This window comes from Pseudomonas sp. AMR01 (assembly GCF_041946035.1).
GTDB classification, from domain to species: Bacteria; Pseudomonadota; Gammaproteobacteria; order Pseudomonadales; family Pseudomonadaceae; genus Aquipseudomonas; species Aquipseudomonas antarctica_B.
In genome coordinates this window covers 1-57,350 of the sequence record NZ_JAUTYR010000014.1, presented here as the reverse complement: position 1 = coordinate 57,350, position 57,350 = coordinate 1, and the positions used below count along the sequence as shown (strand labels likewise).

The 57,350-nt window shown below is 59.8% G+C and carries 49 protein-coding genes and 1 tRNA gene; 31 read left to right on the top strand and 19 right to left on the bottom strand.

Going from position 1 to position 57,350, the window contains the following annotated elements:
* Positions 1-229: 229 nt before the first annotated feature.
* Complete coding sequence (locus Q7C20_RS14845) at positions 230-2,302, bottom strand: TerD family protein (protein ID WP_375068332.1); 2,073 nt, start codon at positions 2,300-2,302, stop codon at positions 230-232.
* A gap of 387 nt (positions 2,303-2,689) precedes the next feature.
* Here Q7C20_RS14845 and Q7C20_RS14840 point away from each other — a divergent pair, with 387 nt between their 5' ends.
* Both Q7C20_RS14840 and Q7C20_RS14835 read left to right on the top strand, forming a co-directional pair.
* On the top strand, positions 2,690-2,944 hold the full coding sequence (locus tag Q7C20_RS14840) for a helix-turn-helix domain-containing protein (protein WP_375068331.1): 255 nt from the start codon (positions 2,690-2,692) through the stop codon (positions 2,942-2,944).
* Positions 2,928-4,163, top strand: coding sequence for a type II toxin-antitoxin system HipA family toxin (locus tag Q7C20_RS14835; RefSeq protein ID WP_375068330.1), 1,236 nt, complete (start codon positions 2,928-2,930; stop codon positions 4,161-4,163). Before Q7C20_RS14840 ends, Q7C20_RS14835 begins: the two co-directional genes overlap by 17 nt.
* A 16-nt stretch (positions 4,164-4,179) precedes the next feature.
* Here Q7C20_RS14835 and treR read toward each other — a convergent pair whose 3' ends face one another.
* Positions 4,180-4,884 (bottom strand): trehalose operon repressor, encoded by a 705-nt coding sequence (treR, locus tag Q7C20_RS14830; protein WP_375068328.1) that lies wholly within the window; start codon positions 4,882-4,884, stop codon positions 4,180-4,182.
* Between the two features lie 254 nt (positions 4,885-5,138).
* Between treR and treP the strand changes: the two genes are divergently transcribed.
* The 5 genes from treP to Q7C20_RS14805 all read left to right on the top strand — a co-directional run bounded on the left by treP (position 5,139) and on the right by Q7C20_RS14805 (position 12,589).
* Positions 5,139-6,581 carry a PTS system trehalose-specific EIIBC component gene (treP, locus tag Q7C20_RS14825; RefSeq protein ID WP_375068326.1) on the top strand — a complete coding sequence of 481 codons (1,443 nt, stop codon included), beginning with the start codon at positions 5,139-5,141 and terminating at the stop codon, positions 6,579-6,581.
* 107 nt (positions 6,582-6,688) lie between these two features.
* Positions 6,689-8,335, top strand: coding sequence for an alpha,alpha-phosphotrehalase (gene treC / locus Q7C20_RS14820; RefSeq protein ID WP_375068325.1), 1,647 nt, complete (start codon positions 6,689-6,691; stop codon positions 8,333-8,335).
* Positions 8,336-8,411: 76 nt separating this feature from the next.
* Entirely contained in the window at positions 8,412-9,632 is a 1,221-nt protein-coding gene (locus Q7C20_RS14815) for a maltoporin (protein WP_375068323.1), read from the top strand.
* Positions 9,633-9,782: 150 nt separating this feature from the next.
* Entirely contained in the window at positions 9,783-12,308 is a 2,526-nt protein-coding gene (ptsP, locus tag Q7C20_RS14810; protein ID WP_375068321.1) for a phosphoenolpyruvate--protein phosphotransferase, read from the top strand.
* Between the two features lie 2 nt (positions 12,309-12,310).
* Positions 12,311-12,589 (top strand): PTS glucose transporter subunit IIB, encoded by a 279-nt coding sequence (locus tag Q7C20_RS14805; RefSeq protein WP_375068320.1) that lies wholly within the window; start codon positions 12,311-12,313, stop codon positions 12,587-12,589.
* Positions 12,590-12,724: 135 nt separating this feature from the next.
* Here the strand turns inward: Q7C20_RS14805 and mltF are convergent, their stop codons facing one another.
* The gene (mltF, locus tag Q7C20_RS14800) at positions 12,725-14,185 is read right to left on the bottom strand and encodes a membrane-bound lytic murein transglycosylase MltF (protein ID WP_375068318.1); all 1,461 of its coding nucleotides are present in this window, start codon (positions 14,183-14,185) and stop codon (positions 12,725-12,727) included.
* Between the two features lie 287 nt (positions 14,186-14,472).
* On the opposite strand from mltF, the gene purL reads away from it, so the two are divergent.
* The 6 genes from purL (at position 14,473) to Q7C20_RS14770 (ending at position 21,918) form a co-directional block, all read left to right on the top strand.
* Positions 14,473-18,369 (top strand): phosphoribosylformylglycinamidine synthase, encoded by a 3,897-nt coding sequence (gene purL, locus Q7C20_RS14795; protein ID WP_375068316.1) that lies wholly within the window; start codon positions 14,473-14,475, stop codon positions 18,367-18,369.
* A gap of 4 nt (positions 18,370-18,373) precedes the next feature.
* Positions 18,374-18,685 carry an NGG1p interacting factor NIF3 gene (locus Q7C20_RS14790; protein ID WP_375068314.1) on the top strand — a complete coding sequence of 104 codons (312 nt, stop codon included), beginning with the start codon at positions 18,374-18,376 and terminating at the stop codon, positions 18,683-18,685.
* A gap of 285 nt (positions 18,686-18,970) precedes the next feature.
* Positions 18,971-19,609, top strand: coding sequence for a DUF6036 family nucleotidyltransferase (locus Q7C20_RS14785; RefSeq protein WP_375068312.1), 639 nt, complete (start codon positions 18,971-18,973; stop codon positions 19,607-19,609).
* Positions 19,593-20,045, top strand: a complete 453-nt coding sequence (locus Q7C20_RS14780; RefSeq protein ID WP_375068310.1) for a hypothetical protein — start codon at positions 19,593-19,595, stop codon at positions 20,043-20,045. Before Q7C20_RS14785 ends, Q7C20_RS14780 begins: the two co-directional genes overlap by 17 nt.
* Before the next feature lie 360 nt (positions 20,046-20,405).
* Entirely contained in the window at positions 20,406-20,669 is a 264-nt protein-coding gene (locus Q7C20_RS14775; RefSeq protein ID WP_375068308.1) for a DUF6124 family protein, read from the top strand.
* A 310-nt stretch (positions 20,670-20,979) separates the two neighbouring features.
* Complete coding sequence (locus tag Q7C20_RS14770) at positions 20,980-21,918, top strand: pectate lyase (protein ID WP_375068306.1); 939 nt, start codon at positions 20,980-20,982, stop codon at positions 21,916-21,918.
* Positions 21,919-21,990: 72 nt separating this feature from the next.
* On the opposite strand, the gene nagE is transcribed toward Q7C20_RS14770, so the two are convergent.
* The 7 genes from nagE to Q7C20_RS14735 form a co-directional block, all read right to left on the bottom strand.
* A complete protein-coding gene (gene nagE / locus Q7C20_RS14765; RefSeq protein WP_375068304.1) occupies positions 21,991-23,688 on the bottom strand; it encodes an N-acetylglucosamine-specific PTS transporter subunit IIBC in 1,698 nt (565 codons plus the stop codon).
* Between the two features lie 25 nt (positions 23,689-23,713).
* On the bottom strand, positions 23,714-26,224 hold the full coding sequence (ptsP, locus tag Q7C20_RS14760; RefSeq protein WP_375068302.1) for a phosphoenolpyruvate--protein phosphotransferase: 2,511 nt from the start codon (positions 26,222-26,224) through the stop codon (positions 23,714-23,716).
* A 29-nt stretch (positions 26,225-26,253) separates the two neighbouring features.
* Entirely contained in the window at positions 26,254-27,264 is a 1,011-nt protein-coding gene (locus Q7C20_RS14755) for an SIS domain-containing protein (RefSeq protein ID WP_375068402.1), read from the bottom strand.
* Entirely contained in the window at positions 27,257-28,363 is a 1,107-nt protein-coding gene (nagA, locus tag Q7C20_RS14750) for an N-acetylglucosamine-6-phosphate deacetylase (protein WP_375068300.1), read from the bottom strand. Before nagA ends, Q7C20_RS14755 begins: the two co-directional genes overlap by 8 nt.
* Positions 28,364-28,373: 10 nt before the next feature.
* On the bottom strand, positions 28,374-29,132 hold the full coding sequence (locus Q7C20_RS14745; RefSeq protein ID WP_375068298.1) for a GntR family transcriptional regulator: 759 nt from the start codon (positions 29,130-29,132) through the stop codon (positions 28,374-28,376).
* A gap of 262 nt (positions 29,133-29,394) precedes the next feature.
* Positions 29,395-29,898: a L,D-transpeptidase family protein gene (locus Q7C20_RS14740; RefSeq protein ID WP_348056020.1), complete on the bottom strand. Its 504-nt coding sequence runs from the start codon at positions 29,896-29,898 to the stop codon at positions 29,395-29,397.
* Between the two features lie 36 nt (positions 29,899-29,934).
* Positions 29,935-30,483: an NUDIX hydrolase gene (locus tag Q7C20_RS14735; RefSeq protein WP_375068295.1), complete on the bottom strand. Its 549-nt coding sequence runs from the start codon at positions 30,481-30,483 to the stop codon at positions 29,935-29,937.
* Positions 30,484-30,629: 146 nt separating this feature from the next.
* On the opposite strand from Q7C20_RS14735, the gene Q7C20_RS14730 reads away from it, so the two are divergent.
* From Q7C20_RS14730 to purT, 5 genes are all read left to right on the top strand, one after another.
* Positions 30,630-31,232 carry a CoA pyrophosphatase gene (locus Q7C20_RS14730; protein ID WP_348056024.1) on the top strand — a complete coding sequence of 201 codons (603 nt, stop codon included), beginning with the start codon at positions 30,630-30,632 and terminating at the stop codon, positions 31,230-31,232.
* A gap of 35 nt (positions 31,233-31,267) precedes the next feature.
* The gene (locus Q7C20_RS14725) at positions 31,268-31,792 is read left to right on the top strand and encodes a gamma carbonic anhydrase family protein (protein ID WP_071485746.1); all 525 of its coding nucleotides are present in this window, start codon (positions 31,268-31,270) and stop codon (positions 31,790-31,792) included.
* Positions 31,789-32,004 carry a DUF1289 domain-containing protein gene (locus Q7C20_RS14720; RefSeq protein WP_375068292.1) on the top strand — a complete coding sequence of 72 codons (216 nt, stop codon included), beginning with the start codon at positions 31,789-31,791 and terminating at the stop codon, positions 32,002-32,004. Before Q7C20_RS14725 ends, Q7C20_RS14720 begins: the two co-directional genes overlap by 4 nt.
* 343 nt (positions 32,005-32,347) lie before the next feature.
* Positions 32,348-32,815, top strand: coding sequence for a VUT family protein (locus tag Q7C20_RS14715; RefSeq protein ID WP_176994389.1), 468 nt, complete (start codon positions 32,348-32,350; stop codon positions 32,813-32,815).
* Between the two features lie 69 nt (positions 32,816-32,884).
* Positions 32,885-34,066, top strand: coding sequence for a formate-dependent phosphoribosylglycinamide formyltransferase (purT, locus tag Q7C20_RS14710; RefSeq protein WP_014719785.1), 1,182 nt, complete (start codon positions 32,885-32,887; stop codon positions 34,064-34,066).
* Positions 34,067-34,160: 94 nt separating this feature from the next.
* Here purT and Q7C20_RS14705 read toward each other — a convergent pair whose 3' ends face one another.
* From Q7C20_RS14705 to Q7C20_RS14695, 3 genes are all read right to left on the bottom strand, one after another.
* Positions 34,161-35,471 (bottom strand): MFS transporter, encoded by a 1,311-nt coding sequence (locus tag Q7C20_RS14705; RefSeq protein ID WP_375068290.1) that lies wholly within the window; start codon positions 35,469-35,471, stop codon positions 34,161-34,163.
* Between the two features lie 356 nt (positions 35,472-35,827).
* Positions 35,828-37,066, bottom strand: coding sequence for a transporter associated domain-containing protein (locus Q7C20_RS14700; RefSeq protein WP_375068288.1), 1,239 nt, complete (start codon positions 37,064-37,066; stop codon positions 35,828-35,830).
* A 12-nt stretch (positions 37,067-37,078) separates the two neighbouring features.
* Entirely contained in the window at positions 37,079-37,891 is an 813-nt protein-coding gene (locus Q7C20_RS14695; RefSeq protein ID WP_375068286.1) for an inner membrane protein YpjD, read from the bottom strand.
* 234 nt (positions 37,892-38,125) lie between these two features.
* On the opposite strand from Q7C20_RS14695, the gene ffh reads away from it, so the two are divergent.
* From ffh to thrC, 10 genes are all read left to right on the top strand, one after another.
* Positions 38,126-39,502 carry a signal recognition particle protein gene (ffh, locus tag Q7C20_RS14690; protein WP_375068284.1) on the top strand — a complete coding sequence of 459 codons (1,377 nt, stop codon included), beginning with the start codon at positions 38,126-38,128 and terminating at the stop codon, positions 39,500-39,502.
* A 250-nt stretch (positions 39,503-39,752) separates the two neighbouring features.
* Positions 39,753-40,004, top strand: coding sequence for a 30S ribosomal protein S16 (rpsP, locus tag Q7C20_RS14685; RefSeq protein WP_375068282.1), 252 nt, complete (start codon positions 39,753-39,755; stop codon positions 40,002-40,004).
* A gap of 5 nt (positions 40,005-40,009) precedes the next feature.
* Entirely contained in the window at positions 40,010-40,546 is a 537-nt protein-coding gene (gene rimM / locus Q7C20_RS14680) for a ribosome maturation factor RimM (protein ID WP_375068280.1), read from the top strand.
* On the top strand, positions 40,528-41,301 hold the full coding sequence (trmD, locus tag Q7C20_RS14675; RefSeq protein WP_375068278.1) for a tRNA (guanosine(37)-N1)-methyltransferase TrmD: 774 nt from the start codon (positions 40,528-40,530) through the stop codon (positions 41,299-41,301). The genes rimM and trmD overlap by 19 nt, the downstream gene beginning before the upstream one ends.
* 45 nt (positions 41,302-41,346) lie before the next feature.
* Complete coding sequence (rplS, locus tag Q7C20_RS14670; RefSeq protein WP_003175895.1) at positions 41,347-41,697, top strand: 50S ribosomal protein L19; 351 nt, start codon at positions 41,347-41,349, stop codon at positions 41,695-41,697.
* An 82-nt stretch (positions 41,698-41,779) separates the two neighbouring features.
* Complete coding sequence (locus tag Q7C20_RS14665; RefSeq protein WP_017736774.1) at positions 41,780-42,193, top strand: acyl-CoA thioesterase; 414 nt, start codon at positions 41,780-41,782, stop codon at positions 42,191-42,193.
* Positions 42,194-42,326: 133 nt separating this feature from the next.
* On the top strand, positions 42,327-43,223 hold the full coding sequence (gene xerD / locus Q7C20_RS14660; protein ID WP_348062274.1) for a site-specific tyrosine recombinase XerD: 897 nt from the start codon (positions 42,327-42,329) through the stop codon (positions 43,221-43,223).
* A gap of 150 nt (positions 43,224-43,373) precedes the next feature.
* Positions 43,374-44,105: a disulfide isomerase DsbC N-terminal domain-containing protein gene (locus tag Q7C20_RS14655; protein WP_348062275.1), complete on the top strand. Its 732-nt coding sequence runs from the start codon at positions 43,374-43,376 to the stop codon at positions 44,103-44,105.
* Positions 44,106-44,234: 129 nt separating this feature from the next.
* On the top strand, positions 44,235-45,539 hold the full coding sequence (locus tag Q7C20_RS14650; RefSeq protein WP_185708139.1) for a homoserine dehydrogenase: 1,305 nt from the start codon (positions 44,235-44,237) through the stop codon (positions 45,537-45,539).
* A 67-nt stretch (positions 45,540-45,606) separates the two neighbouring features.
* Positions 45,607-47,016 carry a threonine synthase gene (gene thrC / locus Q7C20_RS14645; RefSeq protein ID WP_375068263.1) on the top strand — a complete coding sequence of 470 codons (1,410 nt, stop codon included), beginning with the start codon at positions 45,607-45,609 and terminating at the stop codon, positions 47,014-47,016.
* Positions 47,017-47,097: 81 nt separating this feature from the next.
* On the opposite strand, the gene Q7C20_RS14640 is transcribed toward thrC, so the two are convergent.
* The gene (locus Q7C20_RS14640) at positions 47,098-47,322 is read right to left on the bottom strand and encodes a hypothetical protein (protein ID WP_375068261.1); all 225 of its coding nucleotides are present in this window, start codon (positions 47,320-47,322) and stop codon (positions 47,098-47,100) included.
* Between the two features lie 310 nt (positions 47,323-47,632).
* Between Q7C20_RS14640 and Q7C20_RS14635 the strand changes: the two genes are divergently transcribed.
* On the top strand, positions 47,633-47,929 hold the full coding sequence (locus Q7C20_RS14635) for a DUF3509 domain-containing protein (RefSeq protein WP_375068259.1): 297 nt from the start codon (positions 47,633-47,635) through the stop codon (positions 47,927-47,929).
* A gap of 157 nt (positions 47,930-48,086) precedes the next feature.
* Here Q7C20_RS14635 and Q7C20_RS14630 read toward each other — a convergent pair whose 3' ends face one another.
* Positions 48,087-48,920 carry a TIGR02285 family protein gene (locus Q7C20_RS14630; RefSeq protein ID WP_375068400.1) on the bottom strand — a complete coding sequence of 278 codons (834 nt, stop codon included), beginning with the start codon at positions 48,918-48,920 and terminating at the stop codon, positions 48,087-48,089.
* A gap of 50 nt (positions 48,921-48,970) precedes the next feature.
* Positions 48,971-50,170, bottom strand: a complete 1,200-nt coding sequence (locus Q7C20_RS14625; protein WP_375068257.1) for a CaiB/BaiF CoA transferase family protein — start codon at positions 50,168-50,170, stop codon at positions 48,971-48,973.
* Positions 50,171-50,319: 149 nt separating this feature from the next.
* Here Q7C20_RS14625 and Q7C20_RS14620 point away from each other — a divergent pair, with 149 nt between their 5' ends.
* Together Q7C20_RS14620 and recJ are read left to right on the top strand one after the other, a co-directional pair.
* Positions 50,320-50,862 (top strand): YaeQ family protein, encoded by a 543-nt coding sequence (locus Q7C20_RS14620; protein WP_375068255.1) that lies wholly within the window; start codon positions 50,320-50,322, stop codon positions 50,860-50,862.
* Between the two features lie 112 nt (positions 50,863-50,974).
* Positions 50,975-52,684 (top strand): single-stranded-DNA-specific exonuclease RecJ, encoded by a 1,710-nt coding sequence (gene recJ, locus Q7C20_RS14615; protein ID WP_375068253.1) that lies wholly within the window; start codon positions 50,975-50,977, stop codon positions 52,682-52,684.
* 137 nt (positions 52,685-52,821) lie between these two features.
* Here the strand turns inward: recJ and Q7C20_RS14610 are convergent, their stop codons facing one another.
* From Q7C20_RS14610 to Q7C20_RS14600, 3 genes are all read right to left on the bottom strand, one after another.
* Complete coding sequence (locus Q7C20_RS14610; protein WP_375068251.1) at positions 52,822-54,108, bottom strand: virulence factor family protein; 1,287 nt, start codon at positions 54,106-54,108, stop codon at positions 52,822-52,824.
* Positions 54,108-56,750, bottom strand: a complete 2,643-nt coding sequence (gene mprF, locus Q7C20_RS14605) for a bifunctional lysylphosphatidylglycerol flippase/synthetase MprF (protein ID WP_348061354.1) — start codon at positions 56,748-56,750, stop codon at positions 54,108-54,110. The genes Q7C20_RS14610 and mprF overlap by 1 nt, the downstream gene beginning before the upstream one ends.
* A 279-nt stretch (positions 56,751-57,029) precedes the next feature.
* A tRNA-Met gene (locus Q7C20_RS14600) sits at positions 57,030-57,106 on the bottom strand.
* Positions 57,107-57,350 lie beyond the last annotated feature (244 nt).

The following is a 57,350-nucleotide window of genomic DNA, read 5'->3' as shown; positions in this document are numbered from 1 at the left end:
AGATTCTGATTTTTATCGTTTTTTTATAGATTAAAATAATTGAGTGGGAGTGAGCCTGCGTTAGCAGGTGAATGCTGAACCACAAAACCCCGGCCATGTGCTGGGGTTTTGTATTTTTGGAGTTCGTAATCTCAGGCAACTGGATCAAATTGTAGAAGGGGCTTTTGTGGGAGCTGGCTTGCCTGCGATGGCATCACCTCGGTATGACTTGATAACGAAGTGACAGGTATTAGAGAAACTGTGCTCGAATCAAGTCCGTATCGAACGGTGTTATCCCGTGATCAGGCGCAAACACTGTCTGCGCTTGCTGTGGCGAAGCCACTCGTTCTCCGCGTGCTCGAACATGTAAGTCGAACAGCGTTTCCAAATCCGGCCGTGGCGTATGCACCAACGCTCGCAGCATCAGCGATACCCCGCTGAGGTTGTTGTCGACGTTGTTCCAGCGCGGTGATGAAGTGAGTCCCAGGTCGGCCCAAATCATGCGTCGCTCCTGCAAGTCCATCACGAATGGAAGACAGATAACTGTGTCGGACGCTATGTCGATACGGTCGAACACGGATTTAGGCTCGAATACTTCACCCGACGCCACGTCCGCACGGGCCATCCAGCCAGCGAAGCATTCTGGAAGATCGCAGTACGGTTGCTGGGTGTAGGAGTTGATAGACGTGACGACATAGCGAATACCCTTCTCGACGAGGATATCAAGGTCGAGGTCGATGAACTCTGACGCCCCTTTGGGTGCGTCCACGATATCGCCACTGTGGTAGCCGCCGTAACCCTTGAGGTTGTAGTACGCAACCGCTTCTCTGAATACGAAGTTGGCGTCGAAAAATGCTGCGGACAAGTCGATGTCCGTGCGTGCACGGCCGTTCTTCCACCACAGGAACAGGCGAATGAAGTGCGTATCAGGGATTGGCAACCGACTGCCGCGCACCAGCGTACGCAGTGACTTTGCTGAGGCACGCTGTGCCATCGGCACTCTGTATTCGCGTAATTCGGGATCGATGAAGCAGCGACCGAGCGGCGGTAGCGACGCAAAACGCTTTACGAGCGCGTCCTCGCAGATTCGGGCTGCACACGCCAGCACCTCCGGTGTTAGAGGCTCGCGCCGATCTTTGATGGCATAGACTTTGGCTAGTGCACCTTTCGGCGTGAACGCTCGCAGAGGAAGAGGGCGTGGCGAACGTACTTGGGCCAGCAGTTGCAGCAGAACAGGTGAGGACACGTGTGCCGCAACCGCCTCGAACGCATCTAGAACCGGCTGTGGTTCTGCTGCTCGTCGCAGGGTCGCGTCCAACCGTCGTGCGAACTCACCAGGACGACTCTGTAATAGATGCGTAAGCGTGACGATGTGGCGCTCGGCAAACAAAGTTTCTACACGTGACCCAAACGAAGCAGGCGCATCATTGCGCCGCGCTGCCGTGATTGCGGCCAGCGCTCGCGGGTATTTATCGGCGTAGTCGCCCGGATGCAGTACTTCAGACAGGCGTTTCCAGCGTTCAGCATGGCGCATCACGTCTTCTACAGCGTTGGGTATTTGGTCGAGTAGGCGCAAGAGCAGACGGCGTATCGCGCGCTTCATGGCTGTGAAACGTGTCGAAGCTGTTGCTAGTGACACGTCTCCACCATTCAGAGCGACCGCGAGTCGTAGCACGTCAGTCGCTGTTTCGACGTTTTTCTCAAGGAATGCGCCCACCCGTGCATCGCCGGCTACCTGCAAGATAAGTGCGCCGCCAATCTGTGCGCGGATCTCCCGGAACGGAATGGCTTCAGGCAGTAGGCGGAACACATCGTTTTTGTACGTTCGGATAAACCAGGCGACATCGGCGGCTTCCTCTTCGGAGAGCGAAGTGCGTGATGAAACCAGTGGCTCAAGCAGTCCCTCAAATTCATCGACGCTTCCCGGTTCGATAACGCGGGATATGAAGTTGCCTTCAAGCATCGCAGGTCGGGAATGTTCAGTTGGCGGTAAACGCAGAAGCGTGAAGTAGTGAATGACGGCGTTAAGGTATAACTCTCCCTCGGAGGCCGTCAGGACCTGCTCTGGAAAGTCAGGGTAAAACGGCCGGTGCTCAACATGAGCTCCAGTTTGCCGTTGAAGGATTCCGACGATTTCGCTCAGCCAATGCTTGAGTTCTGTCGCTGACAACGTGCCGAGTTGTTCAATCAGGGACTCTGATAGTACGCATCGGAATGCCGCGACTTCCCGGACAGCCGACGCGACCTGAGCGCGCGTGGCACCGCCAATTCCCTTCGGGACGTGAACTTTGCTACGGCGACGCAGGAAAAGATCCTGATTCATGCTTGTTTTTCTCCTTTGGCCGCCGTCGTGGACGAGTTGCAGTATGGTTTTACAGCTGATGTAAAAACGCCTGCAAGAAGCAGGCGCAGTGTGGAGAGCGAAACCCCTAGGTCATAGGAGGTTAGAAGGAAGGTGTTCCATAGCCACGAACGCATCCTACGGAAGGTTGTATTTGTTTGCCAAGCAGCGATATATCTCAACAGTAACAAGCTGCTTCACCAAGCTACGCTTTTGCACAGTCTGCTTGGCGGGAGATTTGTGTTCTGGTGTGCGAACGCTCAACTACTAACCTCGCGCGACTAAAGCACCATTCAAAATAAAGTGCATTGTATAGGGTGCATTAATGCAATATTATTCAAATTTGCATTGTATTGGATGCACTTTGACATGAATGATTTAGGGCCACTGATTAAGGAACTACGCAAAGCCGCAGGCCTTTCACAAAGCCATCTCGCGCAGCGGCATGGTATGAGTCGCGCCACTATCTCGGGGATCGAGAACAACACCATCCCGGAAGTGGGGATTCGCAAGGTCTCCGCCATTCTTGAGGGATTGGGATACGAATTGACCGCTATCCCCAAGCGTCGGCGCATGACCCTTGATGAGCTGAAATCAGGAAACATCCATGACGAGTCAAAGTGATCGGTTGTATGTCGGTGTAGGCGGTGTGGCTGCAGGAACACTCGGCCGAGGCCAGGAGAGCAGACGCGATTCGGTTTTCTCGTATAACGATACGGTTACCGAAGAGAACGCCGTCTCCCTGACCATGCCGGTGCGGCTTGAGAGCTACAACTGGGAGTATGGAATCCACCCTCTATTCGAGATGCATATCCCTGAGGGACATCTCAAGGACGAGCTTGTGCGACGCTTCAGCAAGTCGGTGCGCGGCTTCGACGAATTCGCTCTGCTGGGCATTGTGGGTCCACACCAACTGGGTCGTATCAGCGTTGCCCATGACGCGGGCGGCGATTCACTGCCTGAGGTCAAACTCTCTGAGTTGTTGGTATATGACGGAGCAAAAGACCTTTTCGATGACCTCCTGAAAACCTACGCAACCTACTCAGGGGTTTCGGGTGTTCAACCGAAAGTGCTGGTACGCGACGTTGACGACATGCTGCCAGGCATTGAACGTCTCACCCATCGGGGCGCGACGCATCTGGTGAAGGCATTCAACGAGTCTGACTTTTCACAGTTGGCCGCCAATGAGTTTTTCTGCATGCGGGCAGCATTCCATTGCGGCCTTGAAGTGCCTGAGTTTCAGCTCAGTCAGCACGGGAAATTCCTTGTAGTAAAACGGTTCGATATTGGTGAAAGCGCCTACCTCGGATTTGAGGATATGTGCGTTCTATCAGGATGGGGAACCGCCAGGAAGTACGACGGTAGCTACCAGGGATGCGCGAAGTTGATCAGGTCTATTGTCACGCCCAGCCGTGTTGCTCGGACGCTGGAAGACTTCTTTTTGATGGTGGCGCTCTCTGCAGGTATTCAGAACGGCGACGCACACCTGAAAAACTTCGGCCTGCTGTATGAGAATTGCGCAGAGGACGCAGACGTTTGGCTTGCCCCGGCTTACGATCTGGTGACGACCACGGTGTACAGCAGCAACGACATCATGGGCTTGTTGCTCGGTGGTTCGAAGGCCTGGCCAAAGCGCAAGATGCTGGTCCAGTTCGGGCGCAGTTCGTGCAGTTTGACGGAGGCACGTTGCAACGAGTTGCTTGCCAGAGTGCAGGAGGGTATGACTCGCGCGATGGCAGAGCTTTCAGAATACCGAAGCACTCACCCGGAGTTCGAGGTAATAGGGGAGAAGATGACCACCGCATGGGCGGCAGGACTGGCGAAGAGTATCGCAGTGCAATGATCTTCCCCCCTCACGTTCACCGCCGCGCAATATCCGAAAAGTAAAACTTATCTAGCGTATGCCGCGACTCGGTGTACTCGAACTGCCGCCCATCCTGCAAAAACGTCTGGTTACTCACCACGATCACATGGCTTTGCCCGTCCAGGTCCAGATGCGCCTGGTCGTCCTTGCTGCGCGGCAGGGCTTCGATGGTGCGCTGGGCGTAGGCAATTTGCAGCTGCAGGGTCTGTTCGATAAACGCATAGATCGACTGTTCGGCAATCGAGCGGTCCAGCCCGGGGATCACGTCGGCGACGAAGTGGTTGATGTCCAGAATCACACGTTTGCCCCCAATTCGTCGTACCCGTTTGATGCGGGTGATAGGCGTGCCGGGCTCGGCTTCGATGTGTTGCAGCAGTGAACCTTCCAGCGGGAACTGGGTGAACTCAACCACTTCGGTGCGCACATCGTCGCCAAGGTCGGCGTGGGTTTCGTGGAAGCTGACGATGCCGCCCAGTTGGAACTCAATCGGGTTTGGCGACAACACAAAAGTGCCCTTGCCGTGGATTTTTTGCGCGAACCCGCGCTCCTGCAGCTGCTCGATGGCCCGACGCACGGTGCCTCGGCTGGCCTGGTAGGTGTCCATCAATTCGGTTTCGGAGGGAAGGCGCGTGCCGCGTTGCAGCCGTTCAGTGGTGATGCTGGCAAGCAGATCCGTATAGATCTGGTTGTATTTGCTCATGGAGATGGCTCTTTGCCCAACGTGGTAAAGGTGAACGGCGCGTTCACGGCGGGAACATTAGTAGCCCGGATGGGGTTTGTCTATTAGACCCTTGGATATCTGTGGCCTGTAGCGATGCGTCGGCCTACGACAGATAAACATTTGTAAACTCGTCTGTACGAGTTGTTGCTTTAACTCGTACAGACGAGTAATTTTGCCTTCGGCGTGCTGCCAATGACTGCCCTCAAATAACAAAATCAAAGTGGAAAACAAGCATGAGCCACGACTATTCGAACATTGCCCACGAGATTATCGAGAACCTCGGGGGCAGCGACAACCTTGAGCAAGCGGCCCACTGCGTTACACGCCTGCGCCTGGCGCTCAAGGACCCGAGCCTGGTCAATAGCAGTGCGTTGAACGGGGTCGATCTGGTCAAGGGCTCGTTCTTCACCGGCGGCCTGTTCCAGGTGGTGATCGGCCCCGGCGAAGTGGAAAAGGTCTACGCCGCCCTGCGCGAACACACTGGCCTTGCCGCCGCGACCATCGCCGACGTGAAGAAGAAGGGCGCCGACAAGACCAACGCCATGCAGCGTCTGGTGCGCGTGTTCTCCGACGTGTTCATGCCGATCCTGCCCGCGCTGATCATTGCCGGCCTGTTGATGGGCATCAACAACCTGATGGGCGCCAAGGGCATGTTCATCGAGGGCAAGACACTGCTGGAGGCCTATCCAAACCTGGATGGCTTGTGGAGCCTGATCAACCTGATGGCCAACACCTCGTTTGTGTTCCTGCCGGCGCTGGTGGGCTGGTCGGCGGCCAAGCGTTTTGGCGGCAGTGAAATCCTCGGCATCGTGCTCGGCCTGATGCTAGTGCACCCGGACCTGCTCAATGCCTGGAACTACGGCAAGGCGGTGGCGGGGCTGGACGGTCAGAGCCTGCCGTACTTCGATATTTTCGGTTGGTTCAAGATTGAAAAGGTCGGCTACCAGGGGCAAATCCTGCCGATCCTGATGGCGGCGTATGTGATGAGCGTGATCGAGAAATGGCTGCGCGCGCGGGTGCCCAACGCGATTCAACTGCTGGTCGTGCCGATCACCACCATCGTCGTCACCGGCGTGTTGGCGCTGGCTATCATCGGCCCGGTGACCCGTCACCTGGGCATCCTGATCACCGAAGGCGTGGTCACCCTGTTTGACCTGGCGCCGATGGTTGGCGGGGCGATTTTCGGTCTGCTGTATGCGCCGCTGGTGATCACCGGCATGCACCACATGTTCCTTGCCGTGGACCTGCAACTGATCTCTACACAGGGCGGCACGTTTATCTGGCCGATGATCGTCATGTCCAACCTGGCCCAGGGCAGCGCCGCGCTCGCGGTGTTCTACACGACCCGCAATGCGCGGGACAAAAGCATGGCCTCGACCTCGGCGATTTCCGCGTATTTCGGCATCACGGAGCCGGCGATGTTCGGGGTGAACCTGCGCTTCAAGTTTCCGTTTTATGCCGCGTTGGTTGGCTCGGCGCTGGGCAGCATTTTCCTGTCGATGAACAAGGTGCAGGCCACGGCCATCGGGGTCGGTGGGTTGCCCGGGTTTATCTCGATCGTGCCGCAGTACATCCCGAGTTTTGTGATCGGGATGGTCATTGCGATGGTCGTGCCGTTTGTTTTGACCTGTGTATTGAGCAGGAAGATTGTTCGGCCTGGATACAGGGTCGCCTGACCGACCGCTTTCGCGAGCAAGTCGAATCGTCGAACCGCCGCTCCCACATTTGATCGCTTTCCAACCTGAGAGCTGGGCTGGCTCACACTCAATTTGAGGAACCCACCATGCAAAACTGGCAACACTCGGTGATCTACCAGATCTACCCCAAAAGCTTCCACAGCCACGCGGGTAACGCCACCGGTGACCTGCTGGGCATTGTAGACAAGCTTGACTACCTGAAATGGCTGGGCGTGGATTGCCTGTGGATCACTCCGTTCCTGCGCTCGCCGCAACGCGACAACGGCTACGACATCAGCGACTACTACGCCATCGACCCAAGCTATGGGACCATGGCTGACTGCGACTTGCTGATCAGCGAAGCGGCCAAGCGCGGCATCAGGTTGATGCTCGATATTGTGGTCAACCACACCTCCATCGAACACGAGTGGTTCCAGCAAGCGCGCAGCAGCCTCGACAACCCGTACCGCGACTTCTATATCTGGCGCGACCAGCCGAACAACTGGGCCTCCAAGTTCGGCGGCTCGGCGTGGGAATACGAGGCGCAAACCGGTCAGTACTTCCTGCACCTGTTCGATCACACCCAGGCCGACCTGAATTGGGACAACCCCGCAGTGCGAGCCGAGGTGTTCAAGCTGATGCGCTTCTGGCGCGACAAAGGCGTGGGCGGTTTCCGCCTGGACGTGATCAACCTGATCTCCAAACCCGCCGATTTCCCCGAAGACAACACTGATGGCCGGCGCTTCTACACCGATGGCCCGAACGTGCATGAATACCTGCAGGAAATGCACCGCGAAGTGTTCGAAGGGCATGACCTGATCAACGTCGGCGAAATGTCATCCACCAGCCTTGAACACTGCATCCGCTACTCGCGGCCGGAGTCCAAAGAGCTGTCGATGACCTTCAACTTTCATCACCTGAAAGTCGATTACCCGAACCTGGAAAAGTGGGTGAGGGCGGACTTTGATTTTCTGCAACTCAAGCAGATTTTTTCCGACTGGCAACTCGGCATGCAGGCCGGTGGCGGCTGGAACGCGCTGTTCTGGTGTAACCACGACCAGCCACGTGTTGTCTCGCGTTTTGGTAATGACGGCGAGCACCGTGTGGTTTCGGCCAAGATGCTTGCCACCGCGCTGCACTTCCTTCAGGGCACGCCGTATGTGTACCAGGGCGAAGAGCTGGGCATGACCAACCCCGGCTTCAACAAGATCGAGCAGTACCGAGACGTCGAGACCCTGAATATCTTCCGCCTCAAGCGCGATGCGGGTGAATCCGAGGCGTCGAGCATGGCGGCGATCATGCAGAAGTCTCGCGACAACAGCCGCACGCCGATGCAGTGGAACACCCAGGCGAATGCCGGTTTCAGCACGGGCGAACCGTGGATCGGCATCCCCGCCAATGCGGCGCAGATCAACGTCGAGCGCCAGTTGGATGACCCGGATTCGGTGCTGCATCACTACCGCGCGCTGATCGCTCTGCGCCGCAGCGAGCCGCTGATTCAGGAAGGTGTGTATCGCCAACTGCTGCAAGACCACCTGCAGGTCTGGGCCTATCTGCGTGAAGGCGATGGCGAGCGCCTGCTGGTGCTCAACAATTTCTACGGCACGCCGTGCGAAATCCAGCTGCCCGACCACGTGATAGACGCCGCGCAAACGCAGCGCCTGGTGATCAGCAACTACCCCGACTGCCCGCCGCGTACGGCCACGGTGACGTTGCGCCCTTACGAATCCTTTGTGCTGCACCTCAAGGACTAAGACCCGCCTCAACCCCTGCCTGGGAGTGCAGGGGCGCTTCACCCAAAAACATAATAAAAAAATATCGGAGTGCTTCATGAAAACAACAATAAAGCTGGGCCTCATTGCGTCGTGTCTCTCTGCCCCTTATGCCGCTCACGCCCTGGAATTTGCCGGTTACCTGCGCAGCGGCGCAGGCACTTCAACCGGCAGTGGCAAGCAGCAATGTTTCCAGTTGCCGGGGGCGCAAACCAAATACCGTCTGGGTAACGAATGCGAGCAATACGGGGAACTGGAATTGCGCCAGGACCTGCTGACGCTGGATGACGGTTCGGTACTCAGCGTCGATGCCATGGCGTCGTTTTACAACAAATACGATCGCGCCCTGAAATTCCATGGCGAAGATAACGGCTCGGCGCGCATGCCGCAGATGTATGCGCAGTGGTCCAACCTGCCGAGCCTCAACGGCGGTTCGGTGTGGGCCGGTCGACGTTATTACAAACGAAACGACATCCATATTTCCGACTTCTACTACTGGAACCAGAGCGCCACGGGTGGCGGTGTGGAGGACGTAAAAATCGGCGACCTCAAGTACAGCTACGCCCTGTCGCGCAAGGACAACCTGTACCAGAAGGAATACGCCACCCGTCACGACTTCAACGTGGCGGGCTTCAAGACCAACCCCGGCGGCGAGCTGGAGTTTGGCTTGAGTTACATCGACAAAGCTGGCGGCCGCGATGCCAACAGCGGCTGGGCGATCACCGCGCAGCATGTGCAAAAACCTTTCCTGGGCGGCAAGAACAAATTCGCCTTGCAGTACGGCGAAGGCCCCGGCACCGGCCTTGGCTACACCGGCGACACCACGTTGGACAAAAGCAGCAAAAGCTACCGCGCCGTGGAGTTTTTCGACTGGCAGGTGACACCGCGTTTCGGTGGGCAAGTCGAGGCGGTGTACCAGAAAGATATTCGTCCCGGCAGCCGGGACCAGACGTGGATGTCCATCGGTGTTCGCCCCGCGTACGCGATCAGCGAGCAGTTTAAACTCGTCACCGAACTTGGGCATGATCAGGTGGAGGCCGCGGGTGGTACGCGAAAGCTGAGCAAATTTACCTTCGCCCCGACCTGGTCGCCCAACGGCCCCGAGTTCTGGGCGCGGCCGGAGGTGCGTTTGTATTACACCTACGCCAGCTGGAATGAAGCCGCCAAGCGCGCGGCGAATGAACTGGCGGCGGGTTCGGCGTTGTCCGACACCGGCGCGTACGGCACCGCGCGGCATGGGTCAAATGTGGGTGTGCAGGTTGAATATTGGTGGGAATAACCGCGCTTTATGTGGGAGCTGGCTTGCCTGCGATGCAAGCGACCCGGTCTCTCAGTAAGGCCAAGGTGATGCTATCGCAGGCAAGCCAGCTCCCACATTGGATCGTCGTTCGCCCTATGATTTTTACAGAACAAAACAGCAGGTGAAGTCATGACCACAACGCAACCCCTGGAACTGTTGGCGCCCCTGTCCGGGGTGCTGCTGGCGCTGGACAAGGTGCCCGACCCGGTGTTCGCCGGCCGCCTGATCGGCGACGGCCTGTGCATCGACCCGACCTCGCAGACCCTCTGCGCGCCACTGGCCGGGGTGATCAGCAATATTCAGGGCAGTGGTCATGCGCTCAGCATCACCGACGACAACGGCGTTCAGGTGCTGCTGCACATTGGCCTGGACACCGTGAACCTCGCGGGCCAGGGCTTCACGCGCTTGGTGCTGGAAGGCCAGCGCGTGGACGCCGGGCAACCGCTGATTGAATTCGATGCCGACTACGTGGCGCTCAATGCACGCAGTTTGTTGACGTTGATGCTGGTGGTCAGTGGCGAGCCGTTTACCTTGCTGGCGAACGATTTGGTAGAGGTCGGCCAGCCACTGTTGCAGTTATCCCCAGGTGAAGCCGTTGAAGCGGTGAATGAGGAGGAGGGCGACGCACTGTTCTCCAAGCCGCTGACCTTGCCCAACGCCAACGGCTTGCACGCTCGACCTGCGGCGGTGTTCGCCCAGGCAGCCAAAGCCTTTAGCGCGAGCATTTATCTGCACAAGCAGACCCAGAGCGCCAACGCAAAATCCCTGGTGGCGATCATGGCGCTGCAAACCGTGCAGGGTGATTCGCTGCAGGTAAGTGCCGCGGGTGACGATGCCGAAGCGGCGATCAAGACATTGGTCGCGCTGTTGGCAGACGGCTGCGGCGAGACGGTTGCGGCACCGGCTGAGGTGGTTGAGGCGCTCGCGCCTGCGTCGTCACAGACGTTGCTGCGCGGCGTGTGTGCGTCGCCGGGTTCGGCGTTTGGCCAGGTTGTTCAAGTGGCTGAGCCCGAGCTGACGATCACTGAAAACGGCGCCGGCGAAACGGCCGAGCGAGATGCTTTGACGCGTGGCCTGTTGGCGGCAACCCAGGCGCTGCAAACCCTGCAAGCCAACGCCGCCGGCGGTGCCCAGGCGGAAATCTTCCGCGCCCATCAGGAGTTGCTCGAAGACCCGACCCTGCTGGAGCAAGCCCACGGTCTGCTGGCCCAAGGCAAGAGCGCCGCGTTTGCCTGGAACAGCGCCACCGTTGCGACCGCCAAGCTGTTTAAGGAGTCGGGCAATACGCTACTCGCCGAACGCGCGGCGGATTTGGCCGATGTCGGCCAGCGCGTGCTGAAGCTGATTCTCGGTGTCCAGGACCGCGCATGGGATTTGCCGGAGCAGGCCATCCTGATCGCCGAGCAACTGACGCCGTCGCAAACCGCCAGCCTGGATACGCGCAAGGTGCTGGGTTTTGTCACCGTTGGCGGCGGCGCGACCAGTCACGTCGCGATCCTCGCCCGAGCGCTCGGCCTGCCGGCGATTTGCGGCGTGCCGGGGTACGTGTTGGCGCTGGCCAATGGCAAACACGTCCTGCTCGACGCCGATAAAGGCGAACTGCACCTGGAGCCCGACCTGGCTGAAATCGAACAATTGCAGGCTGCCCGCCATCAGCAAGTGCAGCGCCGTCAGCGTGAGGTGGCGCAGGCTGCCTTGCCGGCCACCACCCGCGATGGCCATCACGTTGAGGTCACGGCCAACGTAGCTTCGCTGCAGGAAGTCGAGCAGTCCTTGACCCTGGGTGGTGAGGGCGTCGGCCTGTTGCGTTCCGAATTCCTCTACCTGGACCGAAACCGCGCGCCAAGCCCCGAGGAACAGGCCGGCACCTACACGGCCATCGCCCGTGCCCTGGGCCCTGAGCGCAACCTCGTGGTGCGCACCCTGGACGTCGGTGGCGACAAGCCACTGGCCTACGTGCCGATGGACGCCGAGACCAACCCGTTTCTTGGCTTGCGTGGTATTCGCCTGTGCCTGGAGCGTCCTGAACTGTTGCGCGAACAATTCCGCGCCATCCTCGCCAGTGCCGGTTTTGCGCGCCTGCACATCATGCTGCCGATGGTCAGCCTGTTGTCGGAGCTGCACCTTGCGCGGCAGATTCTTGAGGAAGAAGCGCTGGCGCTGGGGCTCACCGAGCTGCCGAAGCTGGGCATCATGATCGAAGTACCGTCCGCCGCATTGATGGCGGATGTGTTTGCGCCCCACGTGGATTTCTTCTCCATCGGCACCAACGACCTGACCCAATACACGTTGGCGATGGACCGCGATCATCCGCGGCTGGCCAGCCAGGCCGACAGTTTTCACCCGGCGGTGCTGCGCCTGATCGCCACCACCGTCACGGCCGCCCATGCCCACGGCAAGTGGGTCGGCGTGTGCGGCGCGTTGGCGTCTGAAGCATTGGCCGTGCCGGTGCTGATCGGGCTGGGCGTGGATGAACTGTCGGTCAGCGTGCCGTTGATCCCGACCATCAAGGCCACCGTGCGCGAACTGGATTTGGCCGGCTGCCAGATCATCGCCCGTCAGGTGCTGGGCCTGGAAGAAGCAGGCCAAGTGCGTGAGGCCCTGCGCCTTTACCGCGCTGCCAGCGTCGATACTTCACCTGTTTTGGAGCACTGAGCATGTTCGAGAAATTGCAGCAGGCGTTCTGGAAAGCCCTGACGCCGGACTTGATTGCCGAGACGGTGGTGGTGCCGGAGCAAGGTGTGTTGTCGGCGGATATGCTGGCGGCGTTGGGCGGGGCGCAGAACCTGAAGTCGCAGCAGCGAGTAGCCCTCACACGTGTGCGGGTGCAGTTGCAGGATGCGGGGCGATTGGATGCGGCGGCGCTGAAGGCAGCAGGTGTGCCTGGCGTGATGGTGTTGACGGGGGGAGTCGTGCACCTGATCACTGGCCTTTAAGCCAAGCACAGCTCCAAATGTGGGAGCGGGCTTGCTCGCGAATACGGAGTGCCAGTCACCAGATGCATCGACTGATTCACCGCCTTCGCGAGCAAGCCCGCTCCCACATTTGTCTTTTGGTGTTTGGAAGGGCGTCTACAGCTGCTGGTTATCTTCCGGCGGCTTGGTTTTATCCACACCCGGCACGTGCAAGTTACCTTCCACCACCTGGTTACCTTCCAGTTGCGGTTGAGTCACCCAGGTCAGAATGTCGTAATACCGGCGGATGTTCGCCACAAAATGCACCGGCTCACCACCACGTGCATAGCCATAGCGAGTCTTGCTGTACCACTGCTTTTGCGAAAGGCGCGGCAGCATCTTCTTCACGTCCAGCCACTTGTCGGGGTTCAGGCCGTCTTTCTTCGCCAACGTGCGCGCATCTTCCAAATGCCCGGTACCGACGTTGTAGGCCGCAAGCGCAAACCACGTACGGTCCGGTTCGGCGATGCTGTTGTCCAGTTCATCCTTGATCTTTGCCAGGTACTTGGCGCCGCCCATGATGCTTTGCTTGGCGTCCAGGCGGTTGGACACGCCCATCGCCTGGGCGGTGTTCTGGGTCAGCATCATCAGGCCGCGCACGCCGGTCTTGGAGGTGACGGCCGGTTGCCACAGCGATTCCTGATAGCCGATGGCCGCCAATAATCGCCAGTCCACTTTTTCTTCCTTGGCGTAGGCGCGAAAATGCTTTTCGTATTTGGGCAGGCGCTGCTGCAAGTGCTGGGCGAAGGTGTAGGCGCCGACGTAACCGAGAACATCCACGTGCCCGTAATAGCGGTCTTTCAAGCGCTGCAACGTGCCGTTTTTCTCGACCTTGTCCAGGTAGCTGTTGATCTCGTTGAGCAGGCTGTTGTCTTCGCCTGCTGCCACGGCCCAGCTTTGGTTGCTGGCATTGCCGAGGTCGAACGCCACCCGCACATTAGGGAAGTACACCTGGTTCATCGCGACTTCGTTGGAGTCGACTAGGGTCAGGTCGATTTGCCCTTCATCGACCATACGCAGCAAGTCGACTACCTCAACAGCGTCGGACTCTTCGTATTCAATCGCAGGATTCTGCTTTTTAAGCGCCGCCAATTGCTCGGCGTGGGTGCTGCCCTTGAGCACCATGATTTTCTTGCCCACAAGGTCCGCCACGTTGGTCGGGCGGGATTGGCCGTTGCGGTAGATGATCTGCGGGGTCACTTCCAGGTAAGGGTGGGAGAAACGCACCTGTTGCTGGCGTTGCTCACTGCTCACCAGACCGGCGGCAGCCAATACCGGACCGTTGGGTTTGCCCAACTGACCGAACAAGTCGTCGAGGTTGTCGGCGGTCTCGATTTCCAGCTTCACGCCCAGGTCGTCGGCAAAGCGCTTGACCAGCTCGTATTCGAAACCGGTTTCACCGTTGCGGTCCTGGAAATACGTGGCGGGGCTGTTTCGGGTAATTACACGCAATACGCCATCCTCCTTGATTCGCTCGAGCGTGCTGGGTTTATCAACACACGCGCTGAGCATCAGGAAGAGTCCGGTTGCGAGCAGCCATTTGGCGCATCGCGGGCGCAAAGCAGTAGGGGAGAACATCTGCGCAGTATACGCAAACGACCCTCGGCGCCATATCTCGACAGCAGGGGACTTGTCTGATAGTGCCCGCAGAACCGGGCTGCAGCCCGCAGAAATGCGGGTTGGCGTGGGTTTGTGACGGTTAAAATAACTGCGCGCCAGGGCCCGCAAAACGCCCCGATACCGTGCAAACCCTGCCAACTGACGTTCGGCAACGGCCAGCGGTGCCGTTTCGGGTGCCGTTGGCGGCGGTTTACGCTAGAATGCACGGCCTCAAAGCACACCCCCTTCCCGAGGCTGTCCCGAAGATGTTGATCCTGCGCGGCGCTCCTGCCCTTTCTGCCTTTCGCCACAGCAAACTCCTTGAGCAACTGAGCCAAAAGGTTCCAGCGGTTACAGGCTTGTATGCTGAATTTGCTCACTTCGCCGACGTTAACGGCGTGTTGACCGCCGACGAACAGCAAGTGCTGGCACGCCTTCTGAAGTACGGCCCAAGCGTCCCCGTTCAAGAGCCGACTGGCCGCTTGTTCCTGGTTCTGCCAAGGTTCGGCACCATTTCGCCCTGGTCGAGCAAGGCCAGCGACATCGCCCGCAACTGCGGCCTGTCGAGCATTCAGCGCCTTGAGCGCGGCATTGCCTTCTACGTGGCTGGCCAGTTCAGCAACGCTGAAGCTGCGCTGGTCGCCAGCAGCCTGCACGACCGCATGACCCAGATCATCGTCAGCCAGTTGGAACAGGCTGCCGGCCTGTTCAGCCATGCCGAGCCGAAGCCGCTGACCGCGATTGACGTGCTCGGCGGTGGCCGCGCCGCCCTCGAGAAGGCCAACACCGAACTGGGCCTGGCGCTCGCCGAAGACGAGATCGACTACCTGGTCGACGCCTTCAACGGCTTGAAGCGCAACCCGCACGACATCGAGCTTATGATGTTTGCCCAGGCCAACTCCGAGCACTGCCGTCACAAAATCTTCAACGCCAGTTGGGACATCGACGGCGAAAGCCAGGAAAAAAGCCTGTTCGGCATGATCAAGAACACCTACGTGATGCACAGCGAAGGCGTTCTTTCTGCTTATAAGGACAACGCCTCGGTTATCGTCGGCTCGGTTGCCGGCCGTTTCTTCCCCGACCCTGAAACCCGCCAGTACGGCGCGGTGCAGGAGCCGGTGCACATCCTGATGAAGGTTGAAACCCACAACCACCCAACCGCGATTGCCCCGTTCCCGGGCGCAGCCACCGGTTCCGGCGGCGAAATCCGTGACGAAGGTGCTACTGGCCGTGGCGCCAAGCCCAAGGCGGGCCTGACCGGTTTCACCGTGTCCAACCTGCAAATTCCGGGTTTTGAACAGCCGTGGGAAGTGCCGTACGGCAAGCCTGAGCGCATCGTCACCGCGCTGGACATCATGATCGAAGGCCCGCTCGGCGGCGCCGCGTTCAACAACGAATTCGGTCGCCCGGCACTGACCGGCTATTTCCGTACGTTCGAGCAGTCCATCACCACCCCGCGTGGCGATGAAGTGCGCGGCTACCACAAGCCAATCATGTTGGCTGGCGGCATGGGTAACATCCGCGAAGAACACGTCAAGAAAGGCGAGATTCTGGTCGGCTCCAAGCTGATCGTCCTCGGCGGCCCGGCCATGTTGATCGGCCTGGGCGGCGGCGCAGCTTCCTCCATGGCCACCGGCACCAGCTCGGCTGACCTGGACTTTGCTTCCGTGCAGCGCGAAAACCCGGAAATGGAACGCCGCTGCCAGGAAGTCATCGACCGTTGCTGGCAGTTGGGTGACAAGAACCCGATCAGCTTCATCCACGACGTCGGCGCCGGCGGTTTGTCCAACGCCTTCCCGGAGCTGGTCAACGATGGCGACCGTGGTGGCCGTTTCGAACTGCGCAACATTCCAAACGACGAGCCGGGCATGGCCCCGCACGAAATCTGGAGCAACGAATCCCAGGAACGCTACGTACTGGCGGTTGGCCCTGAAGACTTCGCGCGCTTCCAGGCCATCTGCGAACGCGAGCGTTGCCCGTTCGCCGTGGTTGGCGAAGCCACTGCCGAGCCGCAGCTGACCGTTACGGATAGCCACTTCGGCAACAGCCCGGTAGACATGCCGCTGGAAGTGCTGCTGGGCAAAGCCCCGCGCATGCACCGTTCGGCCGTGCGTGAAGCCGAGCTGGGCGATGATTTCGACCCAAGCGCGCTGGAACTGGCCGACAGCATCGAACGCGTGCTGCACCACCCGGCCGTGGCGAGCAAAAGCTTCCTGATCACCATCGGCGACCGCACCATTACTGGCCTGGTTGCCCGTGACCAAATGGTTGGCCCGTGGCAGGTTCCAGTGGCTGACGTTGCCGTCACTGCCACCAGCTTCGACGTGTACACCGGTGAAGCCATGGCCATGGGCGAGCGTACGCCGCTGGCCCTGCTGGACGCTCCGGCGTCGGGCCGCATGGCGATTGGTGAAACCCTCACCAACATCGCCGCTTCGCGCATCGGCAAGCTGTCCGACATCAAACTGTCGGCCAACTGGATGTCCGCTGCCGGTCACCCGGGTGAAGACGCGCGTCTGTATGACACCGTGAAAGCAGTCGGCATGGAGCTGTGCCCGGAGCTGGGCATCACCATTCCGGTGGGCAAGGACTCGATGTCCATGGCCACTCGCTGGAACGAAGACGGCACCGACAAGAGCGTCACCTCGCCGCTGTCGCTGATCGTTACCGGTTTTGCGCCGGTTACCGACATTCGCCAAACCCTGACCCCGCAACTGCGCATGGACAAGGGCACCACCGACCTGATCCTGATCGACCTGGGCCGTGGCCAGAACCGCATGGGCGCCTCGATCCTCGCGCAAACCCATGGCAAGCTCGGCAAACACGCGCCGGACGTCGACGATGCAGAAGACCTCAAAGCCTTCTTCGCCGTGATCCAGGGCCTCAACGCCGACGGCCACCTGCTGGCTTACCACGACCGTTCCGATGGCGGCTTGCTGACCAGCGTTGTGGAAATGGCTTTCGCCGGTCACTGCGGCCTGAACATCGTGCTCGACAGCGTTGCCGAGGATGCCTCCGAAATCAACGGCATCCTGTTCAACGAAGAGTTGGGCGCGGTGATTCAGGTTCGCCAGGACGCAACGCCGGACGTGCTCGCCCAATTCAGCGCCGCTGGCCTGGACGACTGCGTGGCCGTGATCGGCCAGCCGATCAACAACGGTGAAATCAACATCTCCTTTAATGGCGACACCGTGTTCGCCGGCCAGCGCCGCTTGCTGCAGCGTCAGTGGGCTGAAACCAGCTACCAGATCCAGCGTCTGCGCGACAACGTGCAGTGCGCCGAGCAGGAATTCGACGTGATCCTGGAAGAAGACAACCCGGGCCTGAGCACCAAACTCAGCTTCGACGTCAACCAGGACATCGCCGCGCCTTACATCAAGAAAGGCATTCGCCCACAAGTTGCGGTACTGCGTGAGCAGGGCGTCAACGGCCAGGTGGAAATGGCGGCCGCGTTTGACCGTGCCGGCTTCAATGCGATCGACGTGCACATGAGCGACATCCTCGCCGGTCGCGTTGACCTCAACGAGTTCAAAGGCCTGGTGGCCTGCGGCGGTTTCTCCTACGGCGACGTGCTGGGTGCCGGTGAAGGCTGGGCCAAATCGGCCTTGTTCAACAGCCGTGCGCGTGATGCGTTCCAGGGCTTCTTCGAACGCAACGACAGCTTCACCCTGGGTGTGTGCAACGGTTGCCAGATGATGTCCAACCTCAGCGAACTGATTCCGGGCAGCGAGTTCTGGCCGCACTTTGTGCGCAACCGTTCCGAGCAGTTCGAAGCCCGTGTCGCCATGGTGCAGGTGCAGGAGTCCAACTCGATCTTCCTGCAAGGCATGGCCGGTTCGCGCATGCCAATCGCCATCGCCCACGGTGAAGGCCATGCCGAGTTTGCCAGCGAAGAAGCCTTGCTCGAAGCCGACCTGTCCGGCACCGTGGCGCTGCGCTTCGTCGACAACCACGGCAAGGTCACCGAGACCTACCCGGCCAACCCGAACGGCTCGCCGCGCGGGATCACCGGCCTCACCAGCCGCGACGGTCGCGTCACCATCATGATGCCGCACCCGGAACGCGTATTCCGCGCCGTGCAGAACTCGTGGTGCCCGGAAGAGTGGGACGAAGACGGCGCCTGGATGCGCATGTTCCGCAACGCTCGCGTGTGGGTGAACTAAGGCGGTGTACAAGCTTGCCTTCTTTGTACCCGCCAGCCATGTGGAGACGGTGAAAACTGCCGTCTTCGCAGCTGGCGGCGGGCGCATCGGCAACTACGACAGCTGCGCCTGGCAAGTGCTGGGCAAGGGCCAATTTCGCGCGATGGACGGCAGCCAGCCGTTTATCGGGCAAGTGGGGCAGGTTGAAGAGGTTGAAGAATGGAAGGTTGAGCTGGTGGTGGCGGATGAGTTGATTGTGGCTGTTGTGGCTGCGTTGAAACTGAGCCATCCGTACGAGACACCGGCGTATGAGGTGTGGCAGTTGGCGGATTTCTGATTCGCACGCTGCATTAACAAGAAACCCGCTGGGCCAGTTTGGTCAGCGGGTTTTTTGTTGGTTGTGCGGGCCAATCGCAGGCAAGCCAGCTCCCACAGTCGACCGTGTGGGAGCTGGCTTGCCTGCGATGGCGTCGGTGCAGGCGCTGTGGACCTTTCCTACAAGCCTTTCAGGTTGTCCCTCGGAACCAGCCTCAATAGCCTCCAGCGGTCGCTGAAAAAACCAGTGATCGGGATTTGAGCTCAACGCCCGTTCAACAACCTCGTATCGGCTTGAGATTCAATAATGGAGTTTCCAGATGTCGTCGTTCCTCGCCTCAATACAAATACTCCACTCGGGCAAGCCTTGGTTTCAATGTTCAAATCCATTGAAGTGGAACTGATGCTTGAGGGGGCGAGGCCTGGCGCGGTCAAGGTCATTGTCTTTGGCGGTTGTGCTGTCCACCTATACACGCACCATCGTATTTCCACGGATGTTGATGCTGAGATTTACTGCGCTAGTTTTCGAAACAAGCTGCGCCTTCAGACACTGCTGGCGGAATTTCCTGAGCAGTTTTTCGATGAGCAGTCCGGTCGTGTGATGGAGCTTAACTATGACCTTCAATATCACACCAGCTTCGGCCCACTTCACGAAGATTACTGGGAGCGAAGTCTTCCTTTGGACGAGTTTCCTGTGGAGTCTGTACTGCACCTGCATATAGCTGCACCGATCGACATTGCAATCTCCAAATTGGGCCGAGCCACTGATCAAGATGTGAGCGACATCATGGCGTTGCTGAGGGCTGGCTTCATCCTGACCACTGAGCTCCGTCGGCTGGCGTTGCAGGCAATTGATATGTATGTTGGCAACAAAGAGCCACCCAGATCCATTCTGAACAATATCTTGCACGATTATCTGGAGCCTGCAGATGGCGAAGCCTTTTAACGGTCCCGTCTTATCATCCGCCTTGGACACTCTCGTCAAGAGCCCTCTGAATCAGGCTGATGACGATGCGCTGGTGAGCGCAGCGAAAGCTGTTTGGTATTCGGACGCGAATCTTGTGGGTGAAGTGAAGAATTTTCTGGAGGCTCACTCCAGCGAATTGGAACTTCGTCGCGCGGGCTATCTGCTGGAGCGCTTCACGCGCTTCGCGTGTGTGACAGATAGTCGGGTAGTGGAAGCGCTGCACGCTCTTGAGCTTTTTTCGGCGACTGCTTACAAACAAGAGGTGAAGCCTCAGGGCGTTGTTGCGCTGCGCAGTCGTCGTGATGAGCTGGCGATGTCCTGGGGGCTGAGTGAGGGGCTGGGTTTGAAGGTTCAAGCGCTGATGCCTTTTCAGACTCGGCATTACGAAGCGCAGCAACGTGAGGCGTCCGTCTAGGCGTTCGTTGTGATTAAAGAACCCGGCCTAAGCCGGGTTTTTATTGTCTGCGATTTCTTCAGTTCTCGGAGATTTCCCACAACCCTTTCAGGTTGTCCCTCGGAACTCGCTTCACTAATCTTCTCTGGTCGCTGCCAATTCAGCGACCGGGACTGCAAGCCCGCCGAAATTATGTTGGAGTTCATAAGCGCCGCTATAATCGTGGCGCTTTTCATGGTCATCGTTTTTATGGTGGCTGTGTGCGGGAGACTTTAGGGTCTACCCGGGATGCTCCTTCCTTGGTCTTGCAGGCCCGCGCACAGCTGCCACCCATCATCTGCAAGTGATGCTGGTAGTTCCCATTTTTTGAGGAGCAATACCATGATCAAAGACAGTCCAAATCCCCCATCTGATTCTCAGCCCGCCGACCAAATCTTTACCGTACTCCCCAACCTGAGCAGCGAAACCCTGCTCGCCAACGCTTCCCAAGACCTGGCATCAGTCCAGGCACTGGCGGGCAATCTGGCGTTTGATATCGACGGCCCGCAGCGAGATGCGGTGTTGGGAATTCATCGGATGCTGGAAGGTATCCAACTGATGGTGGATCGGGTGTTGGATTTACAGGAAGTCCCCATCAACAACTGACCCCACTCACTCTGTGGCGAGGGAGCTTGCTCCCGCTGGGGGGCGCAGCGCCCCCAAACCTGCCACAGCGTTAAAAACGGTGTTCTCCAGAGAAGGGCTGCGCCGCAGCCCAGCGGGAGCCAACGCCGGAATGAAGCTAAGGCTTGACCGATCGTCATTTATAAAATACTGTGTTTATGTACAGTATTTGAGGGGCGAGTGAACAGCACTAGTGGCTATTCACACCCTTCAACGCTGTAAGCATGGCCAGGACGGTCATGTTTTATTTCTGACCCGAATACTCGGGTTCATTATTCAAGAGAGGGAACTCATGTCTTATCCAGAAAGCAAACTCACTGGCATCACCGGTTTTGCCAAAGCCGCTAACGTCACTGGCGGTTGGTCCGGCCAAGTGGTCAGTATCACCACGTTGGATCAACTCAAGGCCCAAATCGCCGATGCCACGCCCCGCGTGTTGGTGATCAACAGCAATATTTCGGCGTCCAGCTTGACCAAGGTGTCCTTGGGCTCCAACAAAACCCTGGTCGGTTCGTTCCAGAATCGCACGCTTAACAACATCCACTTGCGCGCAACACCGCAGTCGCAAAACATCATTTTTCAAAACATCGTTTTCCAGCACTCCGCTGGCATCAAAGACAACGATGACATTCAGCTTTACCTCGACTACGGCAGCAAGTATTGGATCGACCACTGCTCCTTTGTCGGCCATGACTGGTCCGCCAACGATGGCAGCCTCGACAAGCTGTTGTATATCGGCGACAAGGCTGATTACGCGACGATCAGTAACTGCTTCTTCGGCAACCACAAGTACGGTTTGATCCTGGGCCATCCGGCGGATGACAACAACGCCGCCTTCAATGGTTTCCCGCGTCTGACGATCTGCCACAACCGTTTCGACAATATGGAAGTGCGCGCCCCAGGGCTGATGCGTTACGGCTACTTCCACGTCTATAACAACTACATCAACAAGTTTCACCTCGGCTTTACGCTGGCGCAAAACGCCAACATTCTTTCCGAGAACAACAACTTTGGTGCGGGCAGTGAGAGTAACGGCATGCTGGATGACAAAGGCACGGGTACTTTTACCGACACTGGCAGCGTGCCTGCGATCACTAATCAAAAATCGCCCAAAGCGCAGTGGACCGCGTTGTCCAATTACACCTACACCTTGAAGACCGCCGCGCAAGCGAAGGACTTTACGGTGAAGAATGCGGGGGCGCAGTCCGTGAGCCTGGTGTTCGGCGGTTAACGCTGAGCGTCCCCACGCACTGCGTGGGAACGCATCCTGTAAAGCTGCCACGCAATGCGTGGCAGCACTTGATCAGGCGTTGATAGGGCGGGCAACCAAGCGCTCCAGCGCTTCACTCAATCCGCTGGCCTTGTCACCAATCAGCAGGTGCCAAACACCGCTTTCCAGCTGGCTCACACCCTGGCAACCCAGCGCAGTGAGGTCCGCTTCGGACAATACCGAATCATCCCCCAACTCCACTCGCAACCGGGTCATCGCCACGGCTTCCAGCTGCCGCACATTCCCACGGCCACCCAGCGCGCTCAGCCATTTTTCGGCTTCCTGCACATTCACCGCAACCGGCTTATCCACAGGCGCAACGCTCACCGGCGCAGCCGCCACAAACGACGGCATGGCCAGGCGAATCTCATCAGCAATGCTATCGGCCATTGGCCCGACCACCACCTGCAAACTCCCGCCATTGCCCGGGCGAACCACGGCCATGGCGCCCAGCGCTTTCAATTGCGCATCCACGGCCTTGTTGCGATCAACCATGTCCAGACGCAGGCGCGTAGTACATGCACCCACACTCAACAGATTCGCCGCTCCGCCCAACGCACTGATATACGCGCTGGCCCGCTGGTTATCGGTCATCACCTCAGCCTGCACCACAGGGATATCTTCACGGCCCGGCGTTTTGAGGTTGAAGCGACGAATGCAGTAGTTGAACACGCTGTAGTAGATCACCGCGTAAGCCAACCCGACCGGGAATACCAGCCAACCGTTGGTGGACTTGCCCCAGCCCAGCACCATGTCGATAAACCCGCCGGAGAAGGTAAAGCCCAGGTGGATGTTGAGCATATTGGTGACAGCCATCGACAGGCCCGTCAGCACGGCGTGAATCAGGTACAGGAACGGCGCAAGGAACATGAACGCAAATTCAATCGGCTCGGTCACGCCGGTCAAGAACGAGGTCAGCGCCATCGACAGGAAAATCCCGCCCATCACCTTGCGGCGTTCCGGCAATGCATTGCGGTACATCGCCAGACACGCCGCCGGCAGGCCGAACAACATCACCGGGAACATGCCGGTCATGAACTGGCCGCCTTTCGGGTCGCCTGCAAAATAACGAGTCAGGTCGCCGGTCACCACCGCGCCAGTCGCCGGATCGGTGAAGCTGCCGAACACAAACCAGGCCATGTTGTTGAGGATGTGGTGCAGGCCGGTGACGATCAGCAGGCGGTTGAACACGCCAAACACGAACGCGCCGAGGCTGCCGCTTTCCATCAGCAACACGCCGAAACTGTTGATGCCTTGCTGAATCGGCGGCCAGATCAGGCCGAAGATCACGCCCAATCCGACCGCACTGAACCCGGTGACAATCGGCACAAACCGTCGCCCGCCAAAGAAGGCCAGGTACTCCGGCAGCTTGATGTCCTTGAAGCGGTTATACAGCCCGCCCGCCATCAAGCCGCTGGCAATACCGGCGAGCATGCCCATGTTGATGGTGGTGTCCATCACCTTGAGCGTGGAGATCATTACCAAATAACCGATAGCGCCTGCCAGGCCCGCCGTGCCGTTATTGTCGCGGGCGAAACCCACGGCAATGCCGATGGCGAAGATCAGCGCCAGGTTGGCGAAGATCGCTTGCCCGGCGTCGTGCATCACGGCGATGTTCAAAAGGTCGGTGTCGCCCAGGCGCAGCAAGAGGCCGGCGATCGGCAGAATCGCGATCGGCAGCATGAGTGCACGGCCCAGGCGTTGCAGGCCTTCGATGAAATGTTGGTACATGGCGAGTCTCCTTTTCTTGTTGTTGTCAGCTCAGCGGCCAGTGGTGTTGACAGGCTTGGCGAACCGCCTTGGCGCTGCTCAGGTCGAGCAGGCTTCGGCTGATTTGCCTGCATTGCGCCGCGTCCAGATGGCGGACGCGGTCCTTGATTTCTCCGATCTGCGGCGGGCTTACCGACAGCTCGCTGACCCCCAGGCCTACCAATACCGGCGTGGCCAGCGGGTCGGAGGCGAGGGCGCCACACACGCCAACCCAGCGCCCGTGTTTGGCGGCGCCGGCACAGGTTTGGGCGATCAGCCGCAGCAGCGCCGGGTGCAAGGCGTCAACCCGCGCAGCGAGGCCGGCGTGGTCACGGTCCATGGCCAGGGTGTACTGGGACAGGTCGTTGGTGCCGATCGACAGAAAGTCCGCGTGCAGCGCAAGCTGCTCGGCCATCAGCGCGGCGGCAGGCACTTCGATCATCACGCCCAGTTCGGGGCGCTGAGTCAGTTCCAGCTCCACGCACAACTCGTCCAGACGCTGGCGAATCTGCAGCAGCTCATCCACTTCGCTGACCATCGGCAGCAGGATGCGGCAACGTTCCAGCGGGCACACTTGCAGCAGCGCGCGCAGTTGCTGGTCGAGCACGTCGGGGCGTACCTGGGCCATACGAATGCCACGCAAGCCCAACACCGGGTTGGCTTCGACGGGCAGCGGCAGGTAGTCGAGCTGTTTGTCGCCGCCCACATCGATGGTGCGGATGATCACCGACTTGTCACCCATGGCATCCAGTACCGCCTGATAGGCGCGGCGTTGCTCTTGCTCATCCGGCGCGATGCGACGGTCGACGAACAGGAATTCGGTGCGCAGCAGGCCGACGCCGTCAGCGCCGTTTTCAAATGCCACCTGGGCCTCGGCGCTGGAGGCGACGTTGGCCGCGACTTCGATGGTCACGCCGTCAGTGGTGCGCGCCGGTTCTTGAGCCTGAGATTGTTGCTGTTGACGGCGCTGCTTTTGCGCGTCGCGAATGTGGTGCACTTCGGCGTGGCGCGCGTCGCTGGGCATGAGTTCCAGGCGACCGTTGGCGGCGTCGAGCACCACGCGTTGGCCTTGGGGCACGTCGAGCACTTCGGCGCCCAGCGCGACGATGCAGGGCAAACCTTTACCGCGGGCCAGAATAGCCACGTGGGAGGTCGCGCCGCCTTCGGCCATGCAGATACCGGCAGCTTCTTGCGCACTCAGTTGCAGCAGGTCCGAAGGGGTCAGTTCATGAGCGCTGACAATTGCGCCCGCAGGCAATTCGAAGTGCCAGGCTTCACCCAGCAGCGCGCGCAACACACGCTGTTGCAGGTCGCGCAGGTCATTGGAGCGCTCGGCAAACAGCGGCTTGCCCAGCGCCAGCAACACCGCGCATTGGGCCTGGATTGCATCGCGCCAGGCGTGGGTGGCGGCGCTGCCGTTTTCGATGGCACCGGTAGCCGCGTCCAACAGGGCCGGGTCTTCCAGCAAGGCGAGGTGTGCCGCGAAGATTTCTTCTTCCTCGACGTTTTTGCGCTGGCGGGCGTGCTCCAGCGTGTTGCGAATTTCACTGCGCACCTGCTCCAGCGCGGTGTCGAGGCGTTGCAGTTGGTCGTCGCGGGAATGGTTGCCGGTGTCTTCCGGTAACTCAATGCCGGTCAGGCGAAACAGCGGCCCGCACACCAGGCCGGGCGCGGCGCACACACCTTGCAGCACACCGGCTTCGGTGTTCGCCCGGCGCACAGCGACGGCAACCGGCGCCTGATGTTCTTCTTTAACCGCTACGGACAGCGCGGCAACCAGCGCCTGCAACGCGGCCTCGGCATCTTCGCCGCGACAACTCACACGCACTTCATCGCCCTCGCCAACCCCCAGCCCCATTAAGCCAATCAAGCTGTCGCAGGCGGCCGATTTACCGGCGAAATGCAGATGGGCCTGGCTGCTGAAACCCTGCGCCGTCTTGCGGATCAACGCAGCGGGGCGCGCATGCAAACCGCCACGGTGAGTGATGCGCACGCTGGCGCGTACTTCAGCCGCTGAGTTATCCACAGCTGTCTGCGTCGCGGTGGTTGAACGCGCCACAATCTGCAACAACGGCTCGCCGAGTTTCACGGTGTTGCCGGCAATCGGCCGCAGCTCAAAGCCTTCGCCGTTGGTCAGGATGATCAGGCTGATCAGGCTTTTGCACTGGCGCGCAATGCGGTCCAGATCGAACTGCACCAGCGCCTGGCCTTCAGTGACCCGCGCGCCTTCCTTCACCAGCAGCGCAAATCCTTCGCCGTTCAGCTCGACGGTGTCGATGCCCACATGCATCAGCACTTCGGCGCCATTCTCGGCGCGAATTGTCAGTGCATGCCCGGTGCGCGCGACGTGGATGATCAGCCCGTCGCACGGTGCGTGCAGGCAGTCATTCAGCGGGTCGATGGCAATGCCGCCGCCCATCGCGCCGCTTGCGAACACCTCGTCGGGAACGTTGCCCAGGGTCAGCACCGGGCCACTGAGGGGGGCGCTTAGGGTCAATTCATTATTGTTGTAGGGCATGGGCACGGTACTCATCAGGAAAACGCGACTCAGTGAGTGCGGGTAACTTTGCTCAGGTGGCGTGGTTGGTCAGGGTCCATGCCCCGGGCAACCGCCAGGCCTGCAGCCATGACGTAAAAGCTTTGAATCGCCAGGATCGGATCCAGGCTCGGGTGTTCGGCGCGGCTCAGGGTCAGGTCGCGCTCGGCCACATCGTCCGGCGCGGCCAGCAACACGCGGGCACCGCGTAGGCGCATGTCGGCGGCCAGGCTCAACAGGCCAGCCTGCTCGGCGCCGCGTGGGGCGAACACCAGCAGTGGATAGTCTTCGTCGATCAAGGCCATCGGCCCGTGGCGCACTTCGGCGCTGCTGAACGCTTCGGCCTGGATCGCCGAGGTTTCCTTGAGCTTGAGCGCAGCTTCCTGAGCGATTGCAAAACCGGCGCCACGGCCGATCACGATCAGGCGCTGGCTGTCGCGCAGGGCGTCGATGGCGGGAGTCCAATCCTGTTTCGCGGCTTCACGCAGACCCTCAGGCAGCGCTTGGCAGGCTTGCAGCAGCGGCAGGTCCTGATTCCAGTGGCCGATCAATTGCGCACTGGCGCTGAGGGTGGCGATAAAACTTTTGGTCGCGGCAACACTGAGTTCCGGCCCGGCGCACAGCGGCACGTGGAATTCGCACGCGGCTTCCAATGGCGAGTCTTCGGCGTTGACCAGCGAAATACTCAGGGCGCCGCGTTTGCGCAGCAGGCGCAGGCTGTTGACCAAATCCGGGCTTTGCCCCGACTGCGAGAAACCAAACGCTACCTGACCGCTGACCTTCAACGGCGCTTGCAACAGGGTCACCACCGACATGGGCAACGACGCCACGGGGATGCCCACGTGTTGCATGGCGATGTAGGCGAAGTAGCTGGCGGCATGGTCCGAGCTGCCCCGGGCAATGGTCATCGCCACTTGCGGCGGCTGGCGGCGCAGGCGGCCGGCGACTTCCTCGAGCATCGGGCTGAGGCGTTGCAGTTGCGCCGCAACGGCGTCCGAGGAGGCCAATGCCTCTTCAAGCATTTTTGAAGTCAATGGTTTCTCCTTCGACCATTACGTCGGTGAGTGTCAGGGAGCGGTCAAGGCGCACGCAGTCGGCAAAGCTGCCGGGTTGCAGGCGGCCGCGTTCTTCCAGGCCCAGGTAGTCCGCAGGAAATTGCGACAGGCGCTGTGAGGCTTCGCTGATGGGCAGGCCGATTTTCACCAGGTTGCGCAGCGCCTGATCCATGGTCAGGGTGCTGCCGGCCAGCGTTCCGTCGGCCAGGCGTACGCCGCCCAGGCACTTGGTCACGGTGTGGCTGCCCAACTTGTATTCACCGTCGGGCATGCCGGCGGCGGCTGTGGAATCAGTGACGCAGTACAGGCACGGGATCGAACGCAGGGCCACGCGCATGGCGCCGGGGTGTACGTGCAGCAAATCCGGAATCAATTCGGCGTATTTGGCGTGGGCAAGCGCGGCGCCGACGATGCCCGGCTCGCGGTGATGCAGCGGGCTCATGGCGTTGTACAAATGCGTGAAGCTGGTGGCGCCGGCGGCGAGGGCGGCGACGCCTTCTTCATAGCTGCCCAGTGTGTGGCCAATCTGCATGCGTATGCCGCGTGCGCTAAGCGCGCGGATCAGGGCATCGTGGCCAGCAATTTCCGGGGCGATGGTGATCACGCGGATCGGCGCCAGGCGCAGGTAGGCTTCCACTTCTTCCATCAGTGCGGTGTGGGCGAAGTTGGGTTGAGCGCCGAGTTTTCCTGGGTTGATGTAGGGGCCTTCCAGGTGTACGCCGAGGACCCGCGCGCTGCCGGCAGGGCGCTGCGCACAGAAGGTGCCGAGTTGGCCGAGCACGCTGGAAATTTCGTCAACCGGCGCAGTCATGGTGGTGGCCAGCAGCGACGTCGTACCAAAACGCACATGGGTGCGGGTGATGGTCTCGAACGCGCCGGTGCCTTCCATGATGTCTTTGCCGCCACCGCCGTGCACGTGCAGGTCGATAAAGCCTGGCAGCAGGTAGGGCAGGTCATTGTCAGCCGGGTCGCAAGGCACGCCTTCGATGGCAGTCACCTTGCCGTGCTCGTGCACCACGCGGCCGCGAACCCAGCCTTGGGGCGTGAGGATGTTGTCTTCGGACATGGGCAGTTCTCTAAAGTCGCAGTTCAGCGGAATAGTCGTGGCGGCGCAGCTCTGCGACAAAGTCGTAGTAGTCGTTGCGGCAGTAGGTGTCGGTGATTTCAATCGGCGTGTTGTCGGCGGTGTAGCCGACGCGGGTCATCAACAGCATGGCGGTGCCGGGCGCGATGCCTACCAGCCTGGCGAACTCGTCCGACGCGTTGATCGCCTGCACATGCTGCAAGGCGCGCACGATGGGCTTGCCGATGCTTTCAAAGTATTCGTACAGCGAACTGCCCAAGGCCTGCGGCTGTGGCAGCACTGAGGCGGGGACCACGGTCATTTCAATGGCCATCACCGTGTCGTCGGCTTTGCGCAAGCGCTTCAGTCGCGCCACTTTGTCGCTGGTCGACAGGCACAGGCGGATCAGTTCTTCGTGGGTCGGCGGGGTGATGTCGCGCTCCAGCCACAGGGAGCTGGGCACAAAGCCCTTGAGGCGCAGCATCTCGCTGAACCCGGAAAGGCGCGACAGCGGTTGCTCCAGGCGCGGCGTGATAAAGGTGCCGGAACCCTGGCTGCGGCGGATCAGGCCTTGGTCAAACAACACTTCCAGCGCTTTGCGGGCAGTCACCCGCGAAATGCTCAGTTGTTCACTGAGTGCGCGTTCTGACGGCAGCGCCTGCTCGGACGTCCACTGGCCGGCGTGAATCGCCGCTTCCAGTTTGCGCGCCAATTGCAGGTACAGCGGCGTGGATTGTTTGTCGTCGGGGCGTAAGCCCAGGATGGGATTCATCGTTAAGGTTTCCGATGCATTATTGGAATGTTGTCGCCCGGTATTGGCCGAAAATTAATACCACTTAAATACCATGTCAATGCAGCCAAAACGGTGCAGGCAACGGTTTTAGGGCCCTGCAATGGGGCCTGGCATGAAGTGGTATTAGAGAGGTCTGTATCGCGTGCAGAACGGCGCAGCCCGCTGCGGTGAACTGGTATTCACCGGCAGGCGCGGCCTGAGGCAGGAATTATTTTCGAATTATTTTACGAACGGTCGCGGTTTACGGCCGAATCTCGATCATCGTGCCGTCTTTGACCAGGTTCCAGACTTCACGCATGTCGACGTTGCGCATGCCGATGCAGCCGTCGGTCCAGTCCAGGGTGTGAAACCACTGCTCCGGGTAATCTTCGGTGTCGGGCGTGCCGTGGATCATGATCATACTGCCCGGCCTCACACCCTCGCGGCGCGCGCGGGCGGAGTCGCTGATGTTCGGGTAGGAGATGTGCATGGCCAGGTTGAAACGGTCGCTGGTCTTGCGCCAGTCGATCCAGTAAAAACCTTCGGGGGTGCGGCGGTCACCTTCAAACAGCTTGGTGCCCTTGGGGTTTTTACCGAGGGAAATGCGATAGGTCTTGAGCGGCTTGCCGTCGTTGATCAGCTGCAATTGGTGGGCGGACTTGAGCACGAGGACTTTTTCGACAGGTTTGCCGCCGATGATTTCCACCGTGGAGGCCGACGAAAAGGTAGCGAACGACAGGCAGATCAGAGCGAGCAACAGACGCATTAACACGGTTTCCCTAAAAGACTATCTGCCGGTTTTTTATTCGGTGGGTTCGCCCATGGGCGGCACCGCTTCGCTGCGCACCGGGAACGCCTGCTGCCGACGGTCAGCGAAAAAGTATTCTAAAGTACGCCCGACCGTGCGGAAAGCCAGCTCGGACCAAGGGATGTCGGCTTCATCAAACAGCTGCACTTCGAGGCTTTCGGGGCCGGCGGCGAAGTCCAGGTCGACCAGCTCGGCGCGATAGAAAATATGCACCTGGTTGATGTGTGGCACGTCGATCAGGGTATAGATGCTCAGGTTGCGCACACGGGCGCAGGCTTCTTCCAGGGTTTCGCGTTCGGCCGCTTGTTCCACGGTTTCGCCGTTTTCCATAAAGCCTGCGGGCAGGGTCCAGTAACCCAGGCGCGGTTCGATGGCGCGGCGGCACAGCAGCACTTTATCGCCCCAGACCGGCACCGTGCCGGCGACGATGTTGGGGTTTTGGTAGTGAATGGTCGAACAGTGGTCACACACATAACGCAGGCGGCCGTCGCCTTCGGGGATGCGCCTGGTAACCGGTTTACCGCACTGGCTGCAGAAGTTCATGCTGGGGTTCCTGGAGAGTGCGTCTATCTTGGCGTGGCAGGCGGGGCCCTGCAAGTTGTCGTTTAGCGACATGCCCCGGGTTTTGGGGTTGGGCGCCCGCCAGCTTTGGTGCATGATGCAAGGTAGCCAACAGACCGAGATGACTCATGCTGGACGAGCTACTTCGCCGCGTAAGCAACCACACCCCCCATACGCTGGAAACCGACGGGCGTTTCCCCGAGGCTGCGGTGCTGGTGCCGATTACCCGCAGTGACGAACCCGAGCTGATCCTGACCCTGCGCGCCAGCGGCCTGTCGACCCACGGCGGCGAAGTGGCGTTCCCCGGCGGCCGGCGCGACCCCGAAGACCCTGACTTGATCTTCACCGCATTGCGCGAGGCCGAAGAAGAAATCGGCCTGCCACCCGGCCTGGTCGAAATCATCGGCCCGTTGAGCCCGCTGATTTCCCTGCACGGCATTCGGGTTACACCTTATGTCGGCGTGATTCCCGATTACGTCGAGTACCTGGCCAATGACGCCGAGATTGCCGCTGTTTTCAGCGTGCCCCTGGAGTTTTTTCGGCAGGACCCGCGCGAACACACTCACCGAATCGATTACCAGGGCCGCAGTTGGTATGTGCCCAGCTACCGCTTCGGCGAATACAAGATCTGGGGCCTGACGGCGATCATGATTGTGGAGCTGATCAACCTGCTCTATGACGACGCCAACATCAGCCTGCACCAGCCGCCCAAAAGCTTCATCAATATCTAAGCCATCGCTTGAATGGCGAGCCGTGAGGGAAAACCATGAAATACCGCCTGGGCGATGCCCGCGTCGAGACGCATCCACACAGCTGGGTAGCCCCTAACGCCACGCTGGTGGGCAAGGTCAAGCTGGAGGAGGGCGCCAACGTCTGGTTCAACGCGGTATTGCGGGGCGACAATGAGCTGATTCTGATCGGCAAAAACAGCAACGTGCAGGACGGCAGCGTGATGCACACCGACATGGGCTACCCGCTGACCCTGGGCACCGGCGTGACCATCGGCCATAACGCCATGCTGCATGGCTGCACGGTGGATGATTACAGCCTGATCGGCATCAATGCGGTGATCCTCAACGGCGCGAAGATCGGCAAACACTGCATCATCGGCGCGAACTCGCTGATCGGTGAGGGCAAGGAAATCCCGGATGGTTCGCTGGTGATGGGTTCGCCGGGCAAGGTGGTGCGCGAGCTGACCGAGGCGCAGAAACGCATGCTCGAGGCCAGCGCCGCGCACTATGTGCATAACGCGCAGCGCTATGCGCGGGACTTGGTAGAGCAGGAAGAATGAACCCGATAGAACGCCCCGTCGCCTCGCCGTGCGTGAGCATTTGCGCGCTGGATGACGACGATGTTTGCACGGGCTGCCAGCGCACGGTGGATGAGATTACGCGCTGGAGCCGCATGGACAATGCCGAGCGCCGGGTGGTGTTGGGGTTGTGCCATGAGCGGGCGGTGGCGGGAGGGATGATGTTTGTGGTTTCCGGGAAATCCGGCGCCTGAGAGATTGCTATTGCAGGCAAGCCAGCTCCCACAGTTGATGTGTGAATACATTCGAAAGGTGGCTTGTAGTGTGGCGAGCGGGCCTGTTGTGGCAAGCGGGCTTGTTGTGGCGAGCGGGCTTGCCCTGCGTTGGGCTGCGAAGCGGCCCCAAAACCTGATGCCCGAGTTTACCTGACAGAACGCGGCGGTCTTATTGGGGCTGCTGCGCAGCCCAACGCGGGGCAAGCCCGCTCGCCACAACAAGCCCGCTCGCTGCCACAAGCATGTTCACACCGACAAGCCCGCTCGCCACACGAGTTGCTGTGCTTTACCCTGTGCGGCATTACCCACAGGCCCATCTTCCATGCTTTTCCTGATCGCCTATATCAGCAGCGTCGTGCTGATCAACTTTGCCTTTTCCACCGCCCCGCATCTGGATGTCATCTGGTCTGCCTGGGGCGGCCTGGTGTTTATCCTTCGCGACATGGTGCAAACCCGCTTTGGCCACGGCGCGATTGTCGCCATGCTGGCCGCGCTGGTGTTGTCGTATGTGACCTCCGACCCGGCCATTGCCCTGGCCAGCGCCACGGCGTTCGCGGTGTCGGAGTGCATCGACTGGCTGGTGTTCAGCATCACCAAGCGCCCGCTGCACGATCGCCTGTGGATAAGTTCGGCGCTGAGCATTCCCCTCGATACCTTTATCTTTTTCGGCCTGATCGGCGCACTTACCCCCGCTGTGGCGGGCACTGCGCTGGTGTCGAAATTCGCCGGGGTCACGGTGGTGTGGCTGATCATGGCGTGGCGCCTGCGCAAACGGGCTGTCGCCAACTGAGGCCAATTTTTACAGTTCATGTAAAATGCCGGCCTTTCTCCCCATGATCCGCTCCCCTGAGGACCTGAGATGACCCGAATCGGAACTCCATTGTCGCCAACCGCGACCCGCGTTTTGCTGTGTGGCTGCGGTGAGCTGGGCAAGGAAGTGGTGATCGAACTGCAACGCCTGGGCGTTGAAGTGATTGCCGTGGATCGCTACGCCAACGCGCCGGCCATGCAGGTTGCGCACCGTAGTCACGTGATCAACATGCTCGATGGCGCCGCCTTGCGTGCCGTGATCGAAGCCGAGAAGCCGCACTTCATCGTGCCGGAAATCGAAGCCATCGCCACCGCCACGCTGGTCGAGCTGGAAGCCGAAGGCTTCACCGTGATCCCGACCGCGCGCGCCACGTCGCTGACCATGAACCGCGAAGGCATCCGTCGTTTGGCCGCTGAAGAGCTGGACCTGCCGACGTCGCCGTACCACTTCGCCGACACGTTTGAAGACTACAGCAAGGCCGTGCAGGACCTGGGCTTCCCATGTGTGGTCAAGCCGGTGATGAGTTCGTCGGGCAAGGGCCAGAGCCTGCTGCGCAGCACTGATGACGTGCAGAAAGCCTGGGATTACGCCCAGGAAGGCGGCCGTGCCGGCAAAGGTCGCGTGATCATCGAAGGCTTTATCGATTTCGACTACGAAATCACCCTGCTGACCGTGCGCCACATCGGCGGCACCACCTTCTGCGCGCCGGTTGGCCATCGTCAGGAGAAGGGCGACTATCAGGAATCCTGGCAGCCGCAAGCCATGAGCCCGATTGCCCTGGCGGAATCCGAGCGCGTAGCCAAAGCGGTGACCGAAGCGCTGGGTGGCCGTGGCCTGTTTGGCGTGGAGTTGTTCATCAAGGGTGATCAGGTGTGGTTCAGCGAAGTGTCGCCGCGCCCGCATGACACAGGCCTGGTGACATTGATTTCTCAGGATTTGTCGCAATTTGCGCTGCACGCGCGCGCCATTCTGGGCTTGCCGATTCCATTGATCCGTCAGTTCGGGCCTTCGGCATCGGCGGTGATTCTGGTGGAAGGGCAGTCGACTCAAACTGCATTCGCCAACCTGGGCGCAGCCTTGAGTGAGCCGGACACGGCGTTGCGCCTGTTTGGCAAACCGGAAGTGAATGGTCAGCGTCGGATGGGTGTGGCGTTGGCGCGGGATGAGTCGATTGAAGCGGCGCGGGCGAAGGCTACTCGTGCTTCCAAGGCTGTCGTAGTAGAGCTGTAATCGAGTCGCGCCCTTCGCGAGCAAGCTCGCTCCCACATTTTGATTTGTGAACGCAATCAAATGTGGGAGCGGGCTTGCTCGCGAAAGCGGTCTGTCAGGCGACCTTGTTCAAATCATTATCCCGCGTCTCTTTCAGGCACAGCACAGCAATCAAGCTGAGCACCGCTGCCGCCGACACATACCCGCCGACATAACTCAGCCCGCCCATCGCCACCAGCTTGGTCGCGAAGAACGGTGCCGCCGACGCACCCACAATCCCACCCAGGTTATACGCCGCCGAAGCGCCGGTATAACGCACGCGGGTCGGGAACAATTCCGGCAACATCGCGCCCATTGGGGCGAAGGTCACGCCCATCAGGAACAGCTCCAGGCTCAGGAACAGCGCCACGGCCCAGGTTGAGCCGTGGGTCAGCAGCGGCTCCATGGTGAAGCCCGACAGAATGGTCAGCACTGCGCCAACAATCAGCACCGGTTTGCGCCCGTAACGGTCGCTGGCCCACGCAGCAATGGGTGTGGCCAGGCCCATGAACAGCACGGCAAAGCACAGCAGGCCGAGGAAGGTTTCGCGGCTGTAGCCCAGGGTTGATACGCCGTAACTCAGGGAAAACGCGGTGGTGATATAGAACAGTGCGTAGCACACCACCATCGATGCGGCGCCGAGCAAAACCGGTAACCCGTGTTGGCTGAACAGTTCCACCAACGGCACTTTCACCGGCGCTTCTTTGGCCACGGCATTGGCGAACACCGGGGTTTCATGCAGCTTCAACCGTGCGTACAGGCCAACCATCACCAGCGCGGCGCTGAGGATGAACGGGATGCGCCAGCCCCAGCTGCGAAATTGCTCGTCGTTCAGGCTAAGGGCGAGAATCAGGAACAGGCCGTTGGCCGCCAGAAAGCCGATCGATGGGCCCAGTTGCGGGAACATGCCGAACCAGGCGCGTTTGCCCTTCGGCGCGTTCTCGGTCGCCAGCAACGCCGCGCCGCCCCATTCCCCACCAAGGCCCAGGCCCTGGCCGAAACGCAGCACACACAACAGAATCGGCGCCCAGGCCCCAATGCTGTCATAGCCCGGCAACAAACCGATCAGCGTGGTGCACACGCCCATCAGCAACAGGGATGCCACCAGCGTGGATTTGCGCCCAATGCGGTCGCCAAAGTGGCCGAACAGCGCCGAACCCAACGGGCGGGCAATGAAGGCGATGCCAAAGGTCAGGAACGACGCGAGCATCTGCGCGGTGCCGGAGGTCTGCGGGAAGAAGACCGGCCCGATCACCAGCGCGGCGGCAGTGGCATAGATATAAAAGTCGTAGAACTCGATCGCAGTGCCGACGATGCTCGCCGTCGCCACCCGTGCGGTGGAGTTGGTCGGGGCGGCGGTCGCGGCCTCGTTATAGGTGGTGCTCATGCGGGTATCCCTGACGGTCAGTGCGCGTTTGGACGCGGATTATTATTGGTCGAACACCCATGGATCAGGGTTATGCACGGGGCGGCTCGGGATAGGAGCAAACACCGGTCAGATACGGTATAGCGCTGCCGGGACGCGCTGAGTGCGGGTAGCACACGGTCGGGCGGGGCTATGGTTAGCCGTCCCGATTATAGGAAGGGGTATGAACATACAACAAGTGGGCTGACACGCCGAAAATCAAAATGTGGGAGCGGGCTTGCTCGCGAAAGCAGTGGGTCAGTCAGCTCATCTTCAACTGATCCACCGCATTCGCGAGCAAGCCCGCTCCCACATGGAGAATGTGTTTTACCAGCAGCTTATACAGCGACGGGCACGTGGCTGGTGTGCCAGATCAGCACCTTGCTCACGCGGTTGTCTTCGGTCTCGAGGATTTCCAGGCGGTAGCGGCCGATTTTCAGGCACACCGCGCAATCAGGAATGGTCTCCAGCGCTTCGGTCACCAAGCCGTTGAGGGTCTTGGGGCCGTCGCTGGGCAGGTGCCAACCCAGGCTCTTGTTCAGCTCGCGGATCGAAGCGGCGCCGTCGATGATGTAACGACCGTCGGTCTGCGCTTCGATTTGCGGGTTGTCCGCGTTCTGCTCGCTCTCAAACTCGCCAACAATTTCTTCGAGAATATCTTCCAGGGTCACAATGCCCAGCACTTCGCCGTACTCGTCGACCACCATGCCCAGGCGCCGCTGTTGCTTGTGGAAATTCAGCAATTGCAGTTGCAACGGCGTGCTTTCCGGGACGAAATAAGGTTCGTGGCAAGCGGCGAGCAAAGCTTCTTTGGTCAGGCTGGCGTCGGGCAGCAGGTGCTGGATCTGGCGGGTATTAAGCACCGCCTGAACCTGGTTGATGTCGCTGTGGAACACTGGCAGGCGCGTGCGCTGGGAAGTGCGCAGTTGCTCGATGATCTCTTCGTCCGAGTCATCCAGGTTAATGCCGTCCACTTCACTGCGTGGCACCAGGATGTCGTTGACCGTGATGTTGTCCAGGGCATGAATGCCGGGCATGCCCGGCATACGGTTGTCGTCGGCCTCGGGCTCGGGTTCGTCGTCATGGTCGGGCAGCGGCTCGTCGCTCTTTTTCACCACGCCGGATGTGCGTGCGAACGGGCGCAGCAACAACAGGCTGATGCCATTGAGCAGCCAAGCCAGTGGGTAGAGGATTTTCAGCGGCACACCGAGCAGCGTATTGCCAAAGCCCAGCACCGCTTGCGGGTAGCGGGTGGCCAGGGCGCGGGGCAGGTAGTCGGCGAGTATCAGCAAAATGGCGCAGGAGATCAGCCAGCCGAGCCAGGGGCCGTTCAGCGCCCAGGCATAAATCGCCAGCAGCGTGCACAGAATTACCACGGCGGCGCGGCACAGGCTGTTGCACAGGATCAGGCTGTTGCGCGGAAAGCTCAGACGGGTGGCGGCTTTGTCACCCTGGCGTGTGCCAGGGCGCAGGGCCAGCAGATGCTGTTGAGCGGCTTCGATGGCGGTAAACAGCGCCGCCCATAACACCAGCAAGGCGATTACTGCGAGCATCGGCCCCAAGGGCAAGTTGTCCATGATCGCTGCCCGTCAGATATGCAGGATGTATTCGCGAACCAGCTTGCTGCCAAAATAGGCCAGCATCAGCAGGCAGAAACCGGCCAGGGTCCAGCGGATCGCCTTGTGCCCGCGCCAGCCGAGGCGGTTACGCCCCCACAGCAGCACGCTGAACACCACCCAGGCCAGGCACGCCAGCAGGGTTTTGTGCACCAGGTGTTGAGCGAACAGGTTTTCCACGAACAGCCAGCCGGAAATCAGCGACAGCGACAGCAGCGTCCAGCCGGCCCACAGGAAACCAAACAGCAGGCTTTCCATGGTCTGCAGCGGCGGGAAGTTCTTGATCAGCCCGGACGGGTGCTTGTTTTTCAGCTGATGGTCCTGCAGCAGCAGGAGCAGCGCCTGAAACACTGCAATGGTGAACATGCCGTAGGCCAGAAGCGACAGCAGGATATGGGCGAGGATGCCCGGCTCCTCGTCGATCACCTGCACGGTGCCGGTCGGGGCGAACTGCGCGAGCAGGACCGTCAGCATGCCCAGCGGGAACAGCAGCACCAGCAGGTTCTCGACGGGAATTCGGTAGCAGGCCAGCAACGTCAGCGCGATCACGGCTGCGGCGATCAGGCTGGCAGCGCTGAAAAAATCCAGGCCCAGGCCGACCGGTGTCATCAGGTGGGTGAACAGGCTCGCGGTATGGGCCAGCAGGGCGAGGACGCCAAGGCCGACCAGCAGGCGTTTGTCCGCTCCGGTGCCTTGGGCAAGACGAGTGCCCTGATAGAGGGTCGCAGCGGCGTACAAGAGGGCGGCGGCGAGGCTGGGTAGCAAGCTGGGTGACAAGGGGACCATAAATCCTGATAGATAAGCCCGAAAGGCGCTGAGTTTGGCATACCCCTGCGTTCCACGAAAGACTCCTGCGCCATACAGCGGGTGTGCATAGCCGCAGTCTTCGCTATAATCCGCGACCTGCCCACGCCGCAGGCTTGCCGAACGCTGTTTCTTACAGCGATTTACCCCAGCCTGGGCCGCCATTACCTCGGTCTACCGATGCACTTCGATGAATAGGGCCTGAAAGGATCGCGCATGTTTGAAAACCTGACTGACCGTCTCTCGCAGACGCTGCGCCACGTAACCGGCAAGGCCAAGCTGACCGAGGACAATATTAAAGACACCCTGCGTGAAGTGCGCATGGCGTTGCTGGAAGCCGACGTAGCCTTGCCGGTCGTGAAGGACTTCGTCAACTCGGTCAAAGAGCGCGCAGTGGGCACCGAAGTGTCCCGCAGCCTGACGCCGGGCCAGGCCTTTGTGAAGATCGTCCAGGCCGAACTCGAAAGCCTGATGGGCGCGGCCAACGAAGACCTGAACCTCAGCGCCGTGCCACCGGCCGTCGTATTGATGGCCGGTTTGCAGGGCGCGGGCAAGACCACCACCGCCGGCAAGCTGGCGCGCTTCCTTAAAGAGCGCAAGAAGAAAACCGTGATGGTGGTATCGGCCGACGTCTACCGTCCGGCGGCCATCAAGCAGCTGGAAATGCTCGCGGGTGAAGTGGGCGTGACCTTCTTCCCGTCCGACCTGAGCCAGAAGCCGGTCGACATTGCCAACGCGGCTATTAAAGAAGCCAAGCTCAAATTCATTGACGTGGTCATCGTCGATACCGCCGGTCGCCTGCACATCGACGAAGAGATGATGGGCGAGATCAAGGCGCTGCATGCCGCGATCAACCCGGTCGAGACCCTGTTCGTGGTCGACGCCATGACCGGCCAGGATGCGGCCAACACCGCCAAGGCCTTCGGTGATGCACTGCCGCTGACCGGCGTGATCCTGACCAAGGTCGACGGCGACGCCCGTGGCGGTGCTGCGCTGTCGGTGCGTGCCATCACTGGCAAGCCGATCAAGTTCATCGGTATGGGCGAGAAGAGCGACGCGCTCGAGCCGTTTCACCCTGAGCGTATTGCCTCGCGCATCCTCGGCATGGGTGACGTGCTCAGCCTGATCGAACAGGCCGAAGCGACCCTCGACAAAGACAAGGCCGATAAACTGGCCAAGAAGCTGAAGAAGGGCAAGGGCTTCGACCTCGAAGACTTCCGCGATCAGCTGCAACAAATGAAGAACATGGGCGGCCTCGGCGGCCTGATGGACAAGCTGCCGAACATTGGCGGTGTGAACCTGGCGCAAATGGGCAATGCCCAGGGCGCGGCAGAGAAGCAGTTCAAGCAGATGGAAGCCATCATCAACTCCATGACCCCGGCCGAGCGCCGTGACCCTGAGCTGATCAGCGGTTCGCGCAAACGTCGGATCGCCATGGGCTCCGGCACCCAGGTGCAGGACATCGGTCGCTTGATCAAGCAGCACAAGCAGATGCAGAAGATGATGAAGAAATTCTCCGCAAAAGGCGGAATGGCCAAGATGATGCGCGGCATGGGCGGTATGTTGCCCGGCGGCGGCATGCCGAAAATGTAAAGTATTCGAGCAAAAGCATGCTTTTGCTCCGACCCGCAAGGATGTGGGATCTCCAGCAAACCCGCCGTTGGCGGGAGCTGACCAGCCGTTTTAACCGACGGCTCTATAGCAGATCTGAATGGCACGCTGATAGGCGCCAGAAAAAGACATTTGCAAAAGTCCGGATATTCCTTAGAATATGCGGCCTTTCGGGCACCTATGCCCGCTGTGCATTTAGATTTGCAGCACCGACTACAGGAACGATGTTCACATGCTAACAATCCGTCTTGCCCTTGGCGGCTCCAAAAAGCGCCCGTTTTACCACTTGACCGTAACTGACAGCCGCAACCCACGTGACGGCTCTCACAAGGAACAAGTTGGTTTCTTCAACCCGATCGCTCGTGGTCAAGAAATCCGCCTGTCCGTGAACCAAGAGCGCGTAGCCTACTGGCTGAGCGTTGGTGCACAGCCTTCTGAGCGTGTTGCCAAGTTGTTGAAGGACTCGGCTAAGGCCGCAGCCTGAGCAATATGAACGCGACGCCAACTGTTGCTGATGATTTGATCGTTATCGGCAAGATTTACTCTGTTCATGGCGTTCGCGGCGAAGTTAAGGTGTATTCCTTTACTGATCCGACTGAAAACCTGTTGCAGTACAAAACCTGGACGCTCAAGCGCGAAGGTAGTGTGAAACAGGTCGAGCTGGTCAGTGGACGCGGGAGCGATAAGTTCCTGGTCGCAAAGCTCAAGGGTCTTGATGATCGTGAAGAAGCTCGTCTTCTGGCCGGTTATGAGATCTGCGTGCCGCGAGACCTGTTCCCTGAATTGACCGACGGCGAGTACTACTGGTACCAGCTGGAAGGTCTGAAGGTTATTGATCAACTCGGGCAATTGTTCGGGAAAATCGATCATCTTCTGGAAACCGGCGCCAATGATGTAATGGTGGTCAAGCCTTGCGCTGGCAGCCTGGATGATCGCGAACGCCTGTTGCCTTATACGAAGCAATGCGTGTTGGCCGTCGACCTGGAAGCGGGCGAGATGAAGGTGGAATGGGATGCGGACTTCTAAGCGTGGCTAACCTGCGCATTGAAGTGATCAGTTTGTTTCCCGAGATGTTTTCCGCCATCAGCGAGTACGGCATCACCAGTCGGGCGGTGAAACAGGGGCTGTTGCAGCTCACCTGTTGGAACCCGCGAGACTACACGACAGATCGACATCACACTGTGGACGATCGCCCATTTGGCGGTGGCCCGGGCATGGTGATGAAGATCAAGCCCCTGGAAGACGCATTGGCTCAGGCCAAGGCCGCCGCCGGGGAGAAGGCGAAGGTAATTTACCTGTCCCCTCAAGGCCGTCAGCTGAAACAGGCTGGGGTTCGCGAACTGGCGAATGAGGAAGCATTAATCCTGATTGCCGGTCGCTATGAAGGCATTGACGAGCGTTTTATTGAAGCTCATGTCGATGAAGAGTGGTCGATTGGGGACTATGTCCTGTCTGGCGGCGAGCTGCCGGCGATGGTCCTGATAGATGCGGTTACACGACTGCTGCCTGGAGCTTTAGGGCATGCGGACTCCGCGGAGGAAGATTCCTTCACGGATGGTTTGCTGGATTGCCCGCACTACACCCGACCGGAGGTGTATGCGGATCAGCGTGTTCCCGACGTATTGCTAAGTGGCAATCACGCACACATCCGGCGTTGGCGTTTACAGCAGTCCCTTGGTCGGACCTATGAACGACGCGCCGATCTTCTGGAAAGCCGCTCGCTTTCTGGAGAAGAGAAGAAGCTGCTCGAGGAATACATCCTCGGGCGGGACGATAGTTAACAACGTATCGATGGTAGGTCCATTGACTTACCTTAGGAGCACAGCATGACTAACAAAATCATCCTTGCACTCGAAGCAGAGCAGATGACCAAAGAAATCCCTACCTTTGCCCCGGGCGACACTATTGTCGTTCAGGTGAAAGTGAAGGAAGGCGACCGTTCGCGTCTGCAAGCGTTCGAAGGCGTTGTAATTGCCAAGCGTAACCGTGGTGTGAACAGTGCTTTCACTGTTCGTAAAATCTCCAACGGTGTTGGCGTAGAGCGTACTTTCCAGACCTACAGCCCGCAAATCGACAGCATGGCCGTTAAACGTCGCGGTGACGTACGTAAAGCCAAGCTGTACTACCTGCGTGACCTGTCCGGTAAAGCAGCTCGCATCAAGGAAAAACTGGCTTAAGTCCAGCTTCCCGATGCAGAAAAAAGCAGCCTACGGGCTGCTTTTTTGTGCCTGAAATTTGTCTATTTGCCGGTACTTGTCCATGACCACCCGCCTCGAAGAAATCCAGCGCCGCACTGACTTGTCCGTCACCCATGTGACCAAGGCTGTGTTCCCGCCGACTACCAACCATCACAACACCTTGTTTGGTGGCACTGCATTGGCGTGGATGGATGAAGTGTCGTTTATCACCGCCACGCGTTTCTGCCGCCTGCCACTGGTAACGGTTTCCACTGATCGCATCGACTTTAATCATGCAATCCCCGCCGGTTCCATTGTTGAGCTGATTGGTCGTGTGATCAAAGTCGGCAATACCAGCCTCAAGGTTGAGGTGGAAGTGTTTGTGGAAAGCATGAGCGCTGATGGTCGTGAGCGGGCGATCCAGGGTGTGTTCAGCTTTGTGGCAATCGATGCCGATAAACGTCCGGTGCCGGTGCTGCCAGGGTTTGTTGACTGATCCTGAACCGAGTTGCGGCTATCGCAGGCAAGCCAGCTCCCACATTAGATTGCTGTTGATCACAAACTAATGTGGGAGCTGGCTTGCCTGCGATAGGATCTACCAGTACCCCCAATAATCAGCTTGAGCCCACATGCCCGCCATTGACCATCCTCTGATCGACCGCTTCCTCGACGCCCTGTGGCTGGAAAAAGGCCTGTCAGACAACACCCGCCAGGCCTATCGCAGTGACCTGGCCCTGTTCAACGGCTGGCTGCAGGAAAAAAACCTCGAATTGATCAACGCCGGTCGCGAACTGATTCTTGACCATTTGGCCTGGCGCCTGGAGCAGAACTACAAACCTCGCTCCACAGCGCGATTCCTCTCGGGTGTGCGTGGCTTTTATCGCTACTTGCTGCGGGAAAAACTGATCACGCTTGACCCGACCCTGCAAGTCGACATGCCGCAACTCGGCAGGCCGTTGCCCAAATCCCTGTCGGAAGCTGACGTGGAGGCGTTGCTTGCTGCCCCCGACTTGAGCGAAGCCATCGGCCAGCGTGACCGTGCCATGCTTGAAGTGCTTTACGCCTGCGGCCTGCGCGTGACCGAACTGATCAGCCTGACCCTGGAGCAGGTCAATCTGCGTCAGGGCGTGCTGCGTGTGATGGGCAAAGGCAGCAAGGAGCGGCTGGTGCCGATGGGCGAGGAGGCGATTGTGTGGGTGGAGCGCTATATGCGTGACGCTCGTGGGGAATTGCTCGGCGGGCGGCCCAGCGATGTATTGTTCCCCAGCTTGCGAGGCGAGCAGATGACCCGCCAAACGTTCTGGCACCGGATCAAGCATCAGGCGAAGGTCGCAGGCATCGGCAAGAGCCTGTCGCCGCACACATTGCGCCATGCGTTCGCCACCCATTTGCTCAACCACGGTGCGGATTTGCGCGTGGTGCAAATGTTGCTCGGCCACAGTGATTTATCCACAACCCAGATCTACACCCATGTGGCACGTGCACGCTTGCAGGATATGCACGCCAAGCATCACCCACGGGGCTGAAAACATCCGGTAAAAGGTCAAATTAGCCCGCCACAGGCTGCCCCTGCGCCCAACTGTGGTAGGCTTTGCCGGTTAGCAAAGGGGACGGTCCCGGCCTGTGTTTCCAAGCGGTGTTCCTTCACGTCCCTGCATCTGCCTTCAGGAGTTCCCATGCGCTTGACCCAGATTATTGCCGCCGCAGCGATTGCGTTGGTTTCCACCTTTGTTGTCGCTGATGACGCCGCCGAGCAGACCATCCGCAAGAGCCTGGCCGCCCTGCAGCTCGATACCCCGATCGAGAGCATCAGCGCCAGCCCGATGGCCGGCCTGTATGAAGTCAAACTCAAGGGCAGCCGCGTGCTGTACGCCAGCGCCGACGGCCAGTACATCGTTCAGGGTTACCTGTTTCAGTTGAAAGACGGCAAGCCGGTCAACCTGACCGAGAAGGCCGAGCGCCTGGGCGTGTCGAAGCTGATCAATGGTATTCCCGTGGCTGAAACCGTGGTGTACCCGGCCATCGGCGAAACCAAGACCCACATCACCGTGTTCACCGACACCACTTGCCCGTATTGCCACAAGCTGCACGCCGAAGTGCCTGCGCTGAACAAGCTCGGCGTTGAAGTACGCTACGTAGCGTTCCCGCGCCAGGGCCTCGGTTCGCCGGGTGACGAGCAGTTGCAAGCCGTGTGGTGCTCGGCCGACAAGAAAGCCGCCATGGACAAGATGGTCGATGGCAAGGAAATCAAAGCCGCCAAGTGCGCCAATCCGGTTTCCAAACAGTTCGCCCTCGGCCAGTCCATTGGCGTGAACGGTACACCGGCCATCGTTTTGGCTGACGGCCAAGTGATTCCGGGCTACCAGCCGGCACCACAAGTTGCCAAACTGGCGCTGAGTGCCAAATAAACCAGCATCGTCGAAGCTTTGACGATCATGGCCCGCTGAAAAGTCGACGGGCCATTAATTGAAAGCCGCAGTTGTGCGGCTGTTTTTCACGGCCGACCTAGCGTCGGCCGTTTCATGGGGAGTTCTTCAGTGAAACCGGTCAAAGTAGGCATCTGTGGGTTAGGGACCGTCGGTGGCGGCACCTTTAACGTACTTCAGCGTAATGCTGAAGAAATTTCCCGCCGCGCAGGCCGTGGGATTGAAGTGGCGCAAATTGCCACACGTTCGCCAAAGCCTCAGTTCCAAACGACCGGTATTGCGATTACCAACGATGTCTTCGACGTAGCAACCAACCCTGAAATCGATATCGTCATCGAACTGGTCGGCGGCTACACCGTGGCCCGCGAGCTGGTGCTCAAGGCCATCGAGAACGGCAAACATGTGGTCACCGCGAACAAGGCGCTGATCGCCGTGCACGGCAACGAGATCTTCGCCAAGGCGCGCGAGAAGGGCGTGATCGTGGCGTTCGAAGCAGCGGTTGCTGGCGGTATCCCGGTGATCAAGGCGATTCGTGAAGGCCTGTCCGCTAACCGCATCAACTGGGTGGCCGGCATCATCAATGGCACCGGTAACTTCATCCTCACTGAAATGCGAGAGAAGGGCCGTACCTTCGAAGACGTGCTGGCCGAAGCCCAGGCGCTGGGTTACGCCGAAGCCGACCCGACGTTCGACGTGGAAGGCATCGACGCGGCGCACAAGCTGACCATCCTGGCGTCCATCGCCTTTGGTATCCCGCTGCAGTTCGACAAGGCCTACACCGAAGGCATCACCAAACTCACCACTGCTGACGTGAACTACGCCGAAGCCCTGGGCTACCGCATCAAGCACCTCGGTGTTGCGCGCAGTACCCCGGCCGGTATCGAGCTGCGTGTGCACCCGACGCTGATCCCGGCTGACCGCCTGATCGCCAACGTCAATGGCGTGATGAACGCGGTAATGGTCAACGGTGATGCTGCCGGTTCGACCCTGTTCTACGGCGCCGGTGCCGGCATGGAGCCGACCGCGTCGTCGGTAATCGCCGACCTCGTTGACGTGGTTCGCGCCATGACCAGCGACCCGGAAAACCGCGTGCCGCACCTGGCCTTCCAGCCGGATTCGCTGTCGGCCCACCCGATCCTGCCGATCGAAGCCTGTGAAAGCGCTTACTACTTGCGCATTCAGGCCCAGGACCATCCGGGCGTATTGGCCCAGGTGGCGAGCATCCTGTCGGAGCGCGGTATCAATATCGAGTCGATCATGCAGAAGGAAGTCGAGGAGCAAAACGGCCAGGTGCCGATGATCCTGCTGACCCACCGCGTGCTTGAACAGCACATGAACGACGCCATCGCCGCCCTCGAAGCCTTGCAAGGTGTGGTCGGCCCGGTGGTGCGTATCCGCGTCGAGCACTTGAACTAACCGATCTGTTCCAGAGGCCCCGTGCGTGCGGCGGCCTCTGTTCGAGAATGTTTTAGAGGAGCCAGTCATGCGTTACATCAGCACCCGCGGCCAGGCACCGGCCCTGAATTTCGAAGACGTTTTGCTGGCAGGCCTTGCCACTGACGGCGGCCTGTACGTGCCGGAAAACCTGCCACGTTTCACCCAGGAAGAAATCGCTTCCTGGGCCGGCCTGCCTTACCACGAGCTCGCGTTCCGGGTGATGCGCCCGTTCGTCACCGGCAGCATTCCGGATGCAGACTTCAAGAAGATTCTGGAAGAAACCTACGGCGTTTTTTCCCACAGCGCCATTGCCCCATTGCGCCAACTGAACGGTAACGAATGGGTCCTGGAGCTGTTCCACGGCCCGACCCTGGCGTTCAAGGACTTTGCCCTGCAACTGCTGGGTCGCTTGCTCGATTACGTGCTGCAAAAGCGCGGCGAGCGCGTGGTGATCATGGGCGCCACCTCCGGTGACACCGGCTCGGCGGCCATCGAAGGCTGCAAGCACTGCGAAAACGTCGACATTTTCATTTTGCACCCGCACAAGCGTGTGTCAGAAGTGCAGCGTCGCCAGATGACCACCATTTTTGGTGAGAACATCCACAACATCGCCATCGAAGGCAACTTCGATGACTGCCAGGAAATGGTCAAGAACAGCTTCGCCGACCAGAGCTTCCTCAAAGGCACGCGTCTGGTCGCGGTGAACTCGATCAACTGGGCGCGAATCATGGCCCAGATCGTCTACTACTTCCACGCCTCGTTGCAGCTGGGCGGCCCGGCGCGTTCGGTGTCGTTCTCGGTGCCGACCGGCAACTTCGGCGATATCTTCGCCGGTTACTTGGCACGCAACATGGGCCTGCCGATCAACCAGTTGATCGTCGCCACCAACCGTAACGACATCCTGCACCGTTTCATGAGCGGCAATGGGTACGTGAAGGAAACCCTGCACGCCACACTGTCGCCATCGATGGACATCATGGTCTCGTCGAACTTCGAACGCCTGCTGTTCGACATGCACGGTCGCAACGGTGCGGCCATTGCCGGCTTGATGGATAACTTCAAGAGCGGTGGCGGTTTCAGCGTTGATGAAGAGCGCTGGACCGAAACCCGCAAGTTGTTCGACTCCCTGGCCGTGGACGATGCGCAAACCTGCGAAACCATCGCTGAAGTCTACGCCCAGACCGGCGAGCTGCTCGACCCCCACACTGCCATCGGCGTGAAGGCCGCGCGCGAATGCCGTCGCAGCCTGGATATCCCGATGGTGATTCTCGGTACCGCCCACCCGGTCAAATTCCCGGAAGCGGTGGAGAAGGCGGGTGTCGGCAAAGCGCTGGAGTTGCCGGAGCATTTGGCTGATCTGTTCGAGCGCGAAGAGCGTTGCACAGTGCTGGCCAATGACCTTAAAGCTGTGCAGGCGTTTGTGAGCCAGCATGGCAATCGGGGTAAGCCTTTGTAAGGCAAACCGCGCAGATAAAAACGCCGCTTTCCCTTCCGTGGGTCAGCGGCGTTTTTTGTTTTTGGCCGGCGCGATCGAGCGTTACGAGAACAGCTTCTGCACGACCACAATCACGGTGCCGACAGCGGCATAGAAACCTGTCGCGATAGCCACCGGGTACCAGAACGTCTCGCAGTTTATCTTCAAGGATTCCGATTTGAGTTTGTCTTGCTCAGCCTGCATGCGTGATATCTCGGCATAAATGCGCCATACATCAGCATTCATTTTCTCCATCGTTGCCTGTTGCTCTTTGTTTTCCACCATCATCGTCCTCCTTCGCAATTAGGGCCATTTGACAGGCGCTCATCTCTGCCTGGCAGCATGATCAGCACTCACCGAGTATAGGAGTCACACTCGGCCGCGGCCTCCAACAACCCCCAAAACCGTCGCCCATTGAGTAAGCAGTTATGTGCGCCGTTTTTTGGTTGTCATGTTGCAAGCGCATGCTGGATTACGTCACCCCCTGACGAACCCATAAAGACGATAAAGCGAACTTTCCTACGTCAGAACCAGTCACTTAGGATAGAAGCAGCTCCCGTTGAAACGATTGTTCCCGAACTATTGAGTGGTGATCGAGATGGAAAGTATCAGCCTATTGCTCGAAGAAGCACTGAGCCCTTATCAGGTTACGCTGACCACCTCCGGCGTGCGGGGCGAGTGCCTGGTGACCGTGAAGAGTCCCGCTGGCGCTATCGTGGTCGAACGTGAAGTCGACCAGGCGCAATTGATGGATAAACGCGTATTGGTGGATGTGGTGGATTGCCTGCTGCGCGATTTGAAAATCGCCGAAGGGCGCCTGGAACCCTCGGTTATTGCGGCATTGCGCAACGCTGCCCTGACCCGCAGCGCAGCGAGCGCAGGAAGAATTATTTAGTCTCGGAAACTTCCTACAGCATGGCCGGTCAGACTTTTTAACAGTAAGAGCAAACATTGTGCTCCGGTGATTGTGGCTTGCTGTACTGGTCATTGTTGGCCACGTTTAACCCCGAAGTGTCTCCCCACTCTTCGGGGTTTCTTTTGCCTGGGATTTGTCACGGCTCTGCAGCGTCCCTGAAAAAGGTCGGGTTGTCGCGCAAATAGCGCTCGCGCATCACCGGGTCCAGCCATGCCGCGTAGGCTTGCTGCAACTGTTGTTGCGGGATGTCGCGCAGCGCCTGGTCGATTCGCTTCAAGGCCTGGCGGCCTTCAGGCGTGTTCGAGCAACCGATGTGCGTGCGCTGGTAAGGCGCTGTTCCCTTGATGGGATAGAACGCCAGGTCGGCTGTTTCGATGCCTTGCTGCAAGGCGTGATAGCGAATTTCGGGCGCATAACCCAACACCGCCTCCAGGCGCCCAAGGCGCTGCATTTGCAGCAGGCTGCCAAGGGCGTCATTGCCATAATGCAACGCCAGTGTGCGTGGGTCAGCGTGCTTGAGCTGCTCATCGATCGCGGGGCCGTAGCTGCGTTCAGCGGTTGCGCCGATCCGCGCAGTGTGGGCGCGCAGAAAGGCTTGCAGGTCAAACTGGCCTTCGTCAATAAACGGTGCCATGGTCGCTTGATCACTGCGTCGCACACTCACCCCATTACTGGCCACGGCGAATGCCTGAGTGGAAAAAATCACGTACCTGGCGCGTTCCTCCGTCCACAGCAGCGAAGGGTCGCACGTCAGGGACGCGGCCCGCAGCATCTGAATGCCACGGGCGCGATTGACGTGCATCACTTCGTGGCGGTACTCCGGCAAGTGCGCGCTGAGTATCGGTAACAGCTGGTCGAGTACCCCCTGGCCTTTTTGCGGGCCTTCGACGATGGTGATCGGCGGTAGGTCGCGCACCAACCAGATCAGCGTTTGCTGGGCATTCGCCGACAGCGGCCAGCCTCCTGCCATCGCGGTGGCAATACACAGCTCAATCAACCAGCGGCGGGTACGACGAGCCCTCAAATCGCGCCATCCTCGCGCAAGCGGGTGATGGCTGCCGTGTCGTAGCCCAACGCATTGAGCACCACGGCGTTATGTTCACCCAATTGCGGCCCGACCCATTCACAGCTGCCGGGCGTGTCCGAGAGTTTGGGCACAATCCCCGGCATCTTGAAGTCCTTGCCACCCGGCAGTTGTGCTTTGAGGAACATCTCACGCGCCAGAAACTGCGGGTCGCCCAGCATGTCTTCGGCGCTGTAAATGCGGCTGGCGGGGACTTGGGCTTTATTCAGTGCCTCGACCACTTGATCCAGCGACAGCGAGCTCACCCAGCGATCAATTACGCCGTATAACTCATCGCGGCGACTGTCGCGCCCGTCATTGCTGGCGAGTACAGGGTCGTTGGCCAAGTCCTCGCGGTTGATGGCGAGCATGAATCGCTTGAAGATTGCGTCGCCATTTGCCCCGATTTGCACGTGCTTGCCATCGGCGCTGGTATGGATCGATGACGGCGTAATGCCCGGCATGATGTTGCCGGTGCGCTCGCGAATAAAACCGAACACGTCGAACTCCGGGATCATGCTTTCCATCATCGCGAAGATGGCTTCGTACAGCGCCACATCCACCACTTGGCCAAGCCCGCCGTTAACTTCACGGTGACGCAGCGCCATCAGCGCGCCGATGACTGCCCACAACGCCGCAATCGAGTCGCCGATGGAAATCCCGGTGCGCACCGGCGGGCGGTCTTCGAAACCGGTGATATAGCGCAAGCCGCCCATGGACTCGCCCACCGCGCCAAAGCCCGGCTGGTCCTTCATCGGCCCGGTCTGGCCGAAGCCTGACAGGCGCACCATCACCAGCTTGGGGTTCAGAGCGTGCAGGGTTTCCCAGCTCAGGCCGAGTTTTTCCAGCACGCCGGGGCGAAAGTTCTCGATCAGAATGTCGGCGTCCGCCAGCAACTGCTTGAGAATCGCCAGACCGTCCGGGTGCTTGAGGTTCAGGGTCAGCGATTTCTTGTTGCGCGCCTGTACGAACCACCACAGTGACGTGCCTTCATACAGCTTGCGCCACTTGCGCAATGGGTCGCCGCCGTCCGGGGATTCGACCTTGACCACCTCGGCACCGAACTCGGCACAGATGCGTGACGCAAAGGGGCCGGCGATCAGGGTGCCCAGTTCGATGACTTTCAGGCCAGCAAGCGGTTTGGCATTAAATGACATGACGATCCTCGGCGAGTGCAGGGCGGTGGTGGGATGCCTTTTAACATAGGCGAGACGTCCAGGGATAAGGATGATGCAGCGCAGTATTCGTTGAATGCCCTCGCCATCAGTTAGACTGGCCGCCTTTCCCTGTCTTTAGAAGCCCGTTCATGGCCCAGCCGTCCACGACCTACAAGTTTGAACTCAACCTTACCGACCTCGACCGTTCGGTGTACGAGAGCGTCAAACAGACCATCGCCCGCCATCCTTCGGAAACCGAAGAACGCATGACGGTGCGTCTGCTGGCTTACGCCCTGTTTTACAACGAGCAACTGGCGTTCGGTCGTGGTCTGTCAGATGTAGACGAACCAGCCCTGTGGGAAAAAAGCCTGGATGATCGGGTGCTGCACTGGATCGAAGTCGGCCAGCCCGACGCCGACCGCCTGACCTGGTGCTCGCGCCGTACCGAGCGTACCAGCCTGCTGGCCTACGGCAGCTTGCGCGTGTGGGAAGGCAAGGTGGTACCGGTCGCCAAAAACCTGAAAAACGTCCACATCGCCGCGGTGCCGCAGGAAATCCTCGAGACCCTGGCCAAGGACATGCCGCGCGTAATCAAGTGGGACGTGATGATCAGCGAAGGCACGATTTTCGTCACCGACGACCGTGGCCAGCATGAAGTGCAGTTGCAGTGGCTGGTCGGCGAGCGCGAGTAAATCCGTAGGAACCAGTGTGGGGGAGCAGGCAAGCCAGCTCCCACAGTTGATCTGTGTTGTGTGCAGAATTTGTGTTTAACCGCCTCATCAGAAGAGAAGCTTTCGTCACCCCATGCGTATCGATCCTCGCCCGTTGCCTGCTGTCCTGCCGTTTCTTGGTGAATTGCCGCCGCTGTTGACCCGTCTCTACGCCGCACGCGGGGTGCAGTCCGAAGCCGAGCTGGACAAGAGCCTGGCGCGGTTGATTCCTTACCAGCAGCTCAAGGGTATCGATGCGGCGGTGGACCTTTTGGTGACGGCCCTGGAACAGCGCCAGCGCATCCTGATCGTTGGTGACTTCGACGCCGATGGCGCCACAGCCAGCACCGTGGGCACCCTGGGCCTGCGTTTGCTCGGCGCGGCGCATGTCGACTATCTGGTGCCCAACCGGTTCGAATACGGCTACGGCCTGACCCCGGAAATCGTCGCGGTGGCGCTGCAACGAGAGCCGCAGTTGCTGATTACCGTGGACAACGGCATCTCCAGCGTCGAAGGCGTGGCGGCGGCGAAGGCGGCGGGGCTGCAAGTGCTGGTCACCGACCACCACTTGCCCGGCGACGAGTTGCCGGCCGCAGATGCCATCGTCAACCCGAACCAACCCGGCTGTGAATTTCCGAGCAAGGCGCTGGCCGGCGTGGGCGTGATCTTTTACGTGCTGATGGCCCTGCGCGCGCGGTTGCGCAGCCTCGGTTGGTACGAGAACACGCCGCAGCCGAACATCGGCGAGTTGCTCGACCTGGTCGCCCTGGGCAGCGTTGCCGACGTGGTGCCTCTGGACGCCAACAACCGCATCCTGGTCCATCAAGGCCTGGAGCGTATTCGCGCCGGTCGTGCGCGGCCCGGGATCAAGGCGATCCTCGAGGTCGCCAAGCGCGACCACGCACGCATCACCTCCACCGACCTCGGCTTTATCCTCGGGCCAAGGCTCAACGCTGCCGGTCGCCTGGACGACATGAGCCTGGGCATCGAATGCCTGCTCACCACCGACGTTGCCGCCGCGCGGGAAATGGCTGCACAACTGGATGGCATGAACCAGGACCGAAAATCCATCGAGCAGGGCATGCAGCGCGAAGCGCTTGCCCAACTCAAGGACTTGCCGGTGGAGTCGATGCCGTACGGTTTGTGTCTGTTTGACCCGGAATGGCACCAGGGCGTCATCGGGATTTTGGCGTCGCGCATGAAAGAGCGCTATTTCCGTCCGACCATCGCCTTTGCCGACGCCGGTGATGGCTTGCTCAAGGGCTCAGGACGCTCTGTGCAGGGTTTTCACATCCGTGATGCCCTGGCGGTGGTCGCGAGCCAGCATCCCAACCTGATCGCCAAGTACGGCGGTCACGCCATGGCAGCCGGCCTTACATTGCCCGAGGAAAACTTCCCGCTGTTTGCTGAAGCCTTTGATGCCGAAGTGCGTCGGCAACTGCGCGAAGAGGACCTCACCGGACGCTTGCTGACCGATGGCACGTTGGCAGTCGAAGAGTTTCACCTGGAACTGGCGCGCGCATTGCGGCATGCCGGGCCGTGGGGGCAGCACTTTCCCGAGCCGTTGTTTCACGGGGTGTTTCAGCTGGTGGAGCAGCGTGTGGTGGGCGAGCGGCACTTGAAGGTGGTGCTCAAGAGCGAATGCGGGTCGGTGAAGCTGGATGGCATTGCGTTTGGGGTGGACCGCGAGGTGTGGCCGAACCCGACGGTGAAGTGGGTGCAATTGGCCTACAAACTGGACGTGAATGAGTTTCGAGGCAATGAAACCGTGCAGTTGATGATTGCGCACATCGAACCGCGCTGAACCTCAATAACACCGCTAAGCAAATGTGGGAGCGGGCTTGCTCGCGAATACGGAGTGTCAGTCAAGGATGTTGCGACTGATCTACCGCTTTCGCGAGCAAGCCCGCTCCCACATTTGGTTTTGCCTACTGCCTGGAATTACTCGGCTTTGTCTTTGGCCTGATGCTTCACAATGATGTCCACCAACCGCTGTGCCAGCGCCGGGTAGTTCTCATCAAAGTGATGCCCGCCGGGCAACTTCACCGCTTCACCAACGGCGGTCTTGTCGGTGCAACCGCTCTCGTCGACTTCTTCGGCGCCATAGATGCACACCACTTTGTCAGCTGGCAGCTTGGCCATTTCCGGGCCGGTGGCGGCTTCTTTGCCCGCGTTGCCCAACCAGCCTTCCACTTCGATTTCAAAGCTGCCGGTGCGTGCAAACGCCAGCAAAATGATCGCGTCTACGCGCTGTTGTTCGCTGTCCGGCAAGCGGTTGTAAATAGCCGGCAGTACGTCGGCGCCGAAGGAGTAACCGGTCAGTACGAAGCGTTTGGTGCCCCATTTCTGACGGTAGTGCTGCATCAGCTCGGTAAGGTCCTTGGCGCTTTGTTCCGGGGTCTTGTGCTGCCAGTAGTAGCGCAGCGTGTCGATGCCGACCACCGGGTAACCGATCTTGGCCATTTCACCGGCCACGTCGCGGTCCAGGTCACGCCAGCCGCCGTCACCGGAGAGGAACAGGGTGACGGTATCCTTGGCTTGGCCCGCCGGCACTTCAACCACGGGAATCGCTAAACCGCCGTTGTCCGAACCCACCAGTTGCTTGCGCAGTTCGTTGTTCAGCACTTGCGGGTAGTGAATGTCGTAGTCGCTGATGCTGGTGGTCGCGCGCGGTGTGTCGCGTACGAAACTGGCACTTTCATCGTCAGGGTTATCGTTCCACGCCACCAGCCAGTTGCCGTGGGCGGAGGTCTTCGGCAGCGGGTCCTTGCAGCCTTCCTGTGCCAGTGCAAAGCCTACCGAGATGGCATTCGCCTTGTCGTCGTTCTGGGTGGCCAGCCAGCGCCAGGCGAGCGCAGCGCCAGGGCCGATGCCGCTGACCAGGGTCGCCGGGCCTTTCAACTGGGCCAGGGCGCTTTGCAGCGCTTGTTCCTGCAGCTTGCAGTCATCCTTTGGCAGGATCACTTGAACGATTTGCGCCGAGCCGCCCTGGCTCAGGGCAATCAGCTGGCTGTCGGTCAGGGTTTCATCGGCCATGACGGCCACTGCCACGCGGGCTTTGGCCGAGCCGTCAGGCGTTACACGGGTCATCACTGAGCCATCGGCCTGGGGCAATTGCTCCAGGGTCGGCTGCGGGGCAGGGCGGTTCCAGTACCAAAAGCCACCACCCGCGATCAGCGCGAGCAGCACTACAAAGGCCAATACATACCGCCAGGAGCGTCGAATCATCAGCGTTTCACCAATCCAGTCAAGCCGCCCGCGATCAGGGCGGCGGTGTCGGCCAGTGCCACCAGCGGATCAAGTCCTGCGGGCACGGCCATATAACGGGGTTCCCAGTCAGGCTGGAACTTGTCTTTGAAGCGGCGCAAACCTTGGAAGTTATACAGTTGCTCGCCACGGCGGAACACCATCGAGCCCAGGCGTTGGGTCAGCGGTGCACCACGGCGTGGTTGCAGGCCCGATAACGGCACCATGCCGAGGCTGAAGCGGGCGTAGTCGTGGTTCTTATAATGTTGAATCAGGCCAACCATCATGAATTCCATGGTCAGCTTCGGCGCGTCAGGGTGAGCACGCATCAGGTCGAGACTGGCCAAGTCATGGTTGTAGGTTTCGAGCAGGTTGGCGAAGGCCACCGTGCGCCCTTCGAAGCGAATGATCGCGATGCGAAAGTGCTTGAGGTAGTCGTCGCTGAAACGGCCCAGGGAGAAGCCCTTTTCCCGCACGTTCTTGCCGGTCAGCCAAGCGTCGGAGATGACTTTGAGTTCATCCATCGGTGCCTGGCCCGGTTCGAAGATCTCCAGGGACAGGCCGTCCCGGGTGCCACGGTTCCAGGTGTAGCGCAAATCCTTCATCTCTTTGCCCTTGGCTTCCAGGTCAAAGCGTTTGAGGTCCACGCGGGCTTCTTCGCCCAGTTTGATCGCGGTCAGGCCGATGTCCATGTAGTACGGCAGGTTCTCGGCGCGTACCTGATAGAACACCGGGCGCGCGTGATGGATGTCGCACAGGTCACGGAACTGCCAGATCATCTCGGCGCGCGGTTGGGTCGGGCCGATCGGGTCGTACAAGGCCACCAGGCTGCGCCCACGGCGGGCGTACATGAGGAAGGCTTCGTCGTTGGGGTGGAACAGCAGCGCCTTGTCACCGGTCAGCGCCAGGCCGCCGTCCGGCTGGGATGAAGCCATCAGGATCTTGGTGGCGCGTTCCAGCTCATCCGGTGTCGGCAAGTGAATGATCGGGCGCGCGGTGCGCAGCAGCCAGGTCAGCGACACGATTACCAGCAACACGGCGGCACCCAGCAACGAGCGCAGGCCGCGTGGGGCGTTAGCGTCGAGGGTGAACTGCCACCACAGTTGGTGGCTGTACGGCACGTCCTGATAAGCAAACAGCAGCAACCAGATCGAGGCACCCAACACGCACACGCTGGCCACCAGGTACAGCGGCGAGAATGGCAGCTCGGTCAGGCGGCTGGCGCGGTAGAACGAGCGACGGAAGATCGCCAGCAGCACCGCAGTCATGATCATCAGGCTGGCTTCTTCCCAGTCAAAACCCTTAAGCAGCGAGAGCAGGGCGCCGGTCAGCAGCAGCACCATGGTCAGCATCCAGGCCGCCGACAAACGCCGACGCAGGCCCTGGGCCAGCAGCAGGCACAGCACGCCGATCAGGCTGGCGCCGAAGTGCGAAGCATCAATCAGGCGGTGGGGAATCAGAAAGCCGATGTTTTCCAGGCGTGAGTCGATTTCTGGCGTGGCGCCGGAAAACAGCAGGACCACGCCGGACAAAAAAACCAGTACGGCCAGCACCGGTGCTGCCAGGCCTGATGCAACCCGCAGACTCTGCTGAGTCTGAAACAGGCGTTGGGCTTCGTTGACCAGCAGGAATACACAAGCGATCAGCAGCGGCAGCACCACGTAGATCATCCGGTACAGCAGCAGTGCAGCGGCCAGTGGCGCAGCGCCGAGCTTATCGGCGAAGGCGGCCAGCAGAATCGCTTCGAACACGCCGACACCGCCGGGCACATGGCTGAGTACGCCAGCGGCCAGAGCCAGCAGGTACACCAGCAGGAACGGGCCAAAGGGCGGCGCTTCCGGCAGCAGCATATAAAGGACGGTGGCAGCAGCGGCCACGTCCAGTGCGGTGATGATCAGTTGCAGGAACGTCAGTCGGCGGCCGGGCAGGCGCAGGGTACGGCGCCCGGCCTTGACCAGCAGGTTATCCGGGTAAGGTTGGTCCGGCAGGCGACGGCGATAAATGCCGATGCACAGTGCGACCGACAACAGCAGCACCGCGCCTGCAATGCCACCGAGCAACCCTTGGGATAAATGCAGGTAAGTAGACGCGGCCGGCAAGTTGCTCAGCGTGGCCAGTGCAGCCAGCGGCGGCAGGGCAGTGCCCAGGGCCAGGCTGGCAAACACGGTCATGTGGGCCACTTCCGAAGCACCGACGCCATGGCGTGCGTATAAACGGTAACGCACCGAACCGCCCGAGAGCATCGACAGGCCAATGGCGTTGCCGATTGCAAAGGCGGTAAAACCACCCATTGCCAGGGTTTTGGCCGGCAGCTTCACCCCGGCGTAACGCGCGCCGGAGAATTCATAACCCAACAGGATAATAAAACCGACCACAGCAGCGCCAAACGCACCGAGCAGGGCTGGCTTGGGCACTTCCAGGATCGAGTCATGGAGGGCGTACAGGTCCAGTTCCAGCAGCAGGTGTCGGCAGGCGATCAGGGCGATTGCGAACAGCAACAGGGTAACGGCCAGCCCGATTGGCTGCCGGTATTTGCTCAACAGATCCAGCCAGCGCAAACGGGTGGGAGGGATCGGTTGTGTCGCTGTGACGGTGTCGTGTGGTTCAGACGAGTTGGCGCGCATCAATCACCTCGTGGATTGTGCGCGACAGGATGGAGGTATCGAGCCAAGTTACCAATCCCTATGGACAAAATAATTACAAATATTAACGCGTATCGCCGGGTGCGGCGACTGCGGCCATTGGTCGTAAAGGGTAGCGCTTGAGCATTCAGCATAGCTTGCAATGAAATGGACTCAACAAACCGCATTGGGTTTCATGAAAGATGCCATGTCATTGTTTCAGATGAACTTTTTCATCAGATACAAAAAAGGCCACTCTTTCGAGTAGCCTTTTTTGATGTTTGGTTGCGGGAGCCGGATTTGAACCGACGACCTTCGGGTTATGAGCCCGACGAGCTACCAGACTGCTCCATCCCGCGTCTGTGGGCGGCATTCTACAGCCCAGCGGCGAGGTGTCAACCGTTAATAGGCTGATGGGTCAAATAAGTGTGAATTTGCCACTTTTTGTCCTCCGTGCGCGGTAAGTGCACGAAGGCTAAAGATTTTTTTGTCTTACAATTTTTGTGCGGCGGTAAAACAGGCGCGCACAAAAAAGGCCACTCTTTCGAGTAGCCTTTTTTGATGTTTGGTTGCGGGAGCCGGATTTGAACCGACGACCTTCGG

Bases quoted from the DNA above. Each gene is read 5' to 3' on its own strand.
- Q7C20_RS14845 (WP_375068332.1), bottom strand. From the start codon at position 2,302: ATGAATCAGGATCTTTTCCTGCGTCGCCGTAGCAAAGTTCACGTCCCG.
- Q7C20_RS14840 (WP_375068331.1), top strand. From the start codon at position 2,690: ATGAATGATTTAGGGCCACTGATTAAGGAACTACGCAAAGCCGCAGGC.
- Q7C20_RS14835 (WP_375068330.1), top strand. From the start codon at position 2,928: ATGACGAGTCAAAGTGATCGGTTGTATGTCGGTGTAGGCGGTGTGGCT.
- treR (WP_375068328.1), bottom strand. From the start codon at position 4,884: ATGAGCAAATACAACCAGATCTATACGGATCTGCTTGCCAGCATCACC.
- treP (WP_375068326.1), top strand. From the start codon at position 5,139: ATGAGCCACGACTATTCGAACATTGCCCACGAGATTATCGAGAACCTC.
- treC (WP_375068325.1), top strand. From the start codon at position 6,689: ATGCAAAACTGGCAACACTCGGTGATCTACCAGATCTACCCCAAAAGC.
- Q7C20_RS14815 (WP_375068323.1), top strand. From the start codon at position 8,412: ATGAAAACAACAATAAAGCTGGGCCTCATTGCGTCGTGTCTCTCTGCC.
- ptsP (WP_375068321.1), top strand. From the start codon at position 9,783: ATGACCACAACGCAACCCCTGGAACTGTTGGCGCCCCTGTCCGGGGTG.
- Q7C20_RS14805 (WP_375068320.1), top strand. From the start codon at position 12,311: ATGTTCGAGAAATTGCAGCAGGCGTTCTGGAAAGCCCTGACGCCGGAC.
- mltF (WP_375068318.1), bottom strand. From the start codon at position 14,185: ATGTTCTCCCCTACTGCTTTGCGCCCGCGATGCGCCAAATGGCTGCTC.
- purL (WP_375068316.1), top strand. From the start codon at position 14,473: ATGTTGATCCTGCGCGGCGCTCCTGCCCTTTCTGCCTTTCGCCACAGC.
- Q7C20_RS14785 (WP_375068312.1), top strand. From the start codon at position 18,971: ATGGAGTTTCCAGATGTCGTCGTTCCTCGCCTCAATACAAATACTCCA.
- Q7C20_RS14780 (WP_375068310.1), top strand. From the start codon at position 19,593: ATGGCGAAGCCTTTTAACGGTCCCGTCTTATCATCCGCCTTGGACACT.
- Q7C20_RS14775 (WP_375068308.1), top strand. From the start codon at position 20,406: ATGATCAAAGACAGTCCAAATCCCCCATCTGATTCTCAGCCCGCCGAC.
- Q7C20_RS14770 (WP_375068306.1), top strand. From the start codon at position 20,980: ATGTCTTATCCAGAAAGCAAACTCACTGGCATCACCGGTTTTGCCAAA.
- nagE (WP_375068304.1), bottom strand. From the start codon at position 23,688: ATGTACCAACATTTCATCGAAGGCCTGCAACGCCTGGGCCGTGCACTC.
- ptsP (WP_375068302.1), bottom strand. From the start codon at position 26,224: ATGCCCTACAACAATAATGAATTGACCCTAAGCGCCCCCCTCAGTGGC.
- Q7C20_RS14755 (WP_375068402.1), bottom strand. From the start codon at position 27,264: ATGCTTGAAGAGGCATTGGCCTCCTCGGACGCCGTTGCGGCGCAACTG.
- nagA (WP_375068300.1), bottom strand. From the start codon at position 28,363: ATGTCCGAAGACAACATCCTCACGCCCCAAGGCTGGGTTCGCGGCCGC.
- Q7C20_RS14745 (WP_375068298.1), bottom strand. From the start codon at position 29,132: ATGAATCCCATCCTGGGCTTACGCCCCGACGACAAACAATCCACGCCG.
- Q7C20_RS14740 (WP_348056020.1), bottom strand. From the start codon at position 29,898: ATGCGTCTGTTGCTCGCTCTGATCTGCCTGTCGTTCGCTACCTTTTCG.
- Q7C20_RS14735 (WP_375068295.1), bottom strand. From the start codon at position 30,483: ATGAACTTCTGCAGCCAGTGCGGTAAACCGGTTACCAGGCGCATCCCC.
- Q7C20_RS14730 (WP_348056024.1), top strand. From the start codon at position 30,630: ATGCTGGACGAGCTACTTCGCCGCGTAAGCAACCACACCCCCCATACG.
- Q7C20_RS14725 (WP_071485746.1), top strand. From the start codon at position 31,268: ATGAAATACCGCCTGGGCGATGCCCGCGTCGAGACGCATCCACACAGC.
- Q7C20_RS14720 (WP_375068292.1), top strand. From the start codon at position 31,789: ATGAACCCGATAGAACGCCCCGTCGCCTCGCCGTGCGTGAGCATTTGC.
- Q7C20_RS14715 (WP_176994389.1), top strand. From the start codon at position 32,348: ATGCTTTTCCTGATCGCCTATATCAGCAGCGTCGTGCTGATCAACTTT.
- purT (WP_014719785.1), top strand. From the start codon at position 32,885: ATGACCCGAATCGGAACTCCATTGTCGCCAACCGCGACCCGCGTTTTG.
- Q7C20_RS14705 (WP_375068290.1), bottom strand. From the start codon at position 35,471: ATGAGCACCACCTATAACGAGGCCGCGACCGCCGCCCCGACCAACTCC.
- Q7C20_RS14700 (WP_375068288.1), bottom strand. From the start codon at position 37,066: ATGGACAACTTGCCCTTGGGGCCGATGCTCGCAGTAATCGCCTTGCTG.
- Q7C20_RS14695 (WP_375068286.1), bottom strand. From the start codon at position 37,891: ATGGTCCCCTTGTCACCCAGCTTGCTACCCAGCCTCGCCGCCGCCCTC.
- ffh (WP_375068284.1), top strand. From the start codon at position 38,126: ATGTTTGAAAACCTGACTGACCGTCTCTCGCAGACGCTGCGCCACGTA.
- rpsP (WP_375068282.1), top strand. From the start codon at position 39,753: ATGCTAACAATCCGTCTTGCCCTTGGCGGCTCCAAAAAGCGCCCGTTT.
- rimM (WP_375068280.1), top strand. From the start codon at position 40,010: ATGAACGCGACGCCAACTGTTGCTGATGATTTGATCGTTATCGGCAAG.
- trmD (WP_375068278.1), top strand. From the start codon at position 40,528: ATGGGATGCGGACTTCTAAGCGTGGCTAACCTGCGCATTGAAGTGATC.
- rplS (WP_003175895.1), top strand. From the start codon at position 41,347: ATGACTAACAAAATCATCCTTGCACTCGAAGCAGAGCAGATGACCAAA.
- Q7C20_RS14665 (WP_017736774.1), top strand. From the start codon at position 41,780: ATGACCACCCGCCTCGAAGAAATCCAGCGCCGCACTGACTTGTCCGTC.
- xerD (WP_348062274.1), top strand. From the start codon at position 42,327: ATGCCCGCCATTGACCATCCTCTGATCGACCGCTTCCTCGACGCCCTG.
- Q7C20_RS14655 (WP_348062275.1), top strand. From the start codon at position 43,374: ATGCGCTTGACCCAGATTATTGCCGCCGCAGCGATTGCGTTGGTTTCC.
- thrC (WP_375068263.1), top strand. From the start codon at position 45,607: ATGCGTTACATCAGCACCCGCGGCCAGGCACCGGCCCTGAATTTCGAA.
- Q7C20_RS14640 (WP_375068261.1), bottom strand. From the start codon at position 47,322: ATGATGGTGGAAAACAAAGAGCAACAGGCAACGATGGAGAAAATGAAT.
- Q7C20_RS14635 (WP_375068259.1), top strand. From the start codon at position 47,633: ATGGAAAGTATCAGCCTATTGCTCGAAGAAGCACTGAGCCCTTATCAG.
- Q7C20_RS14630 (WP_375068400.1), bottom strand. From the start codon at position 48,920: ATGGCAGGAGGCTGGCCGCTGTCGGCGAATGCCCAGCAAACGCTGATC.
- Q7C20_RS14625 (WP_375068257.1), bottom strand. From the start codon at position 50,170: ATGTCATTTAATGCCAAACCGCTTGCTGGCCTGAAAGTCATCGAACTG.
- Q7C20_RS14620 (WP_375068255.1), top strand. From the start codon at position 50,320: ATGGCCCAGCCGTCCACGACCTACAAGTTTGAACTCAACCTTACCGAC.
- recJ (WP_375068253.1), top strand. From the start codon at position 50,975: ATGCGTATCGATCCTCGCCCGTTGCCTGCTGTCCTGCCGTTTCTTGGT.
- Q7C20_RS14610 (WP_375068251.1), bottom strand. From the start codon at position 54,108: ATGATTCGACGCTCCTGGCGGTATGTATTGGCCTTTGTAGTGCTGCTC.
- mprF (WP_348061354.1), bottom strand. From the start codon at position 56,750: ATGCGCGCCAACTCGTCTGAACCACACGACACCGTCACAGCGACACAA.